The organism is Paenibacillus sp. GCM10027629, from assembly GCF_042676425.1.
Taxonomy (GTDB): Bacteria; Bacillota; Bacilli; order Paenibacillales; family Paenibacillaceae; genus Paenibacillus_K; species Paenibacillus_K terrigena.
This window is the reverse complement of the sequence record NZ_JBHTGZ010000010.1, coordinates 1-57,671: the sequence shown is the minus strand read 5'-3', so window position 1 is coordinate 57,671 and position 57,671 is coordinate 1. Positions and strand designations below refer to the sequence as shown.

General features: G+C 46.7%; 50 protein-coding genes, 2 rRNA genes, 1 pseudogene and 3 riboswitches. Of the genes and pseudogenes, 4 read left to right on the top strand and 49 right to left on the bottom strand.

Translation table 11 applies throughout. From position 1 onward, the window contains the following. Positions 1-815: 815 nt before the first annotated feature. The 16 genes and pseudogenes from ACFQZR_RS19735 to ACFQZR_RS19660 all read right to left on the bottom strand — a co-directional run bounded on the left by ACFQZR_RS19735 (position 816) and on the right by ACFQZR_RS19660 (position 17,051). Positions 816-2,903, bottom strand: a complete 2,088-nt coding sequence (locus ACFQZR_RS19735; RefSeq protein ID WP_379349081.1) for a GmrSD restriction endonuclease domain-containing protein — start codon at positions 2,901-2,903, stop codon at positions 816-818. An 872-nt stretch (positions 2,904-3,775) separates the two neighbouring features. After that, positions 3,776-4,552: a hypothetical protein gene (locus ACFQZR_RS19730; protein ID WP_379349079.1), complete on the bottom strand. Its 777-nt coding sequence runs from the start codon at positions 4,550-4,552 to the stop codon at positions 3,776-3,778. Between the two features lie 92 nt (positions 4,553-4,644). After that, a complete protein-coding gene (locus ACFQZR_RS19725; protein ID WP_379349077.1) occupies positions 4,645-4,788 on the bottom strand; it encodes a hypothetical protein in 144 nt (47 codons plus the stop codon). Next, positions 4,785-5,633: a hypothetical protein gene (locus tag ACFQZR_RS19720; protein WP_379349075.1), complete on the bottom strand. Its 849-nt coding sequence runs from the start codon at positions 5,631-5,633 to the stop codon at positions 4,785-4,787. Before ACFQZR_RS19720 ends, ACFQZR_RS19725 begins: the two co-directional genes overlap by 4 nt. 116 nt (positions 5,634-5,749) lie before the next feature. Continuing rightward, positions 5,750-6,042: pseudogene (locus ACFQZR_RS19715) on the bottom strand (nucleotide-binding domain-containing protein). A gap of 45 nt (positions 6,043-6,087) precedes the next feature. Further along, positions 6,088-7,110 (bottom strand): hypothetical protein, encoded by a 1,023-nt coding sequence (locus ACFQZR_RS19710; protein ID WP_379349073.1) that lies wholly within the window; start codon positions 7,108-7,110, stop codon positions 6,088-6,090. Positions 7,111-7,486: 376 nt separating this feature from the next. Then, positions 7,487-8,503 carry an HNH endonuclease gene (locus ACFQZR_RS19705; RefSeq protein WP_379349071.1) on the bottom strand — a complete coding sequence of 339 codons (1,017 nt, stop codon included), beginning with the start codon at positions 8,501-8,503 and terminating at the stop codon, positions 7,487-7,489. Between the two features lie 657 nt (positions 8,504-9,160). Further along, a complete protein-coding gene (locus ACFQZR_RS19700) occupies positions 9,161-10,381 on the bottom strand; it encodes a hypothetical protein (protein ID WP_379349069.1) in 1,221 nt (406 codons plus the stop codon). A 379-nt stretch (positions 10,382-10,760) separates the two neighbouring features. After that, positions 10,761-10,994 (bottom strand): hypothetical protein, encoded by a 234-nt coding sequence (locus tag ACFQZR_RS19695; protein ID WP_379349067.1) that lies wholly within the window; start codon positions 10,992-10,994, stop codon positions 10,761-10,763. Positions 10,995-11,923: 929 nt separating this feature from the next. Next, positions 11,924-12,352: a protein-export chaperone SecB gene (locus ACFQZR_RS19690; protein WP_379349065.1), complete on the bottom strand. Its 429-nt coding sequence runs from the start codon at positions 12,350-12,352 to the stop codon at positions 11,924-11,926. A gap of 47 nt (positions 12,353-12,399) precedes the next feature. Next, positions 12,400-12,639, bottom strand: a complete 240-nt coding sequence (locus tag ACFQZR_RS19685; protein WP_379349063.1) for a hypothetical protein — start codon at positions 12,637-12,639, stop codon at positions 12,400-12,402. Between the two features lies 1 nt (position 12,640). Then, positions 12,641-13,192 (bottom strand): poly(ADP-ribose) polymerase family protein, encoded by a 552-nt coding sequence (locus ACFQZR_RS19680; protein ID WP_379349061.1) that lies wholly within the window; start codon positions 13,190-13,192, stop codon positions 12,641-12,643. Positions 13,193-13,363: 171 nt separating this feature from the next. Then, a complete protein-coding gene (gene rlmD, locus ACFQZR_RS19675) occupies positions 13,364-14,851 on the bottom strand; it encodes a 23S rRNA (uracil(1939)-C(5))-methyltransferase RlmD (RefSeq protein ID WP_379349059.1) in 1,488 nt (495 codons plus the stop codon). A 194-nt stretch (positions 14,852-15,045) separates the two neighbouring features. Beyond that, positions 15,046-15,951: a diacylglycerol kinase gene (locus tag ACFQZR_RS19670; protein WP_379349057.1), complete on the bottom strand. Its 906-nt coding sequence runs from the start codon at positions 15,949-15,951 to the stop codon at positions 15,046-15,048. A 35-nt stretch (positions 15,952-15,986) separates the two neighbouring features. After that, entirely contained in the window at positions 15,987-16,757 is a 771-nt protein-coding gene (locus ACFQZR_RS19665; protein ID WP_379349055.1) for a sirohydrochlorin chelatase, read from the bottom strand. Between the two features lie 3 nt (positions 16,758-16,760). Then, positions 16,761-17,051, bottom strand: coding sequence for a YerC/YecD family TrpR-related protein (locus ACFQZR_RS19660; RefSeq protein ID WP_018758465.1), 291 nt, complete (start codon positions 17,049-17,051; stop codon positions 16,761-16,763). Positions 17,052-17,254: 203 nt separating this feature from the next. Here ACFQZR_RS19660 and ACFQZR_RS19655 point away from each other — a divergent pair, with 203 nt between their 5' ends. After that, positions 17,255-17,755, top strand: coding sequence for a hypothetical protein (locus ACFQZR_RS19655; protein WP_379349052.1), 501 nt, complete (start codon positions 17,255-17,257; stop codon positions 17,753-17,755). A 164-nt stretch (positions 17,756-17,919) separates the two neighbouring features. On the opposite strand, the gene ACFQZR_RS19650 is transcribed toward ACFQZR_RS19655, so the two are convergent. The 7 genes from ACFQZR_RS19650 to ACFQZR_RS19620 all read right to left on the bottom strand — a co-directional run bounded on the left by ACFQZR_RS19650 (position 17,920) and on the right by ACFQZR_RS19620 (position 28,831). Beyond that, a complete protein-coding gene (locus ACFQZR_RS19650; protein ID WP_379349050.1) occupies positions 17,920-20,328 on the bottom strand; it encodes a universal stress protein in 2,409 nt (802 codons plus the stop codon). Between the two features lie 75 nt (positions 20,329-20,403). Further along, positions 20,404-21,030 (bottom strand): potassium-transporting ATPase subunit KdpC, encoded by a 627-nt coding sequence (gene kdpC / locus ACFQZR_RS19645; protein WP_379349048.1) that lies wholly within the window; start codon positions 21,028-21,030, stop codon positions 20,404-20,406. Between the two features lie 33 nt (positions 21,031-21,063). Further along, on the bottom strand, positions 21,064-23,103 hold the full coding sequence (gene kdpB, locus ACFQZR_RS19640) for a potassium-transporting ATPase subunit KdpB (protein WP_379349046.1): 2,040 nt from the start codon (positions 23,101-23,103) through the stop codon (positions 21,064-21,066). A 25-nt stretch (positions 23,104-23,128) separates the two neighbouring features. Next, on the bottom strand, positions 23,129-24,808 hold the full coding sequence (gene kdpA / locus ACFQZR_RS19635) for a potassium-transporting ATPase subunit KdpA (RefSeq protein ID WP_379349443.1): 1,680 nt from the start codon (positions 24,806-24,808) through the stop codon (positions 23,129-23,131). A gap of 182 nt (positions 24,809-24,990) precedes the next feature. Further along, positions 24,991-25,158, bottom strand: a riboswitch (cyclic di-AMP (ydaO/yuaA leader). Positions 25,159-25,250: 92 nt separating this feature from the next. Continuing rightward, positions 25,251-25,438, bottom strand: a riboswitch (cyclic di-AMP (ydaO/yuaA leader). Positions 25,439-25,816: 378 nt separating this feature from the next. Then, positions 25,817-26,821 carry an inorganic phosphate transporter gene (locus tag ACFQZR_RS19630; RefSeq protein ID WP_379349044.1) on the bottom strand — a complete coding sequence of 335 codons (1,005 nt, stop codon included), beginning with the start codon at positions 26,819-26,821 and terminating at the stop codon, positions 25,817-25,819. 119 nt (positions 26,822-26,940) lie between these two features. After that, on the bottom strand, positions 26,941-27,552 hold the full coding sequence (locus tag ACFQZR_RS19625; protein ID WP_379349042.1) for a DUF47 domain-containing protein: 612 nt from the start codon (positions 27,550-27,552) through the stop codon (positions 26,941-26,943). A 211-nt stretch (positions 27,553-27,763) separates the two neighbouring features. After that, positions 27,764-28,831 (bottom strand): DUF3048 domain-containing protein, encoded by a 1,068-nt coding sequence (locus tag ACFQZR_RS19620; protein ID WP_379349040.1) that lies wholly within the window; start codon positions 28,829-28,831, stop codon positions 27,764-27,766. A gap of 299 nt (positions 28,832-29,130) precedes the next feature. On the opposite strand from ACFQZR_RS19620, the gene ACFQZR_RS19615 reads away from it, so the two are divergent. Then, entirely contained in the window at positions 29,131-29,634 is a 504-nt protein-coding gene (locus tag ACFQZR_RS19615) for a DoxX family membrane protein (protein WP_379349038.1), read from the top strand. Between the two features lie 131 nt (positions 29,635-29,765). Then, complete coding sequence (locus tag ACFQZR_RS19610; RefSeq protein WP_379349036.1) at positions 29,766-30,062, top strand: DUF3784 domain-containing protein; 297 nt, start codon at positions 29,766-29,768, stop codon at positions 30,060-30,062. Between the two features lie 70 nt (positions 30,063-30,132). Here the strand turns inward: ACFQZR_RS19610 and ACFQZR_RS19605 are convergent, their stop codons facing one another. Both ACFQZR_RS19605 and ACFQZR_RS19600 read right to left on the bottom strand, forming a co-directional pair. Further along, positions 30,133-30,435 carry a hypothetical protein gene (locus ACFQZR_RS19605; RefSeq protein WP_379349034.1) on the bottom strand — a complete coding sequence of 101 codons (303 nt, stop codon included), beginning with the start codon at positions 30,433-30,435 and terminating at the stop codon, positions 30,133-30,135. A gap of 96 nt (positions 30,436-30,531) precedes the next feature. Beyond that, positions 30,532-31,368 carry an alpha/beta hydrolase gene (locus ACFQZR_RS19600; protein WP_379349032.1) on the bottom strand — a complete coding sequence of 279 codons (837 nt, stop codon included), beginning with the start codon at positions 31,366-31,368 and terminating at the stop codon, positions 30,532-30,534. A gap of 239 nt (positions 31,369-31,607) precedes the next feature. Here ACFQZR_RS19600 and ACFQZR_RS19595 point away from each other — a divergent pair, with 239 nt between their 5' ends. Beyond that, the gene (locus ACFQZR_RS19595) at positions 31,608-32,282 is read left to right on the top strand and encodes a phosphatase PAP2 family protein (RefSeq protein ID WP_379349030.1); all 675 of its coding nucleotides are present in this window, start codon (positions 31,608-31,610) and stop codon (positions 32,280-32,282) included. Positions 32,283-32,338: 56 nt separating this feature from the next. Here ACFQZR_RS19595 and ACFQZR_RS19590 read toward each other — a convergent pair whose 3' ends face one another. From ACFQZR_RS19590 to ACFQZR_RS19475, 24 genes are all read right to left on the bottom strand, one after another. After that, positions 32,339-32,518: a hypothetical protein gene (locus ACFQZR_RS19590; RefSeq protein ID WP_379349028.1), complete on the bottom strand. Its 180-nt coding sequence runs from the start codon at positions 32,516-32,518 to the stop codon at positions 32,339-32,341. Positions 32,519-32,844: 326 nt separating this feature from the next. Next, positions 32,845-34,110: a phosphoribosylamine--glycine ligase gene (purD, locus tag ACFQZR_RS19585; RefSeq protein WP_379349026.1), complete on the bottom strand. Its 1,266-nt coding sequence runs from the start codon at positions 34,108-34,110 to the stop codon at positions 32,845-32,847. Between the two features lie 220 nt (positions 34,111-34,330). Further along, positions 34,331-35,878: a bifunctional phosphoribosylaminoimidazolecarboxamide formyltransferase/IMP cyclohydrolase gene (gene purH, locus ACFQZR_RS19580; RefSeq protein ID WP_379349024.1), complete on the bottom strand. Its 1,548-nt coding sequence runs from the start codon at positions 35,876-35,878 to the stop codon at positions 34,331-34,333. Positions 35,879-35,897: 19 nt separating this feature from the next. Further along, positions 35,898-36,512: a phosphoribosylglycinamide formyltransferase gene (gene purN, locus ACFQZR_RS19575; RefSeq protein WP_379349022.1), complete on the bottom strand. Its 615-nt coding sequence runs from the start codon at positions 36,510-36,512 to the stop codon at positions 35,898-35,900. Further along, a complete protein-coding gene (purM, locus tag ACFQZR_RS19570; RefSeq protein ID WP_379349441.1) occupies positions 36,512-37,558 on the bottom strand; it encodes a phosphoribosylformylglycinamidine cyclo-ligase in 1,047 nt (348 codons plus the stop codon). Before purM ends, purN begins: the two co-directional genes overlap by 1 nt. 65 nt (positions 37,559-37,623) lie before the next feature. Next, positions 37,624-39,117: an amidophosphoribosyltransferase gene (gene purF / locus ACFQZR_RS19565; protein ID WP_379349020.1), complete on the bottom strand. Its 1,494-nt coding sequence runs from the start codon at positions 39,115-39,117 to the stop codon at positions 37,624-37,626. Further along, positions 39,102-41,345, bottom strand: a complete 2,244-nt coding sequence (purL, locus tag ACFQZR_RS19560; RefSeq protein ID WP_379349018.1) for a phosphoribosylformylglycinamidine synthase subunit PurL — start codon at positions 41,343-41,345, stop codon at positions 39,102-39,104. The genes purF and purL overlap by 16 nt, the downstream gene beginning before the upstream one ends. Further along, positions 41,323-42,012, bottom strand: a complete 690-nt coding sequence (purQ, locus tag ACFQZR_RS19555) for a phosphoribosylformylglycinamidine synthase subunit PurQ (protein WP_379349016.1) — start codon at positions 42,010-42,012, stop codon at positions 41,323-41,325. The genes purL and purQ overlap by 23 nt, the downstream gene beginning before the upstream one ends. A 4-nt stretch (positions 42,013-42,016) precedes the next feature. Further along, the gene (gene purS, locus ACFQZR_RS19550) at positions 42,017-42,262 is read right to left on the bottom strand and encodes a phosphoribosylformylglycinamidine synthase subunit PurS (protein WP_314588382.1); all 246 of its coding nucleotides are present in this window, start codon (positions 42,260-42,262) and stop codon (positions 42,017-42,019) included. A gap of 243 nt (positions 42,263-42,505) precedes the next feature. Continuing rightward, positions 42,506-42,937: a hypothetical protein gene (locus ACFQZR_RS19545; protein WP_379349013.1), complete on the bottom strand. Its 432-nt coding sequence runs from the start codon at positions 42,935-42,937 to the stop codon at positions 42,506-42,508. A gap of 258 nt (positions 42,938-43,195) precedes the next feature. After that, entirely contained in the window at positions 43,196-44,077 is an 882-nt protein-coding gene (locus tag ACFQZR_RS19540) for a phosphoribosylaminoimidazolesuccinocarboxamide synthase (RefSeq protein ID WP_379349011.1), read from the bottom strand. Positions 44,078-44,101: 24 nt separating this feature from the next. Then, entirely contained in the window at positions 44,102-45,397 is a 1,296-nt protein-coding gene (purB, locus tag ACFQZR_RS19535; RefSeq protein ID WP_018758438.1) for an adenylosuccinate lyase, read from the bottom strand. Beyond that, entirely contained in the window at positions 45,398-46,579 is a 1,182-nt protein-coding gene (gene purK, locus ACFQZR_RS19530; RefSeq protein ID WP_379349008.1) for a 5-(carboxyamino)imidazole ribonucleotide synthase, read from the bottom strand. Beyond that, positions 46,576-47,061, bottom strand: a complete 486-nt coding sequence (purE, locus tag ACFQZR_RS19525) for a 5-(carboxyamino)imidazole ribonucleotide mutase (protein WP_379349006.1) — start codon at positions 47,059-47,061, stop codon at positions 46,576-46,578. The genes purK and purE overlap by 4 nt, the downstream gene beginning before the upstream one ends. 250 nt (positions 47,062-47,311) lie before the next feature. Further along, positions 47,312-47,412, bottom strand: a riboswitch (purine riboswitch). Between the two features lie 103 nt (positions 47,413-47,515). Next, entirely contained in the window at positions 47,516-49,663 is a 2,148-nt protein-coding gene (locus tag ACFQZR_RS19520; protein ID WP_379349003.1) for a DNA topoisomerase III, read from the bottom strand. Between the two features lie 314 nt (positions 49,664-49,977). Continuing rightward, complete coding sequence (locus tag ACFQZR_RS19515; RefSeq protein WP_379349001.1) at positions 49,978-50,412, bottom strand: universal stress protein; 435 nt, start codon at positions 50,410-50,412, stop codon at positions 49,978-49,980. 51 nt (positions 50,413-50,463) lie between these two features. Then, a complete protein-coding gene (locus ACFQZR_RS19510; RefSeq protein ID WP_379348999.1) occupies positions 50,464-50,742 on the bottom strand; it encodes a DUF1294 domain-containing protein in 279 nt (92 codons plus the stop codon). A 43-nt stretch (positions 50,743-50,785) separates the two neighbouring features. Beyond that, the gene (locus ACFQZR_RS19505; RefSeq protein WP_379348997.1) at positions 50,786-52,723 is read right to left on the bottom strand and encodes an ABC transporter permease; all 1,938 of its coding nucleotides are present in this window, start codon (positions 52,721-52,723) and stop codon (positions 50,786-50,788) included. Further along, positions 52,695-53,474 carry an ABC transporter ATP-binding protein gene (locus ACFQZR_RS19500; RefSeq protein WP_379348995.1) on the bottom strand — a complete coding sequence of 260 codons (780 nt, stop codon included), beginning with the start codon at positions 53,472-53,474 and terminating at the stop codon, positions 52,695-52,697. Before ACFQZR_RS19500 ends, ACFQZR_RS19505 begins: the two co-directional genes overlap by 29 nt. Positions 53,475-53,577: 103 nt before the next feature. Then, complete coding sequence (locus ACFQZR_RS19495; protein WP_379348993.1) at positions 53,578-54,693, bottom strand: sensor histidine kinase; 1,116 nt, start codon at positions 54,691-54,693, stop codon at positions 53,578-53,580. Next, positions 54,690-55,418: a response regulator gene (locus ACFQZR_RS19490; protein WP_379348991.1), complete on the bottom strand. Its 729-nt coding sequence runs from the start codon at positions 55,416-55,418 to the stop codon at positions 54,690-54,692. Before ACFQZR_RS19490 ends, ACFQZR_RS19495 begins: the two co-directional genes overlap by 4 nt. Before the next feature lie 43 nt (positions 55,419-55,461). Then, positions 55,462-56,952 (bottom strand): FGGY-family carbohydrate kinase, encoded by a 1,491-nt coding sequence (locus ACFQZR_RS19485; RefSeq protein ID WP_379348988.1) that lies wholly within the window; start codon positions 56,950-56,952, stop codon positions 55,462-55,464. Between the two features lie 456 nt (positions 56,953-57,408). Continuing rightward, positions 57,409-57,525 (bottom strand): 5S ribosomal RNA (rrf, locus tag ACFQZR_RS19480). A 66-nt stretch (positions 57,526-57,591) separates the two neighbouring features. After that, a 23S ribosomal RNA gene (locus ACFQZR_RS19475) occupies positions 57,592-57,671 on the bottom strand; the annotation flags it as partial.

Sequence of the window (57,671 nt, the reverse complement as noted above, 5' to 3'; positions counted from 1 at the left end):
AGGTGAAAACTGAAAGTTCTGCCTACAGTTCTGAGGAAGGGTTCTTCCATATCCCCTAAACCCGTAAATCCTATTACTTTGTAACCCACAAAAAATTCCTGTCCCAAAACTTACCCATCTCCAACACGCCCAAACCCCTTTCCCCACAGGGCTTCTCCTGCATTTCTGGGATAAAAATTCATGTCCCTTCATGTCAGGTTACAAGGGCGGAAAACTGGAAAAGAACTGGTTCAATTGTGAACGAAACGAGATAAAAATTCTTGTCCATAAAGGCAGGTTAAATGACAGGGGAAACAAGTTGACGAAAATTATAAAGGGCATTGAGACGGTTAATAGAAAAACAAACCGAGTGATAAACAGAATCCGAATGAACCTGTTATTACTCGGTTTTTCACTATCCAATCCGTTCTGTTCCCATCTCACCTCCCCCCGTCCCCTTTCCCTCCTACACAAAAGGCTTCACAGCCTCTCAACTCTCCACTCACTTTTTCACTCTAAATAAGTAAAGTCGTCATAAGAAACAGGGGGAAAATAGGGGCCAATCGGAATCAAAAAAGCAATTAAAGTCGTCCTACGGTGGAGGAAATACAGGCAACTTGGTGAAAGGGTTCTGAGAAAAGAATCGGGGAAACGGCCTGATTTATAAGGGGATTCGGGATTTTACATGATGTTAGAGCAGAAAAAGCCGAGGAAAAGCAGGAGGGAATACCTGAATTTCGCTCGGCTCGTAAGATGGCTTTTTATGCTTTAGTACGACTGTTTAAGCTTTGATATGACTGAAATTGCTTTCTACACCTGACCTTCATCTAATCACACTATTCCTCATCACGATGTTTCTCGAAAGCTTGCTTTACCAAGAACATGATATCCTCGATTTGATCAACGGAATCTATTCCAACTTCAACATCACCGTTGCCCCATCTCCCCAATTTGGTAACGTCTTTACAAATTCCTTTTGGATCATGGATTTCACTGAACTGCATATTAAGGCTAAGTCGTAGTCTGCTCTTTTGAGGAACAATATCAACAAAGTTCGTTGTCGTTTTGTATGCGATATATAATTTCTTAAATTCCTCTCGAACAGAACTATCCAAATTACAAATACGCTTTCTGAGTTCTTCAAATAGGTTTAAAATGTCCCCATGTAATTCAGAGTGATCTGCTATTGTATACGTTACAGATTGCGAGTCTTGCTGTGGGCTTCTATATCTGTCCAGAGTATCGGATGATAATTGCGGATACTCCCAAACCAAGAGAGCTTGATCTGCCAACACTTTTGCTCGCTTAGTAATCTCTTCTGCATTCCAAGCATCAAGTTTCCCAAGCCCTTTATTCAAACGTAAAGGACTGTCACCAAATCCCCCGTCCATGTCTCTCTTTTCCATAAATGGCTTATCACTTAGTTCTGAGTTATACCGAGTTAAGGTCAGATTGCCCAACGTATGTAGATAGGAATTATGCACTTCTTCCCAGTTTGGTCCAAGATCTTGTCTCCACTGCACCGAGAGATTATTATTCTGAGGCATAATATGCTCAATGGTGTAGGTTTCAATATCAATGATTTCCTTACGATTATGATTTTCAAGCTTTCTAAGTAGAAAGTTACGATTTCTAAAATTATATACGTCCTTGATAATAAGCCCCCTGGCAAACTCCTCATTGTTCGGGAGTCGCTTATAGGCATCCTTTAAGATAAAGGCGGCTTTAACACTTTCCAGGTAATTATCCTTATCAATTTCCTTATTGAACGTAGCAAAAGTTTTGTTTAGTGAATTTGTGGGAACTCCGCAAATGGCCCTGCGAAAAACATATGACTCAACCATTCTTAGTATAGATACAAATTCACTTTTCTGAAGCTTCTGCCCTACATAATCGTCATAAAGCTCTAACAATAGAGGATAAGCAACATCGACTTTTAAAGTATTAATATCGATTAGTACCTGATTAATCTCTTTATCAGCCTCGGTTTGAAACGACAATTTCACAAAGTATTTAGCATAGCGGTAAATGTCACCAACGATCTGTTCAATTGTACTTCCTTTTAAGTTATACACATAATCCTTGAAGCTTGAATAAACATCATTAATATTAGGAATTCGTCCTGTCTTCACAGTAAGGTAATCCCTCATGAATCGATCAAATAAGGTTGGGTCGTTTAGATTGCCAAAGCTTTTCTCCATCGGATACCAATAGTCAGTGTAAATTTCATTCTGTTCTTCTGGTTCCAGTTTCATTAAGACGTAATTCCGGATTAAATCAGCTTGTGTAAGATCCAAGCCAGTTGAGTTAAGGCTTTCAAATATCAACTGCGGATTATCATGGTCCCTATCTAATGCAATATCCACAACTATTAATTTAGAAATGCCACGGTAGAGTTTGTTTAAATCAATCCCACTCTTCTTTATTGCATCTAAGAAAAAGCTATAGTTCTCACTCACTCTTTTCGAATGCTCATCTGGCAAGTATTTATCTGATAAGAGATGAATTAAGGTGTTCTTATCACTTTTAGTAAGCACAAGTTTGTAGAACATCTCATTCTCTTCATCGTTATTCACCAAATAGTAGTTCATAATCTTCTTTCTTGTAATGTCATACGTTTGACCACTATCTTCAATAGCCTTCCCTAAAGCTAACAAAAACAATGTCAATGTAGTCATTCTCTGTTGACCGTCGATAACAAGGAGCTGAGGAACAGAAGATATTTGATAAAGCCCCTTTTCGATGTACACGATGGAACCCACGAAATGACCCTTTAATTGATCATCTTCGGCGGCTCTTACAATATCGTTCCATAGTTGGCGACATTGCTGAATCGTCCAACTATATTTCCTCTGATAGATCGGTATAACGAATTGTTTTGTCCCTTGCATAAATTTTAAGAAATTCGTTTCTTGAGCCTTCATTCCTTTAAGCCACCTTTCAACACATCACCTATAATTCATGATGACAGCCTATCCTTCATTTGTAAACACATGTACCTTCGTTCTCAACGATATGATCCAAATACATTTTTGTTGTTGGTAATCAATAAATATTATTAAAAAAGCCGAGCGAGATCAGGAGTATCGCCCGAAAATGAAAACTATTACTTTGCACAAACAAACTCGTATACCTATCCCCTACCCCCAACGCAAACTAATCCATCGAAAATCGCATAATCCATTTTGAGTTCCCTACTATATGTAACGAAAATAAAGTCGTATGGATCCTCCCCACGTTCTCCACTCTCCAAAAGCCCGCCGCTACGCCCTTTTCCACCTATTCACCCTGATTTGTCCGACAACTTGAGGAAATTAAAGTCGTATCGGGGAAAAGGAAGGGTCTATGGCTGAATGGAGGCTTGGGAAATGAAATTTAAAGTCGTATCTAAGGGACAGGAAGAAGACAGGGATAAAATCGGATATAGGGCACAGGAACAGCCTGAGTAAAAGATTGAGCAAAGCCTGGGTAAAAACCCGCTCCAACAACCGAAAGCCTTGAGTAGCCTGAGATTCTGAGATAAGATTCGAGAAGAACCCTGCATTTTCCTTCCCTTTCCCCTAATCCCAATCCCTTGAAACAAAAGAAAAGCCGAGCAAATGTCAGGAAATAATCCTGGATCAGCTCGACTCTAATACGACTTTTAATTGCTCGACACGAGTTTAAATTGCTCGATACGACTTTAATTTCATTGCACAACTTCAAGATAAGGTGTTCCGTCTGAAGCTCTTTTGAACGGGGCTGGGTTTCTGCTTAATTACGAATTCGGAATCCATTAATGAATCCCTGCTTTTGGTCAAAGCGGCGAAGGTTTTGGTCCCGTGAGTGCAGACATTTTTTTTAGTTTACCCTTTATCTCTCGTACTTCTTCTTCACTTAGTTTTAATGCATTATGTCTTCCACCATGTCTCAACAAAGTGTCCTTTTTTGAGACTGGGCATACTTCTGACCAAGGAATATGTAATTTTCCTACATCATGCCATAAATCAGCTACAATATATCCCCTTTTCAAGTGAAATTGCTTCTCTTTTTTACAGCTTTGTTCCTTCAGGCATTTTAATAAGGTCTTATCCTGACAGTTAAAAATTCTTCTACATTTCCAATTATTAATTTCATGGTCATCTTCTGGACTTTGAACATAAGTCTTCATTTCATATGAAATAGTTGTTAATATGCTTGGAATATTCCCTGTATTATTTTTAATGCATTCTATTTCATTCTTAACCTTAACAGAAGTATCACTTTTATGATTTGTTTTTATAATTTCCATCGGGTTTAAAATAGTTTTTGATTCTCTTATTAATGAGTTTTTTCGCTGTGGAAACTGAGCTGAAGCCTCGGCATAATTTAGTAATTTACCTACCCTCATTAACCCTTTAACAAAATATTTATTATTGGGATGCCTCCCCAAGAAGACTATGATACTGCCAATATCAACAGCATATCGAATATTAGGTCGACATACTCCCCAAGATGGGTATGGAAGACTAAAACAAGGGTCGTCCATTTTATCGACAACATCTTCTTTGTTAGTAGTATCTGCTATAAAAATACTGAGGTAGTGTTTACTCATTTTTATTCATCCCCCAATTATTAAATATCATCATTCCTCAACTGTCTATGTAACAGAAGAAGAACTAATTGGTAGAAGTTCCTATGGCATTTTTAAGCCTCCATAATACTCGGATTTTTTTCTTTAATTATTCCGAAAAGACACGTTTTCAGAATAAAAATACGTATGACACAACCAGTTTCCTGCATTGCCCAAGCTTCTCCCTCGTATGTAACCATATTTTCTTTGACTGTCATGAAGTAGCGTCTTCAATGTTTCCCCAAAATTGATCCTTTTTCAATAACGACTGCCATGCCTTTTCAGGTGTTAGCGGCGTTTTTATTGAAGCATACACTTGAGATGCTTCTTCTATAAACAATTTCTTTACTTCTTCTTCATTAATGGGAACTCGCTTTTCTTTTAATAGAACAATACGCTTTATAATGCCAGGGGCAATAAACGTATTGGGTTCTCTTGGATCAAAAGCTCTCGCATCAAGGTCAGGCTTCCCATTCATAAATCCAGCATTGTTTGGTCCATTTAAGTCGAGATATAAGACATTTAAGTACGATCGAAGAGATAGTTCGTACTTTTTCAATTTATAAAGATGTTCTGCCATTCGAAGTGTAGTATTGCGATATAATCCCCACTGATTGTTATTTCCGTGTTCAATCAGCTCATCCATTAGTAAATGCCACTCAATGTCACTACCACTCGGTTCTTTTCCCCAAGCTTTATTTAATGAAACTTTCATGACCTCGTACTTTTGAATCTCCCTCTTCATATCATCATACGTTCCATTTTCTTTCGCCCATGCAATATCAATATTCTCAGCTTGTTGCTCGGTAACAACCACACGTACTTTTTCTTTTTCGTTTCTAAACGGAAGGGTACGAACATAAACGTTTTGTTGACATAGAGGACAAGCTCTTTTGCGGGACAGTGGCTTCTCAAACTTGCTATGACAATACGGGCATTCTGCATCTTCTAAGAGCGTCATTCCCGGCTCCAAAGAATGTTCTTTTGTTGAAGACTGTTTTTCGAGGACATCTACAGAATTATTTACTGAAAAAAGATTTTTAATGGTTTGAAAAAGTTTCATTTATTCATCTCATTCCATTTTCTTTTAGAATAGCATTAAGCTTTGTTGGCATTAAGCCAACAAAGCTCATTAGTCTTTCAATACCAACTTACCAGTGAGTAGATATTATTATTTCTCTAAACTTTAATTGGAACATCTATCCTTGCTTTCGCTACACATTCTCCACTTTTTATAATATAACACTCAACATAATGATCTCCTCTAAAGGAAGTGGGTTCAAAATGCGTCAGCTCGTCTGTTCGTTCAATTTGTCCTCGGATACAGTCCTGTTCTAATGCCACGATCCCCGATTTTTCACTTTCCAATATACTCGGAAAGGTTCAGGAGCATTTGTTTGTGCTTCAAAATATAAGTTGTGACCAGGAAGAAGAGGCTCGTAGGATGACTTTTTATGCTTTAGTACGACTATTTAGGCTTTGAGATGACTTTAATTGCTATTTACAATTCTACTCCTCTACAATTGTCGTCTCTTCTGATTAGTTGACTCGCACTTATATTTTTCGCAAAGCTCTATTACAGCAAGATTTCCTTTTGTATGTGGTTCCCCCTTAAAATAATTTATCACTTTACCATTTATTTTATCATTTCTATGTCTCAATAAACCTTTTATTTCTCTTAAACTCATATTAACTATATGCTTTATTTCATCATAATTAATACGATAATCCTCATGTCGAGGTAAATAAAGAGGATGCTGACTAAGATATTCCCTAAAAAATTTATGTAAAGGATGTTGTCCATATAATAGTTGCTTCTTCAACCCTTTATTTTCAATTAAAAAATTAATAATCTCATGAGTTGACGTATAGTAGTAAGGATTTGTTGTCATATACTTCTCTATTGCATCACCATATAAACCATCTATATATTCATAATATGGTTTTTTATTACTGAGAATATCTTGAAACTCCTGACACAATATTTTATCATCGACATTTTTAACACTTGTTGTTCTAAACTTTTTAGTCTCATCGAATAAATAATCTATATGCCTTCTTAGCAGTGGAAGTTCAGCATTTAATAAACACTTAATTTCTTCTGGTAGTTTTATATTTATGATATGTTCACTTATTGACTGCGGAACCTTTTTATCATTTCGCCAATATTTATCTAATATCTCATCCAGTTCAATGTTAATATGATGAATACCCTTATGTACCTGTCTCGCTATATGATCAGGTATATCCAACTCTCTTTGAAAATGTGTTCTTCCAAGACTATTTTTTTGTCCGCTCTTGATATCTTTAAGTATGAATTCATATCGTAGCGACTTCCCACAAAGGCATGTAACACCTTTTATAACTTCTCCATGATCAATAAAACCGTCAAAAATAAACCTATCTGTGCCTTTGTAAGATGCTAATACATTAGCAAAATACGACTGTTGGGATAATCTTGAAAAGATATGAAGGGCATTCCGCTGAGCTTTCGATAATGAACGAATGATTCCTCGTCGTTCTTCAGCCGTAAAATACATTCTTATGTCTCCTCTCGATACAAGTAAAACAATGTATGCTCACAATAGTGCTAATTGGAACTACGAACGTATTATATTATCAACTTTTTCATTTGTATAGGCATATAAAAGACACTTTTTTTCACACGCTAATGTCTGAAAAAGATGGCGAAAAATCGAACAAATATGAAAGTATACACAATGTAATAGTAGTGCAAGAGCATTTTTTGAAGAATTAACAAAGATAAATTATATTGTGGAATGTTATATCATTTACAATGGTAATGTTATAGGTTAGGAACTAAATAAACGTTCCTATCTCAACAAATGCTTAATACTAAAGGGCAACCGTGAGGGGCTTTCTTCATCATCTTTTCCCTTCCACTACTCTATTTGATTACCCATAATGCAGTTCTCTATGACAATTCGGGCATACAGCAACAGCATTATCCACTGTATCTTCGCCACCATCTGCTAAGCGTTTCTTGTGATGCACTTCCAAAAAGGGAGTTCCGTTAGATGCCCTAATAAAAGGAGCTGGACTTTTGCATTTTTCGCAAATACCATTAGCTCTTACAAGCACCTCTGCAATTACATCAGAATTACGTTTGAAAATTCTTGTAGTAGTCTCATATGTTTCAGGTATAAGTGTGGTTCTATTTTCTAACCGTTGCCGTCTCTCTTCACTTCCATCCGCCAATGATTCTTGGACTTCTCTGTTAAGTTCATCATGATAATCATCCCGAACATTTAATCCTTCGAGACTCTCTACAATCAAGTCAAAATGTTCTCTTTTGAGCTCCAGCAACGTTCCCCTATGGTTCTGTATAACCTGGCAATCACTCAAATCATTCATTTCTTTCATAGAGTCCAGATCCAGGAATACATTAAAATCTCTTGTTTTCTGGAAATCAACTATTATTTCATTATCCTGTTCATACTTATCAATTACCTGGCATATCGCTGTAATTGCCTTAATATCACCTGTTTCATAAGCAAGTACAAGATCTCCAACCTGGATGTTCTTAAAACAACCTTCGTTCTTTCGTTTGCCCCCATTAGGGTTTATATTGGAATACGACTGACGGCTACCCACCTTAACGATAGAAAACGCCCAATTATAACCTTTGGTATCGACATTTAACCAGAAATAGTTTGGCTCCCCCCGCCTGTACTCTGGTAGAATTCGATACTCACCTTTTCCAACTCGCTCAAAATATATTTTATACGTCGGGCTATGTGTATTTTCCGTTGCATTTGAAAGGATGACTCTCATATGATTTTCACTTGCTTTTATTCCATTCCTATTACAAAAATCCTTAACTTTTTTAAAAGTTATTGGCTCGATAATCTCCCCGTTCACAACGGCTTTTACGATTTCATTGCCTAATCCTTCTTCTCCATGCTTCGCCACTTTATCACCCCAAGCTTTTCTCTCGATTATACATCTATTCACAATACCTTATAACAGCATTATTAAGTGATTGAATACTTTCATATGAATATCTGAAACTTTTATACCCTCTATCGCAACTAAATGCTTTGGACTTATACCACAAGTTACATCATCAACGTGTACAACACTGATCTAACAATAATCTGCCTTAGTCTTATTAAAATGTTCTTCCTGTTACCTTTATTTTCATCTAATAACTCAAAAGGTTATTACTTATGGGTTTCCTGCCCCCTCTTCCTCCAAAGAAAAAAAAGAGAAAAAAGTTTTCTCCTTTTTTCGCCCCTACTATGTTCATAATGAATAAACTCATGATAAAAAACAGCCCTTCAACCCGCATTCCACCGTTTCCTCAATAAATAAACTCTTGCTACAAAGCATTCATTTCCCCGATTTTATCACGTCTTTATTCGATTTTTGTCACGAGTTTATTTGTAATGTCACGGCTTTATTAAGGGGTTACAACTTCCCTCACCAACACCGCCACACTCTCCACATGTGTGGGTTGCGTAAAATGGACAAACATGATGTGGCAGTATTCGCTTAGATTAATACTACTCATCGTTCATTTGCTATATTATTATCTTGCAGATCATCAAATAATTTCACTTACTTAGATCATAAAAACAATTCCATTAATATAAGTAGGCCATTAAGCGATAAAGCAAATACAATAATAAGTAAACAAACAATTAACATTTGAAGAAATCTTTTGTAAAAAAAATTTGGATAGACATATTTCTTACCTGTCCTTGTATAGATTACAGGTACAAATCTAAACCAACTCCAAACACTTGGCAAAAAATATTTTTTTAACCATGTAATCTCAAAAGGAATTACTATTCCACATAATCTCCAATAATTAAAATAATTAAGAATTAAAAAGTGTGTTTTAATAAGTTTCAAACCAAATAAACTTAAGTTTTTCTTGATAATTGTCCCATATTCAATATCACTAATTTCTACATCAAATTCATCCCATTCTCCAAAAGTCCCATTTGGAAATACTATTTCATCAACTAACTCTATTTTACCGCTTTTTACTTTTGTACTTTCAAAATTAACAGTTCTTATTCTAATACTATTATTATAAAAAGTTATTTGGCCAACAATCTTTCTTATGGTGTCATCTGTACTATTTTTAATAAAAATCTTTCTTTGCAGTAGTTTATTTCCATCATTATCAAGTATTCCGTCCTCACTAATAATAGTCTGGATAGGATAGTTTGAACTGGATTCAAAATTGTTTTTTTGTGGACCATAATGCTCGTCATATAATTCATTAAATTTACTATTACTTTTAAGAAGTAGTAGGTATGTAGATATTATAATAACAAACAAACTTATGATACTTGCCATACCTAGTAATGTTATTTGTTTAATATTACTGAAAATTGCCGATAAGTTATAGAAAGCGTACATTGCAAACAAAATACTTAACAACATCAAAATTTTTTTCTTATTTGAGAAATATATTTTTCTGCCGGTACCTTTTGTTCTTTCAATTAATTTACTGATATTTTTTTCATGATTTTTCTTAAATGCTTTAAGCTTCTCAACAGTATATATGTTTTCATGATCGTCAATTTCTTTATGATGTGGACTACAAAGTAAAATCAAATTATCGTATTTATTCCTTTCTTCTTTTGATAAATTTGATTTCCCCCGCGGTCCATTTTCCTCCTCAGCTACAATATGGCACTCTTCTCCAATAACTGAGAAATGATTATCCCCTACTTCATTTACCGATTTGATTAGTAAAGTATTGCAGTTGGGAAATGCGCATTTGTTTACGGATTGCCCCCACAATATTTTTCTGTCTTTAGTTGAAATTGCCATAATCAACCTCGCGTATTAAAAACTCAATAACTAAATTTTTAGTTATTGGACTATTTTTTATCAGTGGGTTATTTATTGTCTACATCCCTAATAATTAACGCGATATTTTCACATGCGTGGGTTGCGTAAGATGGACAAGCTCAGGATGTAACAGTTTTCGCTTAAATAGTCTAGCCATCAAATTTATTGTTATAAATTTTCTCGGAAAAACAACTATTCACAGAAAGTTAGCTAGTTATTACTTAGGTTGAAAATTTCCTGATGGGCAATTTGAGTTAAGTCCTTTATCTCTCATTTTACAAATATAGGTAATGCTTTGTTTAGATAATCCAACGCTTTCATCTGCATTGAGTTGTCCTTACACAGAAAAAACAATTCACTATGCAATTGTCAAATTGATTTTTGCCAAATCTATCGTTTCATGTTTCCTTTTATAAATCTCTTCGGCACATTCAATATAAGAAATCGCATTATTAATATTAATTTGCTTATCTCTAATATTAGCCATTAAATGATAGGCATTTCCCAAGTGAAAGTTAACTTGTGCATTTTCAACTGGATTGTCAGCTAATGTAAATATTGAGTGTGCTTCTTTCAATGCTTCAATTGCCAAGTTAAGATCATTTTCATGATTTGATAGTTCAGCTTGTCGTATGTAATTGTGTGCCAATATCTTTGATGTATGCCCATAGTCAATTGGCCACCTATATTTGGTTCCGTTTTGAAACGCATTCCTGCGTGAGTCTGTGCTGCGACTGACTCCTGAAATAACTCGTGATATTCTCGCTCGATCCGCTCATGTTAATCTCCCTATGGTCTTCCATACAAAAAAGAAGGCTAATCCACCGCCTTCCATACAACTATCATAAACTAATTATTCCTTATTTTTCAATCACATTACTTACCGACACTAAATGATATAAACGAAACAAGATATTATCCAACCGCTTTAATCAAAAATTGTTCCGGGACCTGCTTTTGTAGAGAGACGGTGCGCCGTTTTTCCCTTGCATCTAGAGTCTCTTCAAATTATTCCGACATCGCACTTTTTAATTGACTGCTCGTACTTCTCCCAATACGCATTAAATTGATCTTTCGTGTCTATCACTCCCATATTTACATTTGGACATTGTAAATTGCTATACCCTTCCTTTTGAACGCAATTATATACAAAGCATAAAAATAAGCACCTCTTAACAAGGTATCCCCGTGCAAATAATTCTGCTCTTCTACCTTCCCCTATTCCCTTGAATTATTTATTAATGTTTGCCTCTGAAACAGAGTAAATGCGGAATTAATAATCGGAGAAAACTGCAGAGAAAAATAAGAAATATGTTTGAGCTGAAATTAAAAGACAACAGTGAGGGATTATGATTGAAGGAAATAAAGGTGAAAATCGAGAAAAAGCATGCTGAGGCAAAGGATTTTAAGCGTTAGGGCGATTCATTCCTGGGAAAAGATCATGAAAAAAGCCAAACGAGAATCAGGAGAATATCCTGGAATTCGCTCGGCTAAGAATAATGTTAATTGGAGTGTAACCAATCAATCTATTGGTTCTGTGGGGTTCTGTTTTTCTAATAGGTGATATACATTAACTGGAGGCAGAATCACAGGTGGAATACCTGCTTGTGCTGTGAAGCTCGTAATCGTCGATCGAATATAAGGCATAAGGATCGCCATCGCATTCAATTCGAAATCTTCAATATCAGCATCTTTGCAATTAAAATATCCACGCATCGTAAGTAACAAATAAAAAGGAACATCGTTCTTAGAGAAATCTTCATCAAATAATCGACACGTCATAACAACGATCGCCTTCGATTTATCTTTAGACATATGTACTTCGGATGCAAAATTGAACTTAAGTTCGACCTCTTCTTTTTCTACGTCAAAATTGTGATTTCTTATAAAAGCCATCTGATCTACTTCATAGTCATGAAACCGAAGTACACTTAACATTTCTTCACTCATAATAACCTCTATTAGATCATATTTATAGTAAAATTCTATTCCATAGATTAGCTTGCAGGCCGAAGAACAACCATCTCGGCTACATGATTCGTTGTATAACTATAAGTCTTCTTGTAAGTACTACGAACTGAGAATTGCTTAGTATCCTCAAGAATGTAATCATCGGTAAAAATAATACGACCATCGCCGTCCTCTACCTCAAATCCAGCTTCTTTTAGTAAATTGACAAATTCTTCGCGGTCCATACTATCGAAAAAATCGTCCACTTTCTTTTGAATGTCTGACATTTCAAACACTCCCGTCTAAACATAATTTTTCTTTTGTAGAAATATATCTTGTATCTCTAAGACATAGCTCAACTCCGTTTGGTGTATGCGGTTGTAACCGATATTCTCGATCATTGTCATCCGGAGTAATAGTACATCCTCTTACCATTCTATACCCATTTTTAATACATATCAAATTAAATACCTTGCCATCCAAATCATCCTGATTGCTAACTTTCACGGTCAATTTATTCTTTTTGATTTCGTCTTCTACAAATCGCTTACGGACAGCCTGATAAAACTTATTTGACTCACCTAAAGGATCTGTCACATCAAAGACCAATTCCTTGGGAAGTATTAGTTCTACTCTAAGGAGCCCTCCTAATCTTCCTTTGTTCACAAATTTCCTTTTGGCCCAGTACTTCGCATTTTCGATATTTTCTTGATAAAAGTACACTCCACTCCCCAGCCAACCAGCTCTATCGTGTGTAACCCTAAAGTTACCTTTATCAATCTGTTCAGCAGCGGAGTTACTCGTACCATGATAACCAATGTATACTATTCGTTCATCCATTTCATAACTCCGTTGTATCTTATTATTATGAACTTCGCCATGGTAAATAATACCTTATGTTATAATAACTAATACATCGGATTATGACAAGAGATAAATTAAATCAGTTTCATACTTCTTTCATTGTAGTACACAAGGATCTACCTAAACTATCGATTACGCCCTCTTTATCTAATTATGAACCAACACCGCCACACTCTCCACATGCACCGTATGCGGAAACATATCCACCGGCTGCACTTCCTTCACACGATACCCGCCATCCTCGAGCACGCGCAGATCCCGCGCCAAGGTCGCGGGGTTGCACGACACGTACACGATACGCTCCGGCTGCATCGTCAATAGCGTCTCAAGCAACCGCTCATCACAGCCCTTACGGGGTGGATCCACAACGACGATGTCTGGCGATACGCCCTGCTCGAGCCATCGCGGCATAACATCCTCAGCTGCCCCTACCTCAAACTCAGCATTGCTAATCCCGTTCAGCGCCGCGTTCGCGCGCGCATCCTCGATCGCCTCGGGGACGATCTCGACGCCGTATACGCGCTTGGCGTGCTGCGCCAAGAACAGCGAGATCGTGCCGATCCCGCAATAGGCGTCGATGACCGTCTCGGAGCCGGTCAGGCCGGCATATTCTAGCGTCTTCCCGTACAGCACTTCGGTCTGTACCGGGTTGACTTGATAGAATGATCGCGCCGAGATCGCAAACTTCACGTCGCCGATATAGTCATAGATAACATCGCGGCCCCAGAGGGTCTTCGTCACATCGCCGAAGATGACGTTCGTCCGCTTTGTGTTAATATTCTGGCAGATGCTCGCTACACCCGGCACTTGCGCACGGATCGCTTCGATCCATGCCTCGACACGCGGCAGCTTGGTCCCATTTGTCACGAGCACGACCATGAGCTCGCCCGTGCGGAAGCCAACACGTACGACAACGTGGCGCATCAAACCTTCACCTGTCTCTTCATTGTAAGCTGTCACACCGAGATCCCGGCCAATCGCCTTCACACGGCGCACAATATCATCGTTCTGATCATGCTGAATCAGACAAGCATCCATATCGATGATGCGGTGGGAATTACGCGCGTAGAATCCGCCGATCAAGCCGCCCTCTTCCGCCATCCCCATCGGTACTTGCGCCTTGTTCCGATACCGCCACGGATCGTTCATCCCAAGCGTCGGATGAACCACGATCCCTTTCTCTTCGTTCAATCCCTCACTGGTCTCACCCTCAGCATCCGTGCCGCCAACCTTCAACTTCCCAATCCGCTCCAGGTTGTCCACCACATGCTGACGCTTCCAGTCGAGCTGCGCTTCATACGACCAATGCTGCAGCTGGCAGCCGCCGCACTGCTTATAGATCTCACAAGGCGGAGCAATCCGATCCGGGCTTGCCACCAACACCTCTAGCAATTTCGCATACCCATACTGCTTCTTGACCTTGAGCACCTTCGCCCGCACACGCTCACCCGGCAATGCGCCGCCAATGAACAACGTGTAGCCTTCTACGCGGCCCACGCCTTCGCCTTCATGCGTTAAGCCGATGATCTCGACTTCCACGTCTTCATTCTTCGTCACGGGCAAATCGAGTATCGCCTGCGATGGTGCCTTGCTGCTATTGCGCGAAATGCCTCCGCGATGTCTACCTCTTGTCATCTATCTAACCCCGCCCAACTCATAATATATGTTAAAGGGAATCTCATGCGTACTCCCATCATTTCCACTTTCATTACATCAAAAAGAGGACCGCCCTGCCCTTTCCAGAGCCAAACGCAATCCCCCCACTGTTTACGCTCACTACTTCTTCCATACGCCTGTGATTTACAGATACCGCTAACGCTCCCGCTTCCCTACTCCGCCGCAAAAATCTCAATATGCGCCGGCAGCACCGAGAAGTTGCATGGTAGCGTTCCGCCAAGTTCGCCGTCCAGGTTCAACTGTACGTACTCCGGCGATGTCACTTCCAGTTGCGAGGTACGGAAATGTACCACGTGCGGATCCGTCATATGCTCTCCGCGCATCGCGAGACTCGCGATACGGATGAATTCTGCGAGATTGCATCTCTTCACGAGCAAGACGTCGAATAATCCATCATCGATCCGTGCATTCGGCGCGAGCTTATCCATACCGCCGATCGAGTTGCTGTTCGCGATCAGGAAGAGCATGAATTCCTCATGGAATTCGCCGATGCCTTCCGCGCGAATGATCAGCTCAGACGGGCGAAGCCGCGTCATTTTCTCCAGACCCTTCACGTAATAGGCTAGTTGCCCGATCATGGTCTTGAGCTTAATCGGCACTTCATAGGTCAGCTCCGTCAAGGAGCCGCCGCCTGCAATATTAATGAAATAACGATCTCCCGCTAGCCCAAGGTCAATCGGCCGCGTGTGCTGTCCCAGAATGAGATCGCAAGCGTCACTCCAATTCCGCGGAATGTTCATCGCACGTGCGAAATCGTTCGTCGTTCCGACGGGCAAGATACCGAGCGGTGGGCGCTTCTCAAGCGGCGCCAAGCCGTTAATCACCTCATAGAGGGTCCCATCCCCACCCGCTGCAATGATCATATCATAGCCGCGTTCCACTGCATCGATCGCACAAGCGGTTGCATCGCCCTCGCCGATCGTCGCATGCGCAGTCGTCTCAATGCCGGCAAGATCCAGCCGTTGCAGAATATCAGGGAGCCGCCGCCGCATCTCTTCCCTACCGGATGTCGGATTGTATATGAGCCTCGCTCTTTTCGTGATTCGATCCATACCCATTTTTACCTGCCACCTGTTTATTCATTTCGTACGGGTCACCGCCGCTGCATAACCTGATGCACTTGCCTCGATAGCCAGCGCGATACGAGCGGATGCGGCAAGAGTGCCTGACCGTCATATACACATACAGCCTGCCCAATACGATTCGGTATTACACGATTAGTAAAATAGCCCGAACTCAAAAATAACGGCACCACCATCACGGTGTAGTCCGTCTCTGTCTGCCATTTTATTATCTTATCATATAATTGCTCCGGAAGCAGTAGGCCCGTGTCGACCGCTGCGTAATTCATCTCGCGCTGAATCCTGACGGCCACCCGCTGCAACCCGCCTACCCAGCGATCATAGAATAGAGGGTGATCACTGCCATGGGCTACGAGCATAAGGACCGTCTCCTCCAGCTTCCGTCCACGGAGCAGCTCGCGGCTGCGTTCCATCACAATCTGAGACATCTCGATCGGATCGACATCCATCGGCTCCCCGAACCAGACGCGTGCTTGAACGCGGAACGGCTGCAGATCTGTATCGAAGGACGCGGCTGCCTTCGCACCGAGAGCATACGCAATTTCATCGACATGCGTACTTCCGTCCGACACAAAGAAAGGAATCACGAACAGGTCCGTAACTCCCTTTGCTTCGAGACGGTCGATGCCATCTTGTATAAGTCGCCCTTCGACGATTTCCAGGAACACAACCTCAGCAGGTATCCCCTCAGGCAGCTTCGCATGCTCCACGGCCTCATCCACGAGCGAGACCCATGCAGCGTCCCGTGACCCGTGACTAATGATCAGTATACCCGGACGCATGTGTTATCGTTCCAATCGTTCGAGAGCCATCGTGTAACCGTCATTGCCATAGTTCAAGCAGCGCTTCACACGCGAAATCGTAGCCGTGCTCGCGCCCGTCTCCGCTTCGATCTGATTATACGTGGAGCCTTTGCCGAGCATTCTTGCCACTTCCAGACGCTGCGACAGCGATTGGATTTCATTCACCGTGCACAGATCATCGAAGAAAACATAGCATTCTTCTACAGACTTCAACGTTAATACTGCTTCGAATAATTGATCGATTGTTTTATCATTAAGTTTCTTGAGTTGCACTTATTCTCATCCCCCAGCTACTGGTACTTACCCCCATTGTAACGTAGAGTGCAAATCTATTTCAAGCATTACCGTTTTCCTGCACTACAGAGCGAAAATCTGCCCACACTTTTTTGTCAAAAACCGGGCATTCGTCCAGTCATGTTGTTCGCCTATCACATACAGTATTCTATACATCCACCCATAAAGGAAGTGAAATCTCCATGCCTCAGCACCCTCACGTGCGCTCACATCACGTCTCTCCGTACCCCGGCGTGCGCAATCCATATAATCGGTCTCCCCTGCAAGAAACGCTGATTCCCGAGACGACACCCGCAGCTATTGACTTGGCCGAATCTACTTCCATGGTCCCCTTTGTTGATCCATCCGTAACCCCCGTCACACCCGTCGCCAGCAAGAGTAAGTTCCCCTTCAATTTTGGTGATATCAAAGGGTTCATCGACCGCATGGGCGGCATTGACGGGATTGTGAGCACGGTGTCCAAGGTTCGGGAGGTGATGCAGAGCGTCTCCCAGTTGGCGCCTGTCATGAAATTGATGGCCGACGTCCTGCTCCCCAGCAAAAAGAAAAAAGATGATGACGATTGGTCCAAACGCAGACGGCGCCGCAGACGCAAACGCCAATCGACCAACAAATCGAAAAAAAACCGCCGTCCTACCAGCTCTAAAGGCAGCAAAAGCTACAAAAGCTACAAAAATTACTAAAGATAGATTCCCCTTCCTCACCCTCCCCTCATCATACTAAAATAGGCCGAAGCCTCCTCGCCTCAGCCTATTTATCATGTTCCACCGCTCTCTTCGCTGTTGTCATCCAGCGGCTTCAACCGCCCGATCACACCAGCTCTATGAACATGTCCCTATTGCCCCACTTAGCCCTTAGGCTTCGCGACGATCAACACATCCATATGCCGTGCCATCCGCAGAAGCTTGTTAATCACCGACCCACGTAGCAGACGCACATGCCATGGACGCGCCGATTGCCCAAGAATCAACTGGGTACTCTTCACTTGATTCGCTTCCTGCATGAAGACGTCCGCCATCTTCCTCACATGCTGTGCGTGGCTAACTTTAAATATCCCGCCAAAACGTTCCGTGAGCGCTCCAATCGCATCCGCCCGCTCCTGCTGCTCCGCCGTCAGTGGTCCCCCTGTATGAATGTAGGCCACATTGAGCGCCGCCTTCAAGCGGTACGCGATACGGAATCCGCGTCGGATCAACCGTTCCGCGTTCGAACTTAATGTCACCCCGACGAAGATCACTTCTTTCCTGCGCCAAGGACCGCGAAGCGATGGCTTCCGCTCCCACGATTCCAGGCGTTCATCCACGTCATCCGCCAGCTCTCGTAACGCCAATTCCCGCAGGGCAATGAGATTCCCCGTCTTGAAAAAATGATTCAGCGACTGCTCCACCTGTTCCTTGCGATAAATATGCCCGTCTCGCAGCCGCTGCTGCAGCGTCTTCGGTGCGACATCAATCAATTCCACCTCATCGGCTAGCCGTAAAATATGATCTGGCACCGTCTCCCGCACGCGAACCCCTGTAATCTGTTCCACTGAATCATTTAAGCTCTCCAAATGCTGCACATTCATGGTCGAGATGACCGAGATCCCGGCGGCTAGCAGCCGCTCAACGTCCTCGTAACGCTTCTTCAGCTCGCTGCCCGGCACATTCGTATGGGCCAGCTCATCGACTAAGACAACCTCCGGATTGCGGCGCAGGATCTCATCCGTATCCATCTCTTCCATCTGCACGCCGCGATAATCGATCTTACGTCTTGGCACGAGCGGCAGTGCACCCACTTGCCCCGCTGTCTCGCGGCGACCATGCGTCTCCAAATACCCGATACATAGGTCTACCCCCTTGCGGAGTAGTTCATTGCCTTCCCGCAGCATGGTATAGGTCTTGCCCACCCCCGGCGCCGCGCCAATATAGACCTTGAAATGCCCGCGCTGCATCGATTCGACTTCGCGATCAATCTCTTCCTGCGTTAATCGGCGGTATCGGTTTTTCTCCAAATCCCCCAGATGGCCTCGGACGCGCACCTTGCCGTGCAACATTTTCTCTTCTCCGCTAGGTACCCCTGCTGTGTCCACGTCTCCACGTAACGCTAACCGTTTGGTCGGTAAGATCCGTTCCCCATCCGACTCCGCCCGATCCGCCACGATGAACATATCCACCTGGTTCATTCGCGCGATCAATCCATTCAGGACGGAGCCTTTGAGAAGCTCCTGCCACCTCGTCATCTTCGAATGCCCGATCACAATACGCGTCACTTGATGCTCTAATGCATAATCCATGAGTATGCGCGGAAGATGTCGTTGCGAGGACAAGGGCAGCTCTTCGAAAGGCGCATCAATTTTCTCCGTCAGCTTCAAGATCCACCGCTTGAACGTCGCCATCTCCTTCGTCAGCTCCATCCCTGGCTTCATGAATGTGACGACGCGCAGATCCCCATTCAACCGCTTCGCAATCTGCTGGCCACGCCGAATATAGATCGAGCCATTCCAATGATACTGGGCCGCGACAAGAATCCGTTCCGCTGCCCAAGACGGTCCGATGAGCCCCAATCGCTCCCGATGCCGCTCCAGCGAGTCATTGACGCCCTCCGCAACGAGTCGCAGCGCCAACTCCCGCAGAACAGCCAGATTGCCATGCCGGAACACGGAGACATCTGCTGGAAGCTGCAGCCCATCCAGATGCCCTTCCGCCATCCGCTTCAATAATGTCTCCGGCGTGACGTCGATTAACCGGACTTCGTCCGCCATTTCGAGTGTATCCGTAGGCACCGTAATCTCCGGCTTAAAGCCGATATAGGGCTCGGCAAGCTCCGCGACCTCCTGCAGTTCGTAGACATTGACCGTCGTCGTGACACTAATGCCTTGCTTCAATAGATATTGAATATCCTCTAGCCGTGTGGCATGGAGCGCGCCAGGTCGATTCCGATGCGCGAGTCCATCAATGAGCACCGCCTCTGGATTCCGCTGGACGAGCGCCTCCAGATCGATGTCCTTCTGTTCAACGCCATCCTTCATCCAATGGATGCTCAGTACCCGCTCTAGATCGCCGATCTGTTCCATCGTCTCGGGCCGCTGCCGCGTGGAAATCGCCGTGAAGACGACATCCACGCCTTGACTTGCTAACTGGTGCCCTTCACGAAGCAGATGGTACGTCTTCCCCGAACCGCTGACCGCTCCGATCAGAATTTTCAGATAGCCTCGCGACAACCGCGTAATCGACTCCAGAATTTCCTCCGGTGTTTTCCTTCGAAACTGCTCCATGCCCCTACCCCTTTGGCTCATATGTTGACATGAACATGCCCACCCGATCTAAGCGACCGAGTGGACACATCCGCATTATTTCATTAATTTCTGCAAATCAATATTCAGCATCAATACATTCACGCGTGGTTCTCCGAACACACCAAGGTCACGGCCTTCGGTATGGCTCTCAACAAGCTTCTCCAGCTCTCCAGCGCTGATCCCCGTCAACTTGCTGATTCGAGGAATTTGCACTTCAGCACTCTTCGGAGAAATATGCGGATCTAGGCCCGATCCCGAGTTCGTGAGCAGTTGAATTGGCACTTCACTGAGCGGCACATCCGGGTTATTCTTCGTCCATTCCGCCGCTGATTCCTGCGTCCGCTTCAACATATCGGGGTTCGAAGGCGCATAGTTGTTCGATCCCGAACTCGCTGCATTATATTCAATACTGGATACCCGCCCTTGGAAATACTTCTGATCCTTGAACATCTGCCCGATCACCTCGGAACCAATGACGGTACCGTTCGCATCCTTGATCAGACTGCCGTTCGCCTGCTTCGGCATCAGCACTTGCGCAAGGCCTGTGGACAGGAGCGGATACACCAGCCCACAGAGGATAATAAATACGAGACTTATTCGTATAGCTACCGAGATGATCGAGCCCACCGACGTTCGGGCAGGCACCTCAACATTTGTATTTGTATGCAAATTCATATTCATGATTATTCCATCCTTCCCTCTCTCCATGCCACGCTAAATCCAGATATGAACGAACAAATCTATCACTTTAATCCCGATGAACGGTGCAATCACGCCGCCAAGACCATAGATCAACAGGTTACGGCTGAGCAGCTTGCTTGCGCTCATCGGCCGATACGCTACACCCTTCATCGCGAGCGGGATTAAGAGCGGAATAATTACGGCGTTAAATATTAATGCCGATAAGATCGCGGACATCGGTGACCCGAGCCCCATGACGTTCAACACATGCATCTCCGGAATAGCTAACATGAACATTGCGGGGATAATGGCAAAATATTTCGCCACATCGTTCGCGACACTGAACGTCGTCAATGCACCGCGCGTCATGAGCAGCTGCTTCCCGATCGATACGACTTCAATGATCTTCGATGGGTCGGAATCCAGATCCACCATGTTCGCTGCTTCCTTCGCCGCAATCGTACCGCTGTTCATCGCGAGCCCTACATCCGCTTGCGCTAACGCTGGCGCATCGTTCGTGCCATCGCCTGTCATCGCGACGAGCTTACCTTCGGCTTGCTCCTTGCGAATGACAGCGATTTTGTCCTCCGGCTTACTCTCAGCGATGAAGTCATCTACACCCGCTTCACGCGCAATCGTTGCGGCCGTCAGCGGATTATCGCCCGTACACATAATCGTCTTGATGCCCATTCGGCGAAGCTGTTCGAACCGCTCGCGCATCCCCGGCTTCACGGTATCCTTCAAATAAATAATGCCTAACAATCGATCATTTACCGCTACCGCGAGCGGTGTTCCGCCTTCCGAGGCGATCTTGTTCCCTTTGTCTGTCAGATCAGCCGGAATCACGCCGCCTTGATCCAGTACCCATTGCTTCACCGCATCGATTGCCCCTTTACGAACCTTCCATCCATTGGTTAGGTCCGCACCGCTCATCCGCGTCTCGGCTTTGAAATCGATAAACTCGGCATTTCTCGCGATCTTATCGTCAAAGGCATATCCTTCTTTTCGTACCCACTCCAGCACGGAACGGCCTTCCGGCGTCTCATCCTGCATCGAGCTCACGGCAGCCCATTGGGATACTTCTTCTACTGTCGCTTTCCCCACGGGCACCATGTCACTCGCCATCCGATTCCCGAAGGTAATCGTACCTGTTTTATCCAGAATCATTGTGTTAATATCGCCCGCTGCTTCAACCGCTTTCCCGGACATCGCGAGCACGTTATATTGCGTCACGCGGTCCATCCCCGCGATCCCAATTGCGGACAACAAGCCCCCGATGGTCGTCGGGATCAAGCAGACTAACAAGGAGATAAGCACCGGAATTTCTAAGTCGACTCCTACATACTTGGCAATCGGCGCTAGCGTCATAACTACAATCAAGAAGATCACGGTCAATGTAATGAGCAAAATATTAAGCGCAATTTCGTTCGGCGTCTTCTGACGCTCGGCCCCTTCGACGAGGGAGATCATGCGATCGAGGAACGATTCACCCGGATCATTCGTGATCCGTACTTTAATCTGATCACTGACGACGCGTGTTCCGCCCGTTACGGAGCTGAAGTCGCCACCCGCTTCCTTCATAACTGGCGCAGATTCACCGGTAATCGCGGATTCGTCTACCGTGGCGAGTCCTGCGATCACTTCGCCGTCCCCAGGGATCATCTCACCCATGGATACCACGACGACATCCCCCTTACGAAGCTCTGTCGCTGGCACTTGCTTCACGCCGCCGCCCGGCTGCACTTTATTCGCCATCACGTCGCTCTTCGTCTGCTTCAGTGCATTCGCTTGTGCTTTCCCACGCCCTTCAGCGATCGCTTCCGCGAAGTTCGCGAACAGGACGGTGAACAGCAAGACGATGAATACCGTTAAGTTAAAGCCGAAATTCGCTTCCGCGCCAAATGCAGATGGAAATAGCGTTAACAGCAGGACGATGAACGTACCTAGCTCTACCACGAACATGACCGGATTTTTGATCATGATCAGCGGGTTCAATTTGACGAAGCTCTGGCCTAGCGCATATTTCAATATATCTGAAGTTATTAATGATTTACGTTTCATGGTCGAATCCATGTTCTTTCACCTCGTTAAATGATCTCTACCCTAATGTCAGGAACTCTGCAATCGGCCCAAGGACGAGTACAGGCAGGAACGTCAATGCACCAATGAGAATGACCGTTCCGAGCAGCACCCCAGCGAATAGCTTGTTATCGGTGCGGAATGTCCCAATCGTCTCAGGCACCCATTTCTTGCGCACGAGTGAACCTGCAACACCGAGCAGTGCCACGATGGAGACGTATCGACCGAGGAACATCACAATCCCTGTCGTCATATTCCAGAACGGCGTGTTATCCGCCAAGCCCTCGAACCCGGAGCCGTTGTTCGCTGCCGATGAGGTGTACTCATAGAGCACTTGCGAGATGCCGTGGAACCCTGGATTCGTAATGGCACCCGATCCTAGATCGGTTAAGAACGCAATGGCCGTCGGGCCTAAGATGATCAACGGATGGACGAGAATCGCAATCGCGATCAGCTTCATCTCGTGCGGTTCAATTTTCCGACCTAAGAACTCCGGCGTACGACCGACCATTAAGCCTGCCAAGAACACCGCGAGGATCGCATACATCAGCATATTGACAAGCCCTACGCCATCGCCGCCGAATACCACGTTCAGCATCATGAGCGACATCGGTACGAGACCGCCAAGCGGGGTTAACGTATCATGCATATTGTTGACCGTACCCGTCGTTGCCGAGGTTGTCACGGTCGTGAATAGAGCGGATTGCGCAATCCCGAATCGTGCTTCTTTCCCCTCCATACTGCCTTGAGATGTGTCTGCACCGATCGTATTCAAGACCGGATTGCCGTTGCTTTCCGAGATATACACAAGACTTAGGAAAGCTGCGAACAAGATGCTCATGACAGCGAACACGATCCAGCCCTGCTTCTGATTCCGAGCGAATCGTCCGTACGTATAGGTCAGCGATGCCGGGATACACCACATCATCAACATTTCGAGCACATTCGTAAGTGGGTTCGGATTCTCGAATGGATGCGAGGAGTTCACTCCGAAAAATCCGCCGCCATTCGTCCCCAAATGTTTAATCGACTCGAGCGATGCTACAGGACCAATCGCGATCTGCTGCGTCTCGCCCGTAATCGTGTGCGCTTGAACCGTAGCGTCCAGCGTCTGCGGCACTTGGAGTCCAACGAGCACCAGTGTCATTACGATCGCCATTGGAATCAACAGTCTCGTATGGGCCTTCACGAAGTCCGTGAAGAAATTACCAAGCCCTGTGCCCTTCTTCGTTAATCCGCGGATAAAGGCAATCGCCACCACAATCCCCGTCGCCGCCGAAGTGAACATCATCATCATGATGACGATCATTTGCGAGAAATAGGATAAGCCTGACTCCCCACTGTAATGCTGTAAATTCGTATTGGTCATAAAGCTGATAATCGTATTAAAAGATAACGTCGGCTCCATATTGTCGATCCCGTTCGGATTGAGCGGCAGCCAGCGCTGTGTCAGCAAGACGCCGAACCCGATAAGCGTCAATACAAGGTTGGTTAGCAGTAAGCTAAGTACGTATCGCTTCCACGACATGTCGCCGCGGTTCTTCAGCCCGATCAGCCAAAAGATCCCTTTCTCCACCGGACCAAATATCCGATCACTCCGGTTCGGCTCATTCGAAAATATATGATAGATATACGTACCGAGCGGCTTCACGATCAAGAGCAGCAGCCCGATAACAATCACGATTTGCAGTAAATCCATTCCCCAGTTCATAGTCGATCTCCCTTTTCAACAACATTTTAATCAACGTGAAAAAAGTTAATTTTTCTCATTTCCCTTAAAAAAAGGCATAAAAAAAGAAGCCTGCGGGGGAGGTTATCCATCGCGGCTTCAATAATGGGCATGGCGAATCGCCATGCTGCGCACATATTGAATACGTTCAAGTTGCCTCTCTCGAGACGCTTACGAGGTTAGCTGTCGGATTCGGGCCTTGAGAGTCGCCCTACCTTAGCGCCGTACAAGACGGTGCCTCGGATTCACCCCGTGGTCAGCTCAGCTGACCGTTGGTTCCCCCGCTCTTTGCCTTAGCAAAGACTCAGCGTTAAAGACATGTAAAACATTTTTCATCGCTTCATCAATCTATTTCACATCATAACCACAGATCTATTTCGCATCTGCAGCCAACGTTCGTCTACACTTTCCTTCATCCTCTCTCATTCGCTTACGAGGTTAGCTGTCGGATTCGGATGGTGAGAGTCACCCTACCTCGGTACCGTTGTACCCAGGATTCACCCCACATGTTCCTGCTCTCGCTCTCACACGAGCCACAGGTTCATGACTTATTTGGTTCCCCCGCTCCTTGCACATGCAAGGACTCAGCAATGTTCATGAATCGTATCATACTCCTCGTGTTGCAACTTGTAAAACCTTAAATTGGTTTGAAATGGAATCTGAAAATACTGGAAATCGTCATGAAAGCGTTATGAATGATATGAATCTCTCGAAACCTCCTATTTTCACGCGATAGATCACTTTCGCGCGATTTTCCAGGATGAATGTACAGGGTGCCCAGCCATCTTATGTCATTCACCGCAGTGAAATCCCGCAGTCCTCTTTTTATTAACGGAACACTTCGGCAGCAAAAAAATCTCCCTCTGATCAACAGTGTGTACACTGCCAACCAAAGGGAGAGCTTTAACCTTTACATTTCACCTTGCCGCACACAAAAAAAGCCAACCCTCTTCACCGAAGGTTAGCTTCTCTCCACATTTATCTATAGAATAATAGATCAATCACTTTGAACACGGCCATCGCAAGCACGAATGCAATCGGAATCGTCACGATCCAAGAGATGACAATACGACCTGCTAGGCCCCATTTTACCGCCGAAAAACGCTTCGCGGAACCTACACCGAGGATCGCTGAGGTAATCGCATGCGTTGTACTAACGGGCAAATGCGCTAGCGTTGCCGTCATAATAATAGCAGCTGACGATAAATCCGCTGCAAAACCGTTAATCGGTTCGATTTTGAAGATTTTCGTACCCATCGTTTTAATAATTTTCCAACCGCCGACAGATGTACCGAGTGCCATCGCTGTTGCGGCCGAAATTTTAACCCATAACGGAACATCCAAATTATCTTGTATTCCTGCTGAGACAAGAGCGAAGGTAATGATCCCCATCGCCTTTTGCGCATCATTCGTCCCGTGCGTATAAGACTGAAGCGCTGCCGTCATAATCTGCCCTGTGCGGAAGCCTTTATTGACCGAATGCGGACTCATTCGACCGAAAATGAGCTTCAGAATCGTCATCACGATATAACCAAGAGCAAATGCAATAAGCGGTGAGAAGATAAGTCCTTCTACGATTTTCGTAAACCCGGCATAGTTCAAGCTGTCTGAACCCGCTCCTATAAAGACTGCACCCGCGAGTGCACCAATGAGTGCGTGAGATGAGGACGAAGGAATTCCGAACCACCAAGTCACAAGGTTCCAGATGATCGCGGCGATTAAGGTCGCTATCACAATCTCTACCCCATTATCCAGCTTGGAGGGGTCTGCGACGCTTCCCCCGATCGTCTTCGCAACCCCGGTAAAGGACAAGGCACCGATGAAATTCATCGTTGCTGCGAGCAGAATCGCATGCCGCGGCTTGAGTGCACGCGTCGAGACAGATGTCGCGATGGCATTCGCCGTATCGTGAAATCCGTTAATAAAGTCAAATGCTAGAGCTAATAAGATAACAATACCTAAAACGATCATTGTATGATCCATAGAAATGTATTGCACAGAACGACTAGAGGTTCTTCAAAAAGGTAACTTTTTGAAACACACTATTTAGGTGTTCCCGCGCAACTCTGTCCTCCTTTATTTCACCTATCGTTCACGCGACCTTAGGAGTTGCGCATAATAATGGTTTCAAGAATATTAGCAACGTCTTCGCAATTATCCGTCGTTTGCTCCAGACGCTCGTAGATTTCTTTTTTCTTAATCAGCTCAATCGGATCTTTCACCGCAGCGAATAGATCTTTGATACTCTTACGCAGAATATCGTCTGCTTGGTTCTCAAGGTCATTAATAAGGATCGTATGTTCGCGAATCGCGAGCAATTTTTTCTGTGACAATAGTCGAATCGCTTTTTGGATTTCAAATGCGCTATCGAGTAGCACTTTACCAAATTGTTCGATCGAAGCATCGTATTCCTTCACATGGTACATATCAAAGCGCGATGCACAAGCTTCAAGCCCGTCTAACACATCGTCCAGCGAGGTAGCCAGCGACATAATATCTTCACGCTCGATCGGCGTAATGAACGTCTTATTCAACTCTTTAATAATCGTATGGGTGAATACGTCACATTTCGACTCCAGCTCTTTCATTTCCTTGGTGAAAGCTGTCGTATCTCCTGGCTTTGCTACATACTTCGCAAAAATATCCGCGCCTTGGACAATGGCATCGGCCATATTTTGCAGATTTTGAAAAAATACATCGTTCTTCTTAAACATACGCTGTCCCCTCTGCTTCAAATTGCTTAGATTACCTTAATAATGAGAATTATAACCTTTGTTATCTTATCACAAGTGACATAGTGCTTGTAAAGGAATTGTAAAACAAAATCGTGAATTTCTTTTAACAGTTTGCCGATATTCGCCTACAATTATCCAGTCCGCTCGACAAAATTAAATCCGACAAGGAATCCTTGCCGGATTTAACAAATTACCCCACCTGGATGTGGCTCGCAAATGTTGGAATGTTTGGAACGATGTTGAAAATTGTCTTCCCCGGGTAGAGTGGCAACTCTTGCCCATCCTTATACAATCGAATGACATCACTTGTCTTGCTGCGCGACCACGTGCAAGAGATGGCTTTGCCACGTTGATAGAGTACGGCTTCTCCGCCCTTCATCAAATTCACGTCCAAGCGTCCCACATCGTCTAGCGTACGATGATCCGCTCCCAGCACAACGACATTCGTCGCCGTAAGCGTCTCCTTCGTATTCAGATCGATATGCGGCTGACCGTTGATCGATCGGCTGTAATGCTTGCTCGTCGCATCATAATCATAGGTCACTTTATAGTTCTTGAGCAGGAAGTTGACCGTTATTTTCGTCGCCTCTTCCCCCATAGGCATGTCCTCTTCTTTGGCAAAAGGATACGTCGTCATAGGCACATCTGCCTTATACTTCTTCTTCGCAGCACCTTCACGCAGCTTCTCTAGCGTTGAATACAGATTGTGCGGTGCTTTTCGTGATTTATCCCGGTAAAAGAACGGCCCAGCGTTCGAAATTTCATCCAAGTGTTCTTTGTGTTGACGTTGAAGGACCGCATACCCGTCGGTACTCGCCCCGGCATGCACCAAGACCCCTTGGTAGCTATCGCCAAGATCAATGAGATATGGACGGATGCTGCGAATCGGACCAATGGGTTCCTGGAAATTCTCGCTCTGGAAAATGGCCACAATCCGCGTAATCCCGCCTTCTGCGAGCACCTCATACAGCATATCCGCATGGGTAAGTCCAGACTGCGGTCTTGCCTTGGACATATTATTGATCATGACTGCGATTGGCCTTGCGGTTACTGGCTCTGCAGTGGGTAACCCTGTTAATGGCGCAATATAAGCCTTGGTCGGATCTTGCTCTGATTCCTGTTCCTGTGCTGGTTGTTCCGTGGATTGCGGCTCAGGTGTGCTCTCAGCTTCAGGCGTTTTACTCGTGCAAGCACTGAGAAGCAGCGTCAGTAGAATACATAGTATGCTAAGTGTTCGATAGAATAAATTCGACTTCATGAAGACCCCTTTCAAATGGCAAAATTTTGGAACATATGATAAGTCCATGGTCTTTATTTAAGCATATAATGGAAGATTTGTCTGTTATTTCGCTGCTTGGAAGCTATGAAAAAATGTTTTGGATAGGTGTGATATTTGCGCTTGTGAAAATGTGAACAAAGTATGTACTTCAAATTCAAAAATTTCAAATTCGGGCTAATAATGTGATAAAAATCACATGTTGATGATAAAACTGAATGTATGATTAAGCCATAGAGAAAAACAATAATAAATAACAAAACGGACTGGAGCTGGTATCAATGTTCACACATTGGTTAAGAAACAACATCGTCGCAGCTTGGCTGCTCACCATCATTCGCGTATATCTCGGCTATCAATGGATCACGGGCGGCTGGGGCAAGATCACAGGCGGAGGCTTTGATGCCGCAGGATTTATGCAAGGCGCAATCGCGAAAGCAACAGGCGATCATCCCGCTGTACAAACTTGGTTCGCGAACTTCCTAGAGCACTTCGCACTGCCGAACGTCAAACTATTCAATGTCCTCGTTCCATGGGGAGAATTCTTAGTCGGCCTTGGACTCATCCTTGGTACATTTACAACATTCGCCGTCTTAATGGGTATGGTCATGAACTTCGCCTTCCTGATGGCTGGTACCGTGAGCACGAACGCACAAATGCTCATCCTTGAGATCTTCGTCGTCGTCGCTGGCTTCAACGCAGGCCGCATCGGACTTGACTACTTCGTCATCCCTTACATTCGCCGCATGTTCGGCCGTAAGGAACGAGCGAATAGCTATCAATAAGGGAACATAGAACATACGCCCTCCGCTTCATGCGGGGGGCGTTTTTTGATGTTACATCTGCCTCCCCTACACTCGACTTTCCCGGTCCCTCCCCTTATAATAAATAGATTCTATAGCACGAGGTGAAATCATTGAGTTCTTCGATTCTAGTCATGGGACTGCTCGGATTGTTGTTTATCGTCTTCGGCTACTTGATTGGCGTGAAGAAAATGCTCGTCCTCATCGCGGGATATCGCGAAGAGACGTTTACGGGGAATAAAGACAAACTTGCGAAGACCGTGGGTATCGCATATGTGACGATCGGAGTTCTTACCCTTTTGCTTCCCTTAGGACTCGAATATATCGGCTCGATGGCAGGCATCATCTATGCAGCGATCGTCGTCATTAGTGTGGCTAGCTTCATAGCGAAGATGAAACGCCGCGATTAATACAAAAGAACCTTCGATCCCCCTCATTTTGGCAGGGAACCGAAGGTTCTTCTTTTTCCTAGATAACGTACTACTTCTTCAACTTTGCAATTTCCTCGGTCACAACCGCTGCGAGGTCATCATTGTTATAAGCAGCAAGCATACCCAGCACGATATGCTCACCGATTGGTCCCGCTTCTTCCTTCGTTACCGCAATCTTCAGCGCCTCGCGCAGCTCCACATTATCCGCTTGCTGCGGATAGGCCCGCGTATACAGTACAACAGGATCCAAATCATTGTTGATGCACCACTGTACAAATACGAGAATCATCATACGCTCATCCCGTTCAAATTGCTGGGTCATCTGACGTTCTATTTCTTGTTTGCTATTCATCTGCCGACTCCTTCACGCAACATTTCCATGCCAACTAATCTCTATTGTACTAGGAATCCGCGATGAAATCAGCCCCTGCTTACACGCATAATGAACTTATATACTCCAGTGCTGCCAATCGGAATTACGTTCTTCCAGTGCACGCAGCCACATCTTCGTCTTGCCAATCACCTGCGTCTGATGTGTCCCTGTCGAATACGTATGGTCAGCTTGGAAAATAATTTCTTTATCGCACCGGCCGTCACTCCGCAGCCAGAATGTTTTCTCATACAAAAAGCTATAGTCTACAGGAATCACATCGTCACTTGTCCCGTGAATCAATAAGACATCTCCTGAGAACCGGTTCGTTTCTTGAAAAGGCTGATAGAGCCCGAGAGAATCGAAATATTTCGGTGTAAAGCTATACCCTGCATAGTCCGTCTTCCCTTTGAGTTTCGATTCATCATACCCGTTCCGGCCAATAATTTTCACAATATCATTAAAAGGATAGCCTACGGCCGACCACATGACGAGTCTTTTCACACGGCGATCCTTCACCGCTGTCAGAAGCGCAACCGCTCCACCCAGGCTATGACCGAGCAGCGTAACTCTCGACAAGTCCACATCACAGCAATCCAGCGCATAGTCTAATGCCGTACGCGTCTGGGCGATCATCGATTCGAGTCCAAGGTCTCCGTACTCACCTGAGCTCTCACCGCATCCGCCATAATCGAATCGAAGCACCAGGTTGCCTGCAAGCGCCAGCTCACGCGCTGTCTTCACGAACAATCGATCGACACCGATCCGGTTGCCCACGAACCCGTGACAAATGACAACCAGCGGAACCCGAAAGTCTTCATGGCCTTGCTTCCCTGCAGAGCAGACACCCTCCGGATAATGAATCGTTCCTGCAAGCTGCAAATCCTCGTGTTTGATCGTAATATGACGTTCCATACGCTCATCTCCCTACTTCCATATCCTTTAACCTTTAATTCCGATAAACTTACTATGAATTATTAAAATCATATTATCATGAACCTCTTAGCACTGTCAACGGGACAGATCTAGAATGATTTTTGGCGGCGGTCTATATCTTCAGACTTTCTTTAGTTATCTCTTTGCCGAATCTACAGATTCTCCCGTTACGATAAATTCATCAACGTGCTGCGGCATGCAAAAAAGGAGAATCTATTGTGAAACGAAACACTCGTCTGCAATCCCTGCTCCCGCTCCTCTGGTTGCTCGTCATTCCTGTGCTAAATATCTTCTACATGGTGCTGAACCACGGCGGAGAGCAAGTATACAATCTCATGACAGACCTCGACAATGCGATCCCGTTCCTCCCGGTCTTCATCATTCCCTATGTGCTCTGGTATCCCTTCCTGATTGGGGTCTTCGTCCTGTTATGCCTTAAAAATCGCTCTATCTATTACCAGACGCTGCTCGCGGTCATCCTCGGACTGATAGGAAGCTACCTCATTTATTATGTTTTTCAGACGACCGTACCAAGGCCCGAACTTCACAATAATGGGATACTCATTCAAATGGTGAAAGGGATCTATACGCTGGATGGTCCGTATAACTGCTTCCCCAGCATTCATGTGCTAACAAGCTATTTACTCTGGATCGGTGCTCGATCATGTCATGCCATCCCCTCCTCCGTCAAAATGATTATTGGTGCGATTTCATGGTCGATCATCACTTCAACCTTTTTCGTCAAACAGCATGCTCTATTGGATGCGGTCGGTGCGATCATCCTCGCAGAAATCGTCTTTCGATTCGCCGCCCTGCTGCTCCGCCAGTTATTTGGCTATCGGCCTGCGGTTACTGTACGTCATGTCCGTGAACAACAAAAGCCAATGCCCTGACGTGTAATTGTCAGATCCATTGGCTTTGTCCCAGGACATCGCGTAAGTCTATAACCTTATTCGTACATCCCATAGAATTGCTTCAACAAGAAATTCGTATCGTTGTGATTGACTTCTACACCTGCTTGGTCCACTTCCGAGGTAACAGCATTCGTCGCATCCGCTGTACTCTGAACCTCTTGAGCGGCCTGTACCGACTCATCCTGCTCGCCGTAGTTCACGTCATAACGCTCCATTCTCCATCACCCCACTTTAGCATGCTGTTCATTGCTTCTTCGCTAGTGTGGCAAAAGAGTCCCACATTCTATGCATGAGACAAGAAAAAAAGCTTAAGCATCTGCTTAAGCTTCAACCGATCAACTACGTTCTCTGGATAGTTATGCCCCGGATCGGTAACAATAGGGGCAATTCCCAGTTCACAGAGGAGCGTCCGTCGACTATGACTTTTCTAGACTTTCTACGTGCATATTGGCTGCCAATTTCACTGATTCTCATCGTTCTGTATGCTGCTATCTACGTGTATAAGAACCGCACTCAATTGTTCCGCAGAGAGTGATCTTGACTAGACGAGCGCTTTATTCGCAATATCCGAACGATTTTGCTTGCCTTCGAACTGAATCCGATCGGCATCGGCATATGCTTTGGCACGTGCTTCAGCAATCGTCGCTCCGAGGCCTACAACCCCAAATACGCGGCCACCGTTCGTTACGAATTGCCCCTGTTCATTGGTTGCCGTCCCCGCGTGGAACACGAGCGCTTCCTGCACTTCATCCAGCCCCTTCACCGGCAATCCTTTCGGATACGATGCCGGGTAACCTCCCGAAGCTAAGATGACACATACCGCCGCTTCTTCGCTCCATTTGATCTCAAGCTCATGCAAGGTTCCGTTCACAGCGGCCAAGAAAATATCGACGAGATCCGTCTTCAGGCGCGGCAGCACCACTTGCGTCTCAGGATCGCCAAAGCGTGCATTAAATTCCACCGTCTTCGGCTTGCCATCCGGCGTAATCATTAGACCTGCGAACAAGACGCCACGGAATGGACGACCTTCAGCGACCATCGCTTTGGCTGTCGGAATCACAATCGTCTCAATCGCCTCGTCAATGATGGACTGCGGAATATGCGGCAGTGGTGAATACGTCCCCATACCGCCTGTATTCGGTCCTTTATCTCCGTCATAGACCGGTTTATGGTCTTGTGCCGGACTCATCGGACGAACCGTCTCTCCATCGACGAAGGCGAGGATCGACATTTCTTGGCCTGCCATGAATTCTTCAATGACGACTTGGTTCCCGGCATTGCCGAATACTTTACCGACCATCATCTCTTGCAGTGCCTGCTCCGCTTCTTCCATCGTCTGCGCGACGATCACGCCTTTACCCGCTGCTAATCCGTCCGCCTTGATGACAATCGGTGCGGACTGCTGACGCAAATAGGCAAGGGCATCCTCGTAGTTATCGAACTTCTCATATGCGGCTGTCGGAATGTTGTACTTGCGCAGCAGATCCTTCATGAATGTCTTGCTGCCTTCGATAATCGCTGCATTCTTGCGCGGCCCGAAGACCGGAATCTCCTTCGCTTCGAACACATCGACAATTCCCGCTGCCAGCGGATCATCTGGTCCGACGACTACAAGGTCGATCGCATGATCAAGCGCATATTGCGCAAGCTCTTCGAACTGACTCTCTGATATATCGACGCACTCGGCAAGCTGCGCAATTCCTGCATTACCCGGCGCACAGACGAGATGCTTCACTTTCTCGCTTTTCTTCAAGGCCCACACGATCGCGTGCTCACGCCCGCCGCGGCCAACTACCATAACACGCATCCCGCTCACCTCCAATAGGTCGTTTAAAAAGTCCCCTTTTGATCACGAAGTAACCCAAGTAGCCTAATCGACATCGAATCTTGCGTTCACCCTCGAACTCCGGTACTCATGTAGGTTTCGCCTACACTCCGTTCCTCCTTCTTCAGGTTCTCGCAACCTTCTCGATGCTGAAAAGTTGACTTTTTAAACCTTCATTTTACTTATATAAACTTTAATGATCTTAGTGCTTGAAATGACGCACACCCGTGCAGATCATCGCAATGCCGTGCTCATTCGCCACACGAATGGATTCCTCATCCTTGATCGATCCGCCTGGTTGGATGATCGCGGTTACGCCTGCTTTGACAGCCAATTCAACGGTGTCGCCCATCGGGAAGAATGCGTCGGAAGCTAACACAGAGCCTTGCGCCTTCTCGCCCGCTTGCTCGATGGCAATACGCGCCGCGCCAACACGGTTCATTTGGCCTGCGCCTACGCCGATGGTCATGTCGTCTTTGGCAAGTACGATTGCGTTGGATTTCACGTGTTTCACAACTTTCCATCCGAACAACAATTGCTTCAACTCTTCAGCCGTCGGTTGACGGTCTGTTACAACCTTCAGATCGGATTCGTCCAATTGGCGAATGTCAGTCTCTTGAACAAGCATTCCGCCATCGACCGATGTCACGGCGAATTCTGTCTTGCGATCCGTTGAAGCGGAGAACTCGCCCAATTTCAGCAGACGAATGTTTTTCTTTTTCGCTAGGATATCGAATGCTTCTGGTGTGAAGTCTGGTGCCATGACGATCTCGAGGAAAATCTCGCCGAGCAGCGTCGCTGTCTCTGCGCCGATGACACGGTTCGCCACGACAATGCCACCGAAGATGGATGTTGGATCAGCCGCGTATGCTTTCTGATACGCTTCATGAATCGTCGTACCAATCCCTACGCCGCAAGGATTCATATGTTTAACAGCAACAACCGTAGGCTCGTCAAATTCACGAACGATCGAGAGCGCTGCGTTTGCGTCGTTAATATTGTTGTAAGATAGCTCTTTGCCGTGAAGCTGTTCTGCCGTTGTAATGTTCCCGAGTCCAGCTAGTGGTTTGCGATAGAACGCCGCGCTCTGATGTGGGTTCTCCCCATAGCGAAGATCTTGAACTTTCTCATACGTCACGGTGTATGTCTCAGGCAATGGCTCGCCCACTTGCTTAGAGAGATAATCCGAAATGAGTGCATCGTAAGCAGCTGTGTGACGGAATACTTTGGCCGCAAGACGTTTACGCGTAGCTAGTGTTGTGTCGCCGCCTGCACGCACTTCCTCGATCACGCTCGCATAATCCGCTGCATCCACAACCACCGTCACGAACGCATGGTTTTTCGCCGCTGAGCGAAGCATTGTCGGTCCGCCGATATCGATATTCTCGATCGCATCCTCGTACGAGACGCCCGGTTTCGCAATTGTTTCTTTGAACGGATACAAGTTCACGACCACGATATCGATATAATCAAGCCCAAGCTCTTTCATTTGCGCCGTATGCTCTTCATTATCACGCACCGCGAGCAATCCGCTGTGAACCGCTGGATGCAATGTTTTGACACGGCCATCCATAATCTCAGGAAATCCTGTTACTTCGGAAATTCCGATGACTGGAACGTTCTCTTTCTCGAGCAAGCTCTTCGTGCCACCCGTCGAAATAATCTCAACCCCTGCTGCTGCAAGCTCACGTGCAAAATCTACAATCCCCGTCTTATCCGATACGCTAATCAGCGCTCTACGAATAGCCACGTCTGATTCCTCCCTCATGCTATGAATGATTGATTTGAACAATTCGATCTATTAGTTGAATGCGGCCTTCGCAGAACCACTGCACCACTTGCGGATACAGTTCACGTTCAATGCGTTGAACCGACTGAGTAACGTCCTCACTATGTGCTCCCTCATCAATTGCGACAGCACGCTGGGCAATGATTGGGCCTGTATCCATCCCGCCATCGACGAAATGAACCGTGACCCCCGTCACCTTCGTTCCGTAGTCTAGCGCTTGCTGGATGGCGTCCTTCCCTGGAAAGGCGGGAAGCAATGAGGGATGAATATTGATCAGTCGACCATAGTAAGGCGTCACGAGCGTTTCTGTTATGATTCGCATATAACCCGCCAGCACAACCAAATCGATCTGTTTCTCCTCCAGCTGCTTCAGGATCTCCATTTCATACGCTTCGCGATTCGCATACTGCTTCGGATGGAACAGGAAGGTGTCAACACTGGCCTGCTCAGCGCGCTCAACGACTTTCGCTGTTGGTCTATCACAGACGAGCAGCTCCATCGTCGCATGGAGCTGTCCCTCTTGAATCGCATCGACCAGCGCTTGAAAATTACTCCCGTTCCCGGAAGCAAACACCGCCATGCGCAATCGTTCCATTACACGTCCGCTCCTGTGAAGGTAACCACACGCTCTCCTTCAGTAACGGTACCTAGACGATAAACTTGCTCACCTTGCGATTCCAGCGCAGCAACCGCTTTTTCTGCTTGATCTGCAGACACCACGATCACCATGCCGATCCCCATGTTAAAGGTGGTGAACATATCCCGATTCGTGATCTCGCCCTTCGCCTGCATGAGCTGGAAGATCGGTAGAATCGGCCATGTGCCGTATTCGATGTTCACATTCACGTTTGTCGGCAGCATACGCGGAATATTCTCAATAAATCCGCCACCTGTAATGTGAGCCATCCCTTTAACTTTCACTTCTTCAATCAATTTCAGAACCGGCTTCACATAAAGCTTCGTTGGTTCGAGCAAAGTTGCACCGAGTGTTGCCCCACCTAGCTCAGGCAGCGCATCGGTCAATTGATAACCGTGTTTCTCCAGCAATAACTTGCGAACAAGCGAAAATCCATTACTATGCACACCGCTCGATGCCAGACCCAGCACGACATCGCCAGGAGCAATCGTAGAACCATCAATGATCTTCTTTTTATCGACAATGCCGACCGTAAAGCCTGCAATATCATATTCACCTTCGGCATACATGCCCGGCATCTCTGCCGTCTCACCGCCAATTAGCGCACAACCCGACTCCGCACAGCCATCCGCAATCCCTTTGACAATCGCCTCGATCTTCTCCGGAACGACACGATCACAAGCTAAGTAATCAAGGAAGAACAACGGCTCTGCCCCTTGAACGATAATATCGTTGACGCACATCGCGACCGCATCCACCCCGATCGTATCGTGCTTATCCATTGCGAATGCAATTTTGAGCTTCGTCCCTACGCCATCGGTACCCGATACGAGAACAGGCTCTTCGTATTTATCTTTGTTCAATCCGAACAAACCGCCGAATCCTCCGAGGTCTGTCATCACTTCTGGACGGAACGTTCTTTTGACATGCTTCTTCATACGCTCGACTGCTTCATTTCCTGCTGCGATATCGACGCCAGCTTCTTTGTAGGCTTCTGAGGACATCATGTACACTCCTTTTACAATCTGGTGGTCAATCCTATCGTTCACAATTCGATCTATCTATTCAATCAGTCGCATCCGCAACCGAATTTCTCTGTCCCGTGAAACTCCACTTCTGTCGGGTAATCATTGTCAAAACAAGCCAAGCACAATCCGCCATTCATCTCATTCGTCGAGTAGCTATCAATCGCTTCGATCAATCCGTCTTTGGAGAGGAAAGCGAGCGAATCTGCATTAATCTCCTTACGAATATCATCAATCGATTGATAGGAAGCGATCAATTCCTTGCGGCTCGGGGTATCAATTCCATAGAAACATGGATTCTTAAAAGGTGGCGATGTAATCCGTACATGGACCTCTGTCGCACCCGCTTCCCGCAGCAAGTTGACGATGCGACGAGACGTTGTCCCGCGCACGATCGAATCATCGATCATGACTACGCGCTTGCCTTCCACGACTTTGCGTACGGCGCTCAGCTTCATTTTCACGCCTTGCTCCCGCAGCTCTTGACTCGGTTGAATGAACGTACGGCCTGTATATTTATTTTTGATCAGCCCTAATTCATAAGGAATCCCTGTCTCCTCGGCATAACCGATCGCGGCCGAGATACTGGAATCCGGTACGCCTGTGACGATATCCGCATCCACGAAGGATTCCTGCGCCATCTTCTTGCCCATCCGCTTGCGCGCGGCGTGAAGATTGGAACCGTTCAAATCCGTATCCGGACGGGAGAAATAGATGTATTCCATCGCGCATAACGAACGACGCTGCATCTCGGTATAACGATCTTCCTTCATGCCTGTGCTATCCAGAATAAGCATTTCTCCGGGTTGGATATCGCGAATCAACTCTGCGCCAACGACTTCGAATGCACATGTCTCCGAAGCGAACAAATACGCATCGCCGAGACGCCCCATCGTAATCGGACGAAGCCCGTTCGGGTCAGAAGCAACGATCAACTTGTCGTTCGTCATGATGAGAAACGCAAAACCTCCAACCAGCTTCTGAAGCGCTTCTTTCGTCGCGGTGACGAAATCCTTGGATGACCGCGCGATGAGATGCGCGAGCACTTCGGTATCACTCGATGTCTGGAAAATCGAACCCGAAGACTCGAGTTCACGACGAATTTGATTCGCATTCACAATATTTCCGTTCGTCGCAATCGCAAGATCTCCGTCACGGTACTTGAACACAAGCGGCTGCGCGTTGGCGAGCTTACTCTCGCCTGATGTCGAGTAACGAACATGACCGATGGACCGGGAGCCGATCAAGGACGCTAAAAGGTCTTTATCGAACACCTCTTTCACAAGTCCCATTCCGCGGTGATAGTTAAAGTCGCCGCCATCTGTGACACAGATCCCCGCACTCTCTTCACCACGATGCTGAAGAGCGTGCAAGCCATAATACGACAAGGATGCTGCGTCGGGGTGACCGAACACCCCGAACACGCCGCATTCCTCTTTTAACTTGTCAAAAATATCGTCTCGACCCATACCCTCATTGTAGTACTCGCCTACCCACAACTTCGGAGTGGTCTCAGATGCATTTATTTCATGAGACATGGAATCGCATCCTTCCAAACCTTCGCAAATTGAGATACAGGAGCTGCGATTGCAGGTTTGCCGTTCACCGTGATGGTTAGATCGCTGCCTTGCACGGTTCCGATTTGCTGAACAGGTACCCCTTGCTCACGCACATAAGTCGCCAACGCTTCAGCATGTGATGAAGATGCTGTTAATAGAATGCGGGATTGGCTCTCACTGAATAATGCGAAATCCGGGCGTAATTCTGTTGCGAAATTTACCGAAGCGCCAATGTTGCCGCTAATGCAGCTCTCTGTTACGGCTGCGGCAATACCGCCTTCGGACAAATCATGCGCCGATGCCACAAGTCCCTGCTGAATCGCGCCAAGCACCGTGTGGAGTAATGTACGTTCTGTCGCCAGATTGAGTTGCGGCGGTCTGCCTTCGGTTACGCCGTGAACGACGTATTGGAACTCACTGCCGCCAAGCTCTGCTTGCGTATCTCCAAGTAGGAAGATCACGTCGCCTTCGTTCTTGAATGCTTGCGTTGTAATATGATCTGTATCGTGTACAAGCCCTACCATCCCGACGACTGGTGTCGGGTAGATCGCGCCGCTCTTGTTCTCGTTATACAAGCTGACATTTCCGCCGATAACCGGCGTATTGAGCTCACGGCAAGCTTCAGCCATGCCATCTACAGAACGCTCCATTTGCCAGAAAATATCCGGTTTCTCCGGGCTGCCGAAGTTGAGGTTATCCGTAATCGCTAGTGGTTCAGCACCGGAACAAACGATGTTACGAGCCGCTTCACTGACCGCGATGCGTCCGCCTACCTCAGGATCAAGATAGACGTAACGACCGTTACAGTCCGTTGTCATTGCAAGCCCTTTGCGCGTGCCGTCTACAAGAACAACTGCTGCGTCCGAACCCGGGCGAACCGCTGTGCTCGTACGAACCATGTGGTCATATTGGTTGTAGACCCACTCTTTGCTTGCTACCGTTGGGGAAGCAAGAACTTGCTCTAATGCACGGTTCAAGTCCGTCACTTCTTCATAACGCGTTGTATCGATGCTCTCGTTCGCTGTGTAATACGCAGGAACAGCCGATGGTTTGTTGTATACCGGACACTCGTCAACAAGTGCTTGCACTGGCATATCGCCGACCACTTCGCCATTGTGGATCAGACGCAGACGACCATCATCGGTTACTTTACCGACTTTGGCACAAATAACGCCCCAACGTTCGAAGATCTCCATCGCTTGCGCTTCGTCCTTCGGTTCAACCACGAACAACATCCGTTCTTGCGACTCGGACAGCATCATTTCATACGCCGTCATGTTCGGCTCGCGCTGCGGCACTTCATCCAAGTATAGCTCGAGGCCGTTCCCTGCTTTACTCGCCATCTCTGCGCTAGAGCAAGTTAAGCCTGCTGCACCCATATCTTGAATACCGACAACGATACCGGCATTAATTAATTCCAATGTTGATTCCATAACCAGCTTCTCCATAAATGGATCGCCGACTTGTACCGCCGAACGTTTGGCTTCCGTCTCAGCTGTCAATTCCTCGGATGCGAATGTCGCGCCATGAATCCCGTCACGTCCTGTTGGAGGACCAACGTAGAACACTGGATTCCCAATCCCTTTGGCAACGCCGCGTTGAATTTTATCATGATCGATGAGACCCACACACATGGCATTGACGAGCGGGTTGCCTTCATAGCTCTCATCGAACATCACTTCCCCTGCAACGGTAGGAATCCCGATACAGTTCCCGTATCCCGCAATCCCAGACACGACATGCTCGAACAAATATTTCGCACGTTCGGATTCTAGTTTCCCGAAACGTAGAGAATTCAATAGGGCAACAGGTCTTGCACCCATCGAGAAAATATCGCGGATAATCCCGCCCACCCCTGTCGCTGCGCCTTGATACGGCTCAACCGCGGAAGGGTGATTGTGACTTTCGATTTTGAATACAACCGCTTGATTGTCGCCGATGTCGACGATCCCTGCGCCTTCGCCCGGTCCCATCAGGACACGTTCTCCGGTTACCGGAAAGCGGCGAAGCAGCGGTTTCGAGTTCTTGTATGCGCAGTGCTCTGACCACATGACACTGAATACACCAATCTCGGTATAGTTCGGCTGACGGCCTAGAAATCCACAGATTAATGCGTACTCGGATTCGGATACGCCAAATTGCTTGTAAATTTGCTGATCAGCGATTTGCTGTGCTGTTGGCTCCTTAGCCGATACTTGCTGCGTCATGTTGTTCCCTCCATGCATTCAAAATCGATGTAAACATTTTCTTACCGTCTTCCGAGCCTAACAGCTGATTCACTGCGCGCTCTGGATGCGGCATAAGACCCAGGACATTACCCTGTTCGTTACAAATCCCTGCGATATCTTCCATGGAGCCGTTCGGGTTATCCGAATAGCGGAAAATAATCTGGTCGTTCTTCTTCAATTGTTCAAGCGTTGCTTCGTCACAATAGTAGTTGCCTTCGCCATGCGCGATCGGAATATCGATCATTTCGCCAACTTCATACTGGTTCGTGAAAGCTGTCTTATTGTTCTCTACACGTAGAATTGTCGAGTGGCAGCGGAATTTCAAAGACATGTTCCGGCGAAGTGCACCCGGCAGCAATCCCGCTTCCGTCAATACTTGGAACCCATTGCAGATCCCCATCACATATTTACCTGCTGCTGCAGCCTTCGCCACTTCAGCCATAACCGGTGCGAAGCGTGCAATCGCGCCGCTGCGTAGGTAGTCACCGTAGGAGAATCCACCAGGAATCAAGATGCAATCATATTTGGATAAGTCCGTCGCTGTATGCCATACGTAATCAACCGGCTGCCCAACTGTCTGTTCCACTGCTTTATAGCAATCGATATCGCAGTTGGAACCTGGAAATACGAGAACTGCAAAATTCATTCCCTTAACCCTCCAATTCAAAGCGATAGTCTTCCACTACCGTATTCGCCAACAGTTTTTCGCACATTTGACGCACGCGTTCTTCTGCTTCCGCGCGATCTGTCGTATCGATTTCGAACGCCATATACTTTCCGATTCGAACCTTGCTTACTTCACTAAATCCCATGGAATGAAGTGCGCCTTGAACGGCAACGCCTTGCGGATCCAATACGTTTTCCTTCACAGTGACATACACGGTTGCTTTGAACATCGATTATTTCCTCCTAGAGTGAAAAATTATTGATAAAAATGGAGATTGTTTATTCCCTTGGGCAGGGGGCCTTATTTTAAAAAACCTTTTTGCCATCCCCCTAAATCCCCCTTCCATCTGGAAAGGGGACCCCAGAGGCTACGCCCCTGGACCCCGAAATCGGCCGAATGACTGACTGTGGCGGAATCTATCTGCTTGTGTGCAATGATCGCTCCCATGTGGGACGATGTTTCGATCGTGCTTCTAGCACGACCGAAACATCGTCCCACATACGCTTGCCATGCGTGCGAATCTAGTAACTTCAAATCTATCGGTGGAGATGCGTAAGGGCTTGCCTCGGTCGATACCCTGTGCTAGGAGCGCTACTGTGCGTTGGGGTTGCATCTGGCAACCCCGGCGCACACGCTCTACTCCTTGTATAAACCCTACGCTTGCAGCTTCATCGTGCGGCCGATGCTCGGCGCCCTTGCTGCTTGCGATTTCCGCTAGACGCGGGGCTGTTCTAGGCTTTGCCTGAACAGCTACTCCCCAGCGCTTCTCGCTTGCCGTGCGGCTGATTCTCAGCGCACTCGCTCTCAGCTTGGCTCCGCTAGACACAGAAGCCGTTCTCTGCTTCGCCTGAACAGCAACTGCCATACGCTTCTCGCTTTGCCGTGCGACCGATTCTCGGCGCACTCGCTTCCAGCGTCATTCGCATGACACCGTTCTCGCCTCTGGCTGAACGGTGTACCCCTGCCCCCTCCCCTGCGTGAGGGGGACGGCACAGGCAATGATGATGAAATTCAATAGGAGGAGGGGTGTCACTCGGAAGAGTCTACGTCCGCTCTTTGGGAGCCCTTTGCCACCTACTATCTAATCAAAGCAAAGGGCGGACAAGAAGCGGCTGGAGAGTGACACCCCTCCCCGACCCACTGATTTCATCATCATTCCAATCTACTCCGTCAACCGACGATAAATATCCTGGTACCGACGCGTCGTCTCCGCCACCACTTCAGCCGGCAACGGATCCGGCACGCTGTTCTTATCCCAGTCGCTGTTCGCCAGATACGTGCGCACAGGCTCTTTGTCCATACTGTCAATCTCGATGTTCAATGCATAATTTTCTTTCGCCCAGAACCGTGCGGAATCCGGGGTAAACAACTCATCAATCAATATCACCTTGCCGTCGATCAAGCCGAACTCGAACTTGCAATCCGCGAGGATAATGCCGCGCTGCTCGCAATAAGCATGTGCGAAGGTGTAGAGCTGGAGGCTCTTCACTTGCAGTTCATGGGCTAACTCTTCGCCGACCAGTTCCTTCATACGATCGAATGAGATGTCTTCATCATGTCCTACATCATTTTTCGCAGCCGGCGTGAAGATTGGCGCTGCGAAGCGCTCATTCTTCTTCATCCCTTGCGGTAATGTGATCCCGTTAATCGAACCCGATTGCTGATACTGTCGCCATCCGCCACCTGTAATGTACCCGCGCACGACACATTCAATATCGATACGTTCTGCTTTTTTGGTAACCATGATGCGATCCTTCAATGCTGCAGGCTCGGTCACCAAATCCCCTAGTTTCTCGACATCCGTATGAACGACATGATTCGGCTCAATTGCCGCCGTCTGTTCGAACCAGAATGCCGCCAAGCGATTGAGTACATTTCCCTTCTCAGGAACCGCCGGCTCCAGTACATAGTCAAAAGCGGAAATGCGGTCGGTCACGACGATTAAATAATGTTCCCCAAGATCGTACAACTCGCGCACTTTCCCTTTATAGAGCAGCGGCGCTTTAACTAGATCAACAGCAGTCGAAATCGCTCTGACAGACACGTTGTTCCTCCCCTTCTCCCTCTTCTATTCCAAGCCTAAGTTAGCAAAAATCGTATCGACATGCTTCAAATGCCAAGCTGGATTGAATGCATCCGCGATTTCTTCGGCGTTTAACACGGTTGCAATTTCAGGTGTTGCTTCGATAATCTCACGGAAGCTGCGTTGCTCTTCCCATGCTTGCATCGCACGCGGTTGAACCGTATCATACGCTTGCTCACGGCTCATGCCTTTGTCGATCAGCTTCGTCATCACGCGTCCCGAGAACGGTACGCCATACGTTCTTTCCATGTTGCGCTTCATGTTCTCTGGCATCACCGTCAAGTTCTTCACGATGTTACCGAAGCGATTCAACATATAGTTCAAGAGCATTGTCGCATCCGGCAAAATCACACGTTCAACCGAGGAGTGCGAGATATCGCGCTCATGCCAGAGCGGCACATTCTCGTAAGCAGATACCATGAAGCCGCGGATGACACGCGCAAGGCCGGAAATATTTTCGCAGCCGATTGGGTTGCGTTTGTGCGGCATCGCGGAAGATCCTTTTTGGCCTTTAGCGAATGCTTCTTCTACCTCACGCACTTCACTCTTCTGCAAGGCGCGAATTTCCGTTGCGAATTTATCCAAGCTTGTCGCGATTAACGCAAGTGTCGCCATATATTCTGCATGACGGTCACGCTGCAACGTTTGCGTCGAGATTGGAGCAGCAGTTGTTCCTAATTTCTCACATACATACTTCTCTACGAAGGGGTCAATATTCGCGTATGTTCCAACAGCACCGGAAATTTTACCGTATTGCACGCCGTTCGCCGCATGACGGAAACGCTCCAAGTTACGCTTCATTTCTTCATACCAGAGTGCCATCTTAAGACCAAAGGTAGTCGGCTCGGCATGCACACCATGCGTACGGCCCATCATCGGCGTATGTTTGTATGCAAGAGCTTTATTTTTCAAAATGTCGATAAATTGGACAATGTCTTTCTCGATAATTTCATTCGCTTGACGCAAAACATAACCAAGCGCTGTATCGACAACGTCTGTCGAAGTTAGTCCGTAGTGCACCCATTTGCGCTCTTCGCCTAGGGATTCGGATACGGCACGCGTGAACGCGATGACGTCATGGCGTGTTTCTTGTTCGATTTCATAGATCCGATCGATATTGAAGCTTGCACCTTTACGAAGTGCTGCAACATCTTCCTTCGGAATGACACCAAGCTCTGCCCATGCTTCACAAGCACAGATTTCAACCTCTAACCAAGAATTGAATTTATTCTCTTCCGTCCAAATGGCTCTCATTTCCGGTCTGCTGTAACGTTCTAACATTTATTGATTCCTCCAAATTTGTGTTTTGTCGATCCATGCGAGGGCGTCATCCAAGTGATCTACTAAGACGTTCACATGGCCCATTTTCCGTTTTTCTTTCGCTTCTTTTTTCCCATATAGATGAACTTTCGGAGCTACATTAAATGCCACAGCCGCCTCATCTTCCTGCGCCATATGCGCAAGCAGCGGTTCAACGTGCTCTCCTAGCACATTGACCATAACGACAGGTGTCAATAACTTTGTGTCTCCAAGAGGTAAATTGCAAATGGCCCGCACATGCTGTTCGAACTGCGAGGTTCTACAGGCCTCCATCGTATAATGCCCTGAATTATGTGGTCTTGGGGCTAATTCATTTACGAATAATTCGCCATCTTCCGTTAAGAATAACTCCACCGCGATCAATCCGACGACATTCATCGATTCCGCAATTCGTATCGCCAACGCTTCCGCTTGATCTTGTACATCGAACGACACCCGAGCGGGAACAATCGATAGATGCAAAATATTGTTCACGTGAATATTCTCTGCCACCGGAAAAGCCTTCACTTCACCGCGTGGGCTTCGCGCTGCAATGACGGACAACTCCTTCGTAAACCGAATGAATTGTTCAAGCACAAGCTCTGTCTTCGCAGCCGCGAGGGTTGCATAAGCTTCGGGGATTTCATCCATCGAACGAATGACCCATTGCCCTTTGCCATCATAGCCGCCTGTTGCCGTCTTCAATACACAAGGCAATCCGAACCGTTCCACCGCTGTGCGAAGATCCTCTTCACTCGTAATCTCTGCATAGGGAGCAACTCGTACACCAGCGGCTTCAATCGCCCGTTTCTCCCGCAGACGATGCTGCGTTGTATAGAGCAATTCACTGCCTTGCGGCACATAAGATTCTGCCATCAGCATCGCCGCAACTTCAGCATCTACGTTCTCGAATTCATACGTGATGACATCCGCTTTCGCTGCGAGATGTCTCGCTGCATCCTTATCATCGTAGTTCGCGATGATCTGCTCCGCGATCTGCCCGCAAGGTCCATCCGGCATCGGATCCAGTGTCACGAATCGATAGCCTAGATTGCTTCCCGCTAATGCCATCATCCGTCCCAACTGCCCGCCGCCAAGGACACCAATCGTTGAACCCGTGGCAATGATTTTCTCACGCGATGTACTCACTCTCGATTCCATCATAAGGAATCACTGCCTTCGAGCACATGATCACGAATTGCATCACGACGCGTTTGCACCCGTTCTTGCACCGCTGGATCAAATGCGCCGATGATTTGCGCTGCAAGCAGCCCTGCATTCGTCGCGCCGGCATTGCCAATCGCTACCGTTGCAACCGGAATGCCCCCCGGCATTTGTACAATCGATAAAAGGGAATCGAGACCATTCAAGGTAGACGACTTTACAGGTACGCCGATCACGGGAAGAATCGTCTTCGCTGCTACCATACCTGGGAGATGCGCTGCGCCTCCTGCGCCAGCAATAATCACTTTCAATCCGCGCTCCACAGCGCTCTCCGCATATTGGAACATCAGGTCCGGCGTACGGTGAGCCGATACGACTTTCTTCTCATACGTAATCCCCAGCTCATCCAGCATGTCGCATGCATGCTTCATTGTCTCCCAATCGGACTGACTGCCCATAATGACGCCTACTTGTACTGACATGTCATAACCCACTTTCTATCGATTCAGTAATGTATGAAAATGAATAAGGTCCTCGGATAGGCGTATACGTAAACAACCGTACACATTGTTCTATCTTCGGACCTTTTTTTAGGAATAATTAAATGAAAGAGTCTTGTACACTCGCGTCACCGTCGATTCGCAACAGCATCCCACTCACAGAGCGCCAATCCCGCATCAATCGACAGTTCATTTCGACAGCAATAACCCATATTTCAATACTGTCTTCGCCAGATGCACAACTTTCACTCGTAGTCCAAAAATTTAAGGTCTTTGGGTAGAAACTTCGGGCCATATCCCCATAATTATACGAGATCATTTTATTCGTGGCTCGCCACTTTATATCCCTATATTATCAGTCCATTACATGAGATGTCAACTTAAAGACGAACATTTAAATGTTTACATTAAATTAAAGTTCGTATTTTCAGACAATTCACTCATTTCGTTCAAGCGCCGCGCGCAATGCATCGCCCAGACTTGAGCCCATCGATTCTTTTTTCTCGAACTGTTTCACGAGCTGCTGCTGCTCCCGCTTATTCACGCGACCGCCGCGTTCGCCATCCAGCACTTCGATGACATTACAACCGAGACACTGTACGTACTTGCCAGCTTTCCCATCCTTCAATTCCATCTTCTTGTGGCATTGTGGACAACGTCGATTGGAAAGCTGCTTCTCGCCGGATCTCCGATAACTGCAGTCCCCGCTGGAGCAGACGAGCATTTTACCGCGCTTCCCCTTCTTCTCCATCATCTTCTCGCCGCATTCTGGACAACGACTATTCAGCAAGTTATGCGGTTTATACGCAGCATCACTTGTCTTCACACCACTCACTAGACTCTCCGCCATTTGGCGAATCCCTTTCATGAATGGCTCGGTACCGCCTTGACCACGTGCGATTTTCTCAAGCTCTTGCTCCCATTTCGCTGTAAGCTCTGGTGTCCGCAATTCGCTAGCTACAAGCTCGATGAGCTGAACGCCTTTTCCCGTCGGATGCAGCGAAGAACCTTGACGCTCGATCGTATCGCTTGAGACGAGTTTCTCAATAATATCCGCGCGTGTCGCAGGCGTTCCGAGACCGTACTTCTCCATTTGACCGAGCAGCGATGCTTCGGTATACCGCTTCGGAGGCTGTGTCCGTTCTTTACGGAGGTTCGCCCGCTTCAACTGAACCGTTTCTCCATCACGCAAACTTGGCAGCAGTTGTGTACCCGTACGATCATCCTCACGCCCGGCACCCGCTTCGTCCTCATCATCGTCCCAGCTATCTTCTTGTCCATACACTTCGCGCCAACCGCTCTGAATCACTGTTTTGCCACGCGTCGTGAACGTCTCGCCTTCAACATCGATCGTTAAGGCCGTTAATTCATACTTCGCCGCCGGATAAAATAAAGCCAAGAACCGTCTCACGATCAGATCATAGAGCTTCCGCTCCTCATTCGATAACGCGTTCAGAATGACCGTCTGGTCGGTCGGAATGATCGCATGATGATCAGATACTTTCGAATCGTCTACCACACGACGCGTGATCGCCAGCTTGCCGCGTAAGAGAGGCTTGGCCATCGCGGCATAAGGCCCAACAGCAACCGAGCGAATACGCTCTGGCAGCGTGTCCGTCATATCACTGGATAGATAACGAGAATCCGTACGCGGGTACGTCACGAGCTTATGCTGCTCATACAGTCTCTGCAGTACGTTCGAAGTCTGCTTCGCAGAGAAGCCATACCGCTTATTCGCATCCCGTTGTAATTCGGTCAGGTCATACGCAAGCGGATGCGGCTCCGATTTCTCGGATTTTTTCACCGAGGTGACCTTGCCCTTCTTCCCGTCCACTTTGCCGCGCAAAGCTTCAGCTTGATTCGGTTCGAAAATTCGGCCGTCACCCTGACCTCCGCGTGGCCGCCACTGTGCCTGGAAACCATCGAACTCCCCTTGGAGCGTATGATATTCCGCAGAACGGAAGTTACGAATCTCATTCTCCCGATCCATAATCATCCCGAGCGATGGCGTTTGCACACGGCCCGCCGACAATTGCGCATTGAATTTACAGGTGAGCGCACGCGTCACATTGAGCCCGATGAGCCAATCCGCCTCAGCACGGCAGCGTGCCGACTCATACAGACGGTTATACTGTGATCCAGGCTTCAAGTTCGCAAACCCTTCACGGATGGCCTTGTCCGTCTGTGAAGAGATCCAGAGCCGATGGAACGGCTTCTTCCATTTCACCATCGCCATGATCCATCGTGCGAGCAGTTCCCCTTCACGCGCCGCATCCGTCGCGATGATGAGATCCGCCACATCCTGACGACCTGCAAGCTGCTGGACCGCCTTGAATTGATGCGATGTCTCGCGCAGCACCTTCAACTTCATCTTCTCCGGCATGATCGGTAGATGCTCAAGCTCCCATGTCCGGTACTTCACGTCATAATCTTCAGGCTCCGCCAGGCCGACCAAATGCCCGAGAGCCCAGGTCACGATATACTTCGGACCCTCAAAATAACTCTTATGCTTCTGGTGACTTCCCATCACCCTTGCTATTTCCCTCGCTACGGAGGGCTTCTCAGCCAACACTAATGTCTTCATTCCCTACTCCTTTAATGGAAGTCAAAAGGTTAACTTATGAACACGAAGATAACTCATGAAGTCGTATCGACATCGAATCTTACTTTCAGCTTTGAACTCCGGTGCTCATTTAGGCTACTCCTAAACTCCGCTCCTCTTTCTTCAACTTCAAGTAACCTTCTCGGTGCTGATAAGTCAACTTTTTGACCCCTATTGAACTTAGAAATTTTTCAACCATAAGCAATCATATCCCCACCATTATAGCATTAGCCTGGGGTTATACATAACAAGCTGGCGCCTGATAAACAGACGCCAGCTTGTGTGATTTACGTTTATTATTTTATAACCAGGACCGGTACTTGCGTATGCTGCACCACATGGTGGCTGACGCTACCGAGTACCCATTCACCGATCGGGCGCAAGCCTCTGCTGCCAATGACGATGAAGTCGATGGCATGCTTCTTCCCAAACTCAAGAATCATCTGCGCAGGTGTACCTTGCTGGAGCTCTACATGGGTCTCATTCGCAAGGGATGCAACCCGCTGCTTCGCTTCTTCAACAATTTGTTCCGCAATCTCATACTGCTCCATGTTCACGCTGACAGGTACCGTTAGCACCGAATCCGCCATGTACATTTTCTTGAAGTCATAGACATGCAGTACGAAGAGCTTCGCCGCTGGATTAAGCCTAAGCATGTCGATCGCAGATTCAAGTGCTTTCCTCGATTGTTCTGTTCCATCATAAGGCACTAACACGTTGTTGAATAACATACCTATCACTCTCTTCCAGTGTGAATTAAGCAGAAAGGATTCGGGAGTTTATTATACCGCCTGAAATAGATAACCATATACAATCACATTCACAATAAATAATAGTGGCATACCTAGACGAAAACTCCAATGTTTCGTTTTATGCCGTTTACGCTGCATCGCAAGCATGGAACCTAATCCACCACCAAGCGCCGCAAGCGTAAATAAAGTACGTTCAGGCACTCTCTGCCTGTGCTTCTTGGCCCGGACTTTATCCGCCGCCATCACTTGGTAGCTTATGATATTCATCAAGAGGTAAACCACACACAAGACAATCTGTAATGAATTCATCCTATCCCCCAAATCTCGTACCTGCTGCCTCTATTATATCACACTAGAGCTCTCCCATCACGCGACGAAGGTAGTTTCGCTTAGCTGCCACAAAATATACAAATTGAACGCCTATGAAAATACCAGCCACAATAGAAGCATACCCCCATGTGCTTATGAATAACAGATTGCCAAGCGCCTTCATGGCGAAGGCGGAATGAATTAATCCGACAATGCACGGCAGGAAGAACAGAATCGCCACCTGTGCATTCACCACCCGTTTCATCTCCATCACGGTCATACCCATGCGAGCGAGGGCTCGGTAATGCTCCCGGTCTTCTTCAATCTCGGTGAACAAGCGGAAATAGAGAATGCTCCCTGTCGCGATCACGAATAATAGACTTACGAAGATACCGACGAATAAGGTAATCCCCGAGGTTTGCTTCACATCCAAATAGTAGGTCAAACGACTATCGAACGTAGCTTTATCCTTTACCAGAGCCATCACTTTCCCATTCGTCTGATCCGTAATCGTCTCCCAATCCTTCACTTCGAAGGCATAGTTCACGAACTTGTCCTGATCAGCGATCCCTTGCATCACCGCATCATGCTGCTCCGTATTCATGACAAGAAACTGAGAGAATCCCGAGTGTCTGGAGAAAGGCGACCCGCTGCGCTGCTCATCCACGGTGAGTATGAGCGGCTTGCCGTCACTTCGTATGCTCTTCACGACCTCCCCCGGTTGCACGGCTTGATAAGCACCCATATCATCAAAAGGCAGTACGAGCACGGCATGATCCTTCTCCACCTGGATCGACCGTTTTCCTATATGGGATACGGCCTCATTATAATCTCGCGCTGAAATGACGAAATTATCTTGCTCACTCTGCCCCCCCGGATAGTTCAGCAGCTCGGACCGGACCTTGAACCCTGCTGTATGCAGTTTATAACTCAGGGTATGCCCACTCTCCTGAAGCACGCGAACGATATCCTGTGGATTCGCAACTTGATGCGTATTCAGTCCTTGCTCAATATAACTATAGGTCTGCGGAAAATTATTTTTAAACTGCGCATACGTCTGCCGGTCCATAATATAGGCCGTACTGGACGCCGTCAACACGACTGCACTCAGAATAGAGACCATGAATAGGACACGTGCGTTATCTTTAACCTTGAAGAGCAGTTGACCGAGCGTGACGAGGTTCGTCCCATGATAACTGATTCGGCGGCTTCGCTGCAGTCGGTTCAGAATCGCAACGCTGCCTTGGGTATACAAGAAGTACGTCCCAATCATCACCAGCGTCATAATGGGCATGAAGAAGACGAGAGCTGTCTGCGCAGACATGATATAAGCCATGTAGTAGCATCCACCAAGGCTGAGCACCGTGACGAGGAGCAGCCATTTCGACGCAATCGGCGGCTTCTTGGGCTGTCGCGATGCCTGAATCAGTTCAATAATCTCTGCGCGACCGACTTTCAAAATGGAATAGACGGTTATCGTCAAGAACAAAAGGGTGAACCCGAGAGCCGTCTGCAGCACCGCCTTCATCGACACCGCAAATCGAAGCGGTAGCTCACTGCCAATCAGCACCCCGATCCCCATATAGAATAGCTTACTGAACATCAGCCCGAACACGATGCCGACCAAGATCGCAAGCGTTGAGATCAACATATTCTCCAGGAGGATCATCCATTTTAACTGCCCTGACGTCATCCCACACAAGCTGAATAAACCGAATTCCTTCTTCCTGGTCCGAATAAATGACGTAATCGCGTAGAGGACGAAAAAAAAAGAAAAGACCATCACGATGACTTGGCAGATGATAAGACTGTTCTTCACGGATTTCGCGGCACGCATCACGCCGTGGATAATGTCTGGATGATTGAGGAACGACGCATAGATGAAGAAGACCATCACAGAGAAGACACTGCTCCAGAAATAAGCCCCATAACGATGCCAATTGCCTTTAATATTATGAATGGCGAGTTCGCGAAAGGTCATCGAAATTGCCTCCCAACACGCTTAACGCATCCAATATCTGCTGAAAGAACGCTGGGCGGTTCGCGCCGCGACGAATTTCCGAGAAGAAGCTCCCATCCTTAATAAATACAATCCGATCACAATAACTTGCGGCAAAAGGATCATGCGTGACCATCAAAATTGTCGCACGTATCTTTTGATTCAGATCTTTCAGAGACTCCATCACATCTTTCGCGGCTTTCGAGTCGAGATTGCCCGTTAACTCATCAGCGAGAATAATCGATGGCGTATGAATCATCGCACGTGCGATCGCCGCACGCTGCTTCTGACCCCCGGACACCTCATACGTTCTTTTATCAAGAATATGTGTGATTCCCAGCAGCTCAACAATCGCCTGTAGTCGCTTATCCGTCTCAGCAGCCGGCATCTTCTCAAGGGCAAGCGGTAGAATGATATTCTGCTTCATCGATAGCGTGTCCAGCAGATTGAAATCTTGAAAAATAAATCCGAGCTCCCTGCGGCGAAATATTGCTAGCTGTTTATTGCTGAGCGTTGCGGGATCCTTGCCATTAATATATACGCGGCCTGACGTAGGCTTATCGATCGTCGCAAGGATATTGAGCAGGGTTGTCTTACCGCTGCCTGAGGGGCCCATCACCCCAACGAACTCCCCTTCTTGGATCTTAATCCCGATATTATTCAACGCTCGATATTGAACACTCTTGCTCGAACCATATATTTTACATAACTGCTCTGCTTGTAGAACGGTCATGAGTTGTCCCCTCCATTATTCATTCCTTATGTTTCTCATTATATGGAAAACAATCATGATCACCTATTGATCCGTCTTGCAAATTCAAATCCGATTTCTTACATTATTGAAAGATTGGCTTCTTCAATACTTCATGGTAGATCCCTGTGGATCGGAAGCGGAGCGTAACCGTCGTACCTTCACCTTCCGTAGATTCGAATGCAATCTGCGCACCAAGCTTCTGGATGACCTCATGCACCAAGAATAATCCCATCCCTGTCGACTCCGGTCCTTTTCTACCATTCTCTCCTGTAAAGAACGGCTCAATCACACGAGGCAAATCATGTGCCGCAATCCCTATTCCCGTATCGATGACTCGCAAGATCGTCTCCGCACTGTCCTCTGAGCGTGCTGCACGAATCGTAAGCTGCTTCGTACCCGGTTTCAGCTTGGAATACTTAATTGCATTGATGATTAATTGGTTTAATATAAACCGCATCCACTTCTCATCTGTCTCGATTTCGATCAGCGGTTCATCACACTCGATTTTCGGAAAAATCCCGCCATGAATGCATGCCTTTTTGTGCTCATTAATGACTTGGCGAACCAATGCAATCAGGTCGATACGTTGTACATGAAGATCAAATTCAAATTTGTCCAATCTGGCCGTATGCAGCATCATTTCGAGTCCGAGGCGAATCCGTTCATTTTCCTCTTGGATACTCGTCAAAGCAGACTTCGTCTCTTCCAACTGCTCACTATTCTTCGTCTCTTGAATGTGCAGATCAATCACAGACACCGGTGTCTTCATATGATGCACCCATTGGTTGGTAAAATGATGCTGCTGCTCCTGATTCAGCTGCAATGCGTTCAATTGATCCATGTAAGCCCGATATTGATGATGTAGCGCCCCATGCGTCCATTCCTGTTCTTCGGTTGTCCCCGAAGCCATTCCAATGATCTCTTGCAGGTCAGGATTCGTATTGTTACTCATTTGAACCATCGTCATAAGGAATCTGCGCTGCCGCATGAAATCAAATGTAAGTCCGAGACCGAGAATGAATGTCGATAAAATAAGCAAATAGATCAGGTTCTCCGACTTCATGAAGCCGAGACCCTGACCTAATATATCTAGCCAACTTAAGATCACCGTAAGAAGGATACCCACGTAATACGTGAAAATAAGGACAATACGATCCTTTAGATAAGAACGAAGAACCTGCAGAACCATGCGTCTCATGACTGCGGTTTCCCCCATTCTTGAACGAACCGATACCCTTGTCCGCGTATCGTATCGACGGCATCCTTAATGCCCAGTTCCTCAAGCTTCTTCCGTACACGTCCTACGTTCACAGAGAGCGTATTATCATCCACGAATTGCACATCATCCCATAAGAGCTCTAACAGCTCTTCCCGACTGACAATGATTCCTGGTGTGGACAACAGTCGTTGAAGAAGAAGACTTTCATTCTTTGTCAATTCCGTGCGCTGATCCTGCCAAGACAGGATGTTCCTCCCTCGATCAAGCTGCAATCCTTGATATTGGAGAAGAAGCTTATCTTCCTCCGATTCTTGATCCGCCGCCTGCGAAGGAGCATATTCACCATAAATTCGACGCAAAGTACCTTTAATTTTGGCTTGGACGACATCCAGATCGAACGGTTTCGTAATGAAATCGTCCCCGCCATTTTCGATCGCCATCACTTGATCCATATTGCTCGTTCGAGCAGAAACGAAAATAATCGGAACATTGGATACGGTACGAATTTGGCGGCACCAATAATACCCGTCGAAATGCGGTAAATTGATATCCAAGAGCACAAGATGCGGCTCATGCTCGATCACTTCCTGCTTAACCTGGTCAAAATTCAATCCACGAATCACTTCGTAGTTATACTTTTCTAAATTCCTTTTTAGAATGGCTGCAATCTTGTCATCGTCTTCAACAATAAGAATTCGATACACCGCGTGTCATCCTCTTTCTGCAATTATATTCTGCTGTGCTGTCTTATAATTCCCAATTCCTAAGCGCTGCTTGAATCGGAACGAATTTATCCGTATAGAATTGTTGATACGCTTGATGCTCTTCTTCGGCGTAGCTAACACGTCTTAGGCTGGCTTCTTGCTGGATCGCTGCGACCGCTTCTTCCGCATTCGCATATTGCTTCGCTCCAATGGCAGCAATCATGGCTGCGCCAAGCACGGCAGCTTCATCAACTTCAGGTAAGATCAATTCGACACCTGATACCGCAGCTTTGATCTGCATCCATGGCTCAAGACGCGTTCCGCCGCCAATCACACGCACTTGATGAATGTGCTGACCTGTAACTTGTTCTGCGCTTCTACGGATGTATTCCTGTTGATAGGCTGTCCCTTCGAGCAATGCCTTAAGGATTTGTGGACGGCCATGACTTTTGGATAAGCCGATAAATGCTGCTTTGGCGCCTGAGTCCGGTGTCGGTGCTCCGCATCCTGAGAGATATGGGTAATAGAGGATGCCTGTAGGTCCTGTCAGGCAGGAAGCCACTTCATTCTTCATCGTCATATAGTCTAATGTATTGACGCCGATAACCTTCCGGATCCATTCAACCGAGCCGCCAGAAGACGAATTCCCACCCATCCAGAAATACTGCCCAGGAACTGCATGGACCCCGTAGGACAACCCGGAGTGATATTCCTCAGCACCTAGTTTGCGTTCAGAGATGATCCCTACTAAAGTCTCGGCCGTTCCCATGGAGTTGTATACATCTCCAGAAGAGATTGCCCCAACAGCAAGCGCTGCACTGACATGATCATGTCCTGCGATCGCTACGACCGTATGAGCAGGCAATCCAAGTGTACGTACTTCATCCGTAACTTTACCCAGAGGTACTCCGCTTGGAACCAGTTCTGGGAATAAGTTTGGATTTACGCCAAAATGAGCGATGAACGCGCGATCCCATGATTTCGTATTCAAATCGAATGCATACGTACGTGCAGCTAATGTATAGTCGCAAGCCATCACACCAGATAAGCGGTATGCAATATAACCGGATACCGTCAACCACTTCCCTTGTTCAAGTGCTTGTGGGTTGCGACTGCGAATCCAGAGAATTTTGGCCAAGCCCAGTTTAAAAGATAGATTTAATCCAGACTTCGTGAACTGTTCCATTGCGTCGGATTCGGCTGCGATATGGCGTGCCTGATCTTGTGAACATGTATCGAACCATGGCACGAATATCGATTGCGGTTTGCCTGTCTCCTCATTAAGGATCAGCCCGCTCTCGGCCATACTCGTGATTCCGATCGAAGCAATTTGTGCTGCATCAACATTGCTTGTAACTTCTTGAATCATACCCGTAATATCGTCCCACATCTGTTCGGGATCATAATACGAGAATCCTTCTTCATGCATATATGAAATTGTCGGACGGCTAGCAATTGCAAGCACTTTACCTTTCGCGTCCATTACGCCTACTTTACTGTTCGTTGTCCCTACGTCAATCCCGATCATCAACATGTCATGCACCTCATCAAACTTGTAATTTACATATTCTGGATGTTATTTAATAGAGTTCTCTGTACTTATGCTTTTGAACACAATAACAATAGGATATCGCAAATCGCATGAAGATGCACTTCATATTTTCGTTTTGACACATTTAATCTAACATTTATGAACTGTGGATAAATATTCGAGCGAAAACAACGCCATTCACATGCCGTGTATAAGCTGTGTGTGATGTGGATGAACCCGTGGATAAACAAGGGAATTGTGCATAATAACTCATGCTTGAATGAGGAAAAACCACGAAATGTGGAGCAAACCGTGGATAGTCAGCTATTTAGCTGTGGATTGAAGGAATTTGAACCTATTATCCACATGGGATAACTCTTTGCATCTCCATACAAGTTATTCACATGTGGACACAAAAAAGACCACTATCGAGAACTGAGTCTCAACAGCGGTCTTGCTGCTTGGCATCGTCCTACTCTCCCAGGACCCTGCGGTCCAAGTACCATCGGCGCTAGAGGGCTTAACGGTCGTGTTCGGGATGGGTACGCGTGGAACCCCTCCGCCATCGACACCAAACGAATTTCTAGCAGAGATTTTTTGATCTCTGAAAACCGGATGCGAAATAAATTTGCGTTTTATGTTTAGGATAAGCCCTCGACCGATTAGTATTGGTCAGCTCCACACATTGCTGCGCTTCCACCTCCAACCTATCAACCTCGTCG

What these genes read in the sequence shown, in the direction of transcription:
- purE (WP_379349006.1), bottom strand. Translation starts at nt 47,061, where the DNA reads ATGTCAGTACAAGTAGGCGTCATTATGGGCAGTCAGTCCGATTGGGAG.
- ACFQZR_RS19700 (WP_379349069.1), bottom strand. Translation starts at nt 10,381, where the DNA reads ATGGCAATTTCAACTAAAGACAGAAAAATATTGTGGGGGCAATCCGTA.
- ACFQZR_RS19605 (WP_379349034.1), bottom strand. Translation starts at nt 30,435, where the DNA reads ATGAATAGCAAACAAGAAATAGAACGTCAGATGACCCAGCAATTTGAA.
- purD (WP_379349026.1), bottom strand. Translation starts at nt 34,110, where the DNA reads ATGCGTGTTATGGTAGTTGGCCGCGGCGGGCGTGAGCACGCGATCGTG.
- rlmD (WP_379349059.1), bottom strand. Translation starts at nt 14,851, where the DNA reads ATGACAAGAGGTAGACATCGCGGAGGCATTTCGCGCAATAGCAGCAAG.
- ACFQZR_RS19600 (WP_379349032.1), bottom strand. Translation starts at nt 31,368, where the DNA reads ATGGAACGTCATATTACGATCAAACACGAGGATTTGCAGCTTGCAGGA.
- ACFQZR_RS19630 (WP_379349044.1), bottom strand. Translation starts at nt 26,821, where the DNA reads ATGGATCATACAATGATCGTTTTAGGTATTGTTATCTTATTAGCTCTA.
- ACFQZR_RS19670 (WP_379349057.1), bottom strand. Translation starts at nt 15,951, where the DNA reads ATGGGTATGGATCGAATCACGAAAAGAGCGAGGCTCATATACAATCCG.
- purL (WP_379349018.1), bottom strand. Translation starts at nt 41,345, where the DNA reads ATGACGCAGCAAGTATCGGCTAAGGAGCCAACAGCACAGCAAATCGCT.
- ACFQZR_RS19510 (WP_379348999.1), bottom strand. Translation starts at nt 50,742, where the DNA reads ATGAATTCATTACAGATTGTCTTGTGTGTGGTTTACCTCTTGATGAAT.
- purS (WP_314588382.1), bottom strand. Translation starts at nt 42,262, where the DNA reads ATGTTCAAAGCAACCGTGTATGTCACTGTGAAGGAAAACGTATTGGAT.
- purK (WP_379349008.1), bottom strand. Translation starts at nt 46,579, where the DNA reads ATGATGGAATCGAGAGTGAGTACATCGCGTGAGAAAATCATTGCCACG.
- purN (WP_379349022.1), bottom strand. Translation starts at nt 36,512, where the DNA reads ATGGAACGATTGCGCATGGCGGTGTTTGCTTCCGGGAACGGGAGTAAT.
- ACFQZR_RS19685 (WP_379349063.1), bottom strand. Translation starts at nt 12,639, where the DNA reads ATGTCAGACATTCAAAAGAAAGTGGACGATTTTTTCGATAGTATGGAC.
- ACFQZR_RS19500 (WP_379348995.1), bottom strand. Translation starts at nt 53,474, where the DNA reads ATGACCGTTCTACAAGCAGAGCAGTTATGTAAAATATATGGTTCGAGC.
- ACFQZR_RS19735 (WP_379349081.1), bottom strand. Translation starts at nt 2,903, where the DNA reads ATGAAGGCTCAAGAAACGAATTTCTTAAAATTTATGCAAGGGACAAAA.
- kdpC (WP_379349048.1), bottom strand. Translation starts at nt 21,030, where the DNA reads ATGAATATGAATTTGCATACAAATACAAATGTTGAGGTGCCTGCCCGA.
- purM (WP_379349441.1), bottom strand. Translation starts at nt 37,558, where the DNA reads ATGTCCTCAGAAGCCTACAAAGAAGCTGGCGTCGATATCGCAGCAGGA.
- ACFQZR_RS19485 (WP_379348988.1), bottom strand. Translation starts at nt 56,952, where the DNA reads ATGTTGATGATCGGGATTGACGTAGGGACAACGAACAGTAAAGTAGGC.
- kdpA (WP_379349443.1), bottom strand. Translation starts at nt 24,808, where the DNA reads ATGGATTTACTGCAAATCGTGATTGTTATCGGGCTGCTGCTCTTGATC.
- purB (WP_018758438.1), bottom strand. Translation starts at nt 45,397, where the DNA reads ATGTTAGAACGTTACAGCAGACCGGAAATGAGAGCCATTTGGACGGAA.
- ACFQZR_RS19515 (WP_379349001.1), bottom strand. Translation starts at nt 50,412, where the DNA reads ATGTTATTCAACAACGTGTTAGTGCCTTATGATGGAACAGAACAATCG.
- ACFQZR_RS19495 (WP_379348993.1), bottom strand. Translation starts at nt 54,693, where the DNA reads ATGAGACGCATGGTTCTGCAGGTTCTTCGTTCTTATCTAAAGGATCGT.
- kdpB (WP_379349046.1), bottom strand. Translation starts at nt 23,103, where the DNA reads ATGGATTCGACCATGAAACGTAAATCATTAATAACTTCAGATATATTG.
- ACFQZR_RS19710 (WP_379349073.1), bottom strand. Translation starts at nt 7,110, where the DNA reads ATGTATTTTACGGCTGAAGAACGACGAGGAATCATTCGTTCATTATCG.
- ACFQZR_RS19590 (WP_379349028.1), bottom strand. Translation starts at nt 32,518, where the DNA reads ATGGAGCGTTATGACGTGAACTACGGCGAGCAGGATGAGTCGGTACAG.
- ACFQZR_RS19655 (WP_379349052.1), top strand. Translation starts at nt 17,255, where the DNA reads ATGCCTCAGCACCCTCACGTGCGCTCACATCACGTCTCTCCGTACCCC.
- ACFQZR_RS19720 (WP_379349075.1), bottom strand. Translation starts at nt 5,633, where the DNA reads ATGAAACTTTTTCAAACCATTAAAAATCTTTTTTCAGTAAATAATTCT.
- ACFQZR_RS19650 (WP_379349050.1), bottom strand. Translation starts at nt 20,328, where the DNA reads ATGGAGCAGTTTCGAAGGAAAACACCGGAGGAAATTCTGGAGTCGATT.
- ACFQZR_RS19505 (WP_379348997.1), bottom strand. Translation starts at nt 52,723, where the DNA reads ATGACCTTTCGCGAACTCGCCATTCATAATATTAAAGGCAATTGGCAT.
- ACFQZR_RS19730 (WP_379349079.1), bottom strand. Translation starts at nt 4,552, where the DNA reads ATGAGTAAACACTACCTCAGTATTTTTATAGCAGATACTACTAACAAA.
- purQ (WP_379349016.1), bottom strand. Translation starts at nt 42,012, where the DNA reads ATGAATTTTGCAGTTCTCGTATTTCCAGGTTCCAACTGCGATATCGAT.
- ACFQZR_RS19520 (WP_379349003.1), bottom strand. Translation starts at nt 49,663, where the DNA reads ATGAAGACATTAGTGTTGGCTGAGAAGCCCTCCGTAGCGAGGGAAATA.
- ACFQZR_RS19690 (WP_379349065.1), bottom strand. Translation starts at nt 12,352, where the DNA reads ATGAGTGAAGAAATGTTAAGTGTACTTCGGTTTCATGACTATGAAGTA.
- ACFQZR_RS19625 (WP_379349042.1), bottom strand. Translation starts at nt 27,552, where the DNA reads ATGTTTAAGAAGAACGATGTATTTTTTCAAAATCTGCAAAATATGGCC.
- ACFQZR_RS19680 (WP_379349061.1), bottom strand. Translation starts at nt 13,192, where the DNA reads ATGGATGAACGAATAGTATACATTGGTTATCATGGTACGAGTAACTCC.
- purF (WP_379349020.1), bottom strand. Translation starts at nt 39,117, where the DNA reads ATGTCTCATGAAATAAATGCATCTGAGACCACTCCGAAGTTGTGGGTA.
- ACFQZR_RS19615 (WP_379349038.1), top strand. Translation starts at nt 29,131, where the DNA reads ATGTTCACACATTGGTTAAGAAACAACATCGTCGCAGCTTGGCTGCTC.
- ACFQZR_RS19665 (WP_379349055.1), bottom strand. Translation starts at nt 16,757, where the DNA reads ATGCGTCCGGGTATACTGATCATTAGTCACGGGTCACGGGACGCTGCA.
- ACFQZR_RS19725 (WP_379349077.1), bottom strand. Translation starts at nt 4,788, where the DNA reads ATGACAGTCAAAGAAAATATGGTTACATACGAGGGAGAAGCTTGGGCA.
- ACFQZR_RS19620 (WP_379349040.1), bottom strand. Translation starts at nt 28,831, where the DNA reads ATGAAGTCGAATTTATTCTATCGAACACTTAGCATACTATGTATTCTA.